We start from the raw sequence: 54,684 nt of genomic DNA, 5'->3' as shown, positions 1-54,684 counted from the left end.
CCCCATCGCCACCCCGCGCGGCACCAACGACGTCGAGCGCCTGGTGGACCTGGTGGCGCCGGTCAGCCGGGTCGGCAACTCGGTGTGCACGCGTGCCTACCAGGCGGCCATCGGCTGCGTGGATGCCAGCCGCGGCACCCTGGCCTGGACGCGCCCGGCGCGCGGCACCGAAGGCGTGGGCGGCGACGAGCGGCTGGTCGTCGGCACCGAGAGCGACGACCGGATCGTGGCCTGGCGGCGCGACAACGGCGAGCGCGCCTGGGTGCACGACAAGCTGCTGCACCGCGGACTGACTGCGCCGCTGGTGGTGGGCAGTTCCGTGGTCGTCGGCGACGGCACCGGCCTGCTGCACGTGCTGTCGCGCGAGGATGGCTCGCTGCGCAACCGCGTCGCCACGGACGGCAGTGCCCTGGCTGCGGCGCCCGTGGTGGCCGGCAGCACGCTGGTGGCCGTGACGCGCAACGGCGGCATCTACGCCTTCGTGCCCCAGTAAGCGGGCACCTAGCAAGGAGGGCGGCCCTTGAAACCCGTGATGGCCCTGGTGGGCCGCCCCAACGTCGGCAAGTCGACCCTGTTCAACCGGCTGACGAAGACGCGCGACGCCATCGTGGCCGACTTCGCCGGGCTGACGCGCGACCGCCACTACGGCAACGCGAAGCACGGCCCGCACGAGTTCATCGTCATCGACACCGGCGGCTTCGAGCCGACCGCCGAGAGTGGCATCTACATGGAGATGGCGCGCCAGACCCGGCAGGCCGTCGCCGAAGCCGACGTCGTGGTGTTCGTCGTCGATGCGCGGGAGGGCCTTTCGGCCCAGGACCACGACATCGCGGCCTACCTGCGCAAGCTGGGCAAGCCCACCGTGCTGGCCGCGAACAAGGCCGAGGGCATGAGCGAGGGCGTGCAGCTGTCCGAGTTCTACGAACTGGGCCTGGGCGAGGTGCACCCGGTGTCGGCCGCACACGGACAGGGCATCCGCAGCCTGGTCGAGCTCGCGCTCGCGCCCCTTAACCTGCCCGAGCCCGACGAGGAAGCCGATGAAGCAGCCCCCGGCACGATCCGGCTGGCGGTCGCGGGCCGTCCCAACGTGGGCAAGTCCACCCTGATCAACACCTGGCTGGGCGAGGAGCGGCTGGTCGCCTTCGACCTGCCGGGCACCACGCGCGACGCCATCACGGTGCCGTTCGAGCGCGGCGGCCAGCGCTATGAACTGGTGGACACCGCCGGGCTGCGGCGCAAGGGCCGGGTGTTCGAGGCGATCGAGAAGTTCTCGGTGGTCAAGACGCTGCAGGCCATCGAGTCGGCCAACGTGGTGGTCCTGCTGCTGGATGCCACCCAGGGCGTGACCGACCAGGATGCCCACATCGCCGGCTACATCCTCGAGAGCGGCCGGGCGGTGGTGATCGCGGTCAACAAGTGGGACGCCGTGGACGCCTACCAGCGCGAGCAGGTGCAGCGGCAGATCGAGGCCCGGCTGGCCTTCCTGAAGTTCGCCGCGCTGCACTTCATCTCGGCCATGAAACGGCAGGGCCTGGGACCGCTGTGGGCGTCCATCGCCCAGGCCCACAAGGCGGCCATGACCAAGATGTCGACACCGGTGCTGACCCGGCTGCTGCAGGAAGCCGTGCAGTTCCAGTCACCCAAGCGCTCGGGCATGTTCCGCCCCAAGCTGCGCTACGCGCACCAGGGCGGCATGAACCCGCCGGTGATCGTGATCCACGGCAATTCGCTGGAGCACGTCACCGACGCCTACAAGCGTTTCCTGGAGGGGCGCTTCCGCAAGGCCTTCGATCTCATCGGCACGCCTCTGCGCATCGAGATGAAGACCTCGAAGAACCCGTACGCGGACAAGGAATAACCGCTGCGCCGGGCGGTGCGATCCGCCCTTGAACCCTTCGTTGGCACCCCCAAGTCAGGGGCTCCACGGCGGCGACGGAAGCCTACTTGCGCAGGGGTCTTGCTGTGGTAAGGTGCGTTTTCCTACAACACCCACGAACACGGAGAATATCGTGAGCAACAAAGGGCAGCTACTACAAGATCCCTTCCTCAACACGCTGCGCCGAGAGCACGTGCCGGTGTCGATCTACCTGGTCAACGGGATCAAGCTGCAGGGGCAGATCGAATCCTTCGACCAGTACGTCGTCCTGCTGAGGAATACCGTGACCCAGATGGTCTACAAGCACGCCATCTCCACCATCGTCCCTGGCCGCGCCGTCAATTTCTCCGCCGCGGAGAGCAACGAAGCCGCAGCAGGCTGATTGCCGCGCGGCACGCGCTCTCCCGTCGGGGCGCGGCTTCCGAAAGCCCCGATTCCCGTTTTGCCCCAGCCCTCCGAAAGCCCCGAAGCCCCCGCGATCCTGGTAGGGGTGGACCTCGGCCTGCCGCACTTCGATGCCGAGCTCGAGGAGCTCGGTGAACTGGCGCGCACCGCCGGCCTGGAACCGGTGGCGCGCCTGACCGCGCGCCGCAAGGCGCCCGACGCAGCCCTGTTCGTGGGCCGCGGCAAGGCCGACGAAATCAAGGCGCTGGCCGAGCAGACCGGCGCCACCGAAGTGCTGTTCGACCAGTCGCTCAGCCCCGGCCAGCAGCGCAACCTGGAGCGCCACCTGGGCCTGCCCGTCAACGACCGGACGCTGCTGATCCTGGAGATCTTCGCCCAGCGCGCCCGCAGCCACGAGGGCAAGCTGCAGGTCGAGCTGGCCCGCCTGCAGTACGTCAGCACCCGGCTGGTGCGGCGCTGGTCGCACCTGGAGCGCCAGACCGGCGGCGCGGGCGTGCGCGGCGGCCCGGGCGAGAAGCAGATCGAACTGGACCGCCGCATGATCGGCGACGCCATCCGGCGCACCCGCGAGCGGCTGGACAAGGTCAAGCGCCAGCGCCACACCCAGCGCCGCCAGCGCGAACGCCAGGGTGCCTTCACCATCTCGCTGGTCGGCTACACCAACGCCGGCAAGACCACCCTCTTCAATGCACTGGTCAAGGCGCGGGCCTATGCCGCCGACCAGCTGTTCGCGACGCTGGACACCACCACGCGGCGGCTCTACCTCGAGGACGAGGAGGGCGGCACCGGCGGGCGCTCGGTGTCGCTGTCGGACACGGTCGGGTTCATCCGCGACCTGCCGCACGGGCTGATCGACGCGTTCCAGGCCACCCTGCAGGAAGCCGCGGACGCCGACCTGCTGCTGCACGTGGTGGACGCGTCCAATCCGCACCATCCCGAGCAGATCGAGGAAGTGCAGCGCGTGCTGCACGAGATCGGCGCCGACAAGGTGCCGCAAGTGCTGGTCTTCAACAAGCTCGACGCGCTCGAGCCCTCGCAGCGGCCACGCCGGCTGGCCGATCGGGTCGAGATCGAGGGCACGCAGGTGCGCCGCCTGTTCGTCAGCAGCCGCACCGGCGAGGGGCTGGCCGAACTGCGCCAGGAGCTCGCGGCTCGCGCGGCGCGGGCCAGCCCATCCATGCATCCCGGCAGTGAATTGCACGATGCCGCCGCCTGATTGGGCACAATCGGCCCAGCCACGAAAAGAAACAGACCCTGGAATGAAGCTTCACGCCCCCCGCATGCTGGCCGCGCTGTCCTGGCGCCTCAGAGGCATGTTCAACCTCAACGACCCGCGCTGGGGGCGCGGCAACGGCAACGGCGACGACGGCAAGGACAACCGGCCGGACCCCCAGCGTCCCGACGGCCCGCGCGGTCCCAACCAGGGGCCGCCCGACCTCGACGAACTCTGGCGCGACTTCAACCGCCGGCTGGGCGGGCTGTTCGGCGGCGGCCGCGGCCGCCGCCCCGATCCGAACGGCAACTTCCAGCCCGACATGAAGAGCGCCGGCATCGGCATCGGCCTGATCGTCGCCGTGCTGCTGCTGATCTGGCTGGGTACCGGCTTCTTCATCGTGCAGGAAGGCCAGCAGGCCGTGATCACGCAATTCGGCCGCTACAAGGCCACCGTGGGCGCCGGCTTCAACTGGCGCCTGCCGTACCCGATCCAGCGCCACGAGGTCGTCTACGTCACGCAGATCCGCTCGGTCGACATCGGCCGCGACGCCGTGATCAAGGCCACCGGCCTGAAGGAATCGGCGATGCTGACCCAGGACGAGAACATCCTGGACGTCAAGTTCTCGGTGCAGTACCGGCTGAAGGACGCGCGCGCCTACCTGTTCGAGATCAAGAACCCGGCCGAGACGGTGGTGCAGGCCGCCGAGACCGCCGTGCGCGAGGTGGTCGGCAACATGCTCATGAACGCGGCCCTCGGCGAGGAGCGCGAGCAGATCGCCCCGCGCGTGCGCGGCGTGATGCAGTCCATCCTGGACCGCTACAACTCCGGCGTCGAGATCGTGGCCATCAACCTGCAGCAGGGCGGCGTGCGCGCGCCCGAGCAGGTGCAGGCCGCGTTCGACGACGTCAACAAGGCGAGCCAGGAGCGCGAGCGCCTGAAGAACGAGGGCGCCGCCTACGCCAACGACGTGATCCCGCGCGCGGCCGGGTCCGCGGCGCGCCTGCGCGAGGAAGCCGAGGCCTACAAGGCGCGCGTGGTGGCCACCGCACAGGGTGACGCGCAGCGGTTCCGCTCGGTGCTGGCGGAATACCAGAAGGCGCCGCAGGTGACCCGCGACCGCATGTACCTGGAGACCATGCAGCAGGTCTATGCCAACGTCACCAAGGTGATGGTGGACACGCGCCAGGGCTCCAACCTGCTGTACCTGCCGCTCGACCGGATCATGCAGCAGGTCGCCTCCGGCGGTTCGACCCTGGTGCCGCCGGAACCCGCGGCCGGCTCCGGCAACGCGCCGTCGAGCAACACCTCCACCGATCCACGCACCCGCGACAACGCCCGCAGCCGCGAGCGCGAGACGCGCTGACCCCGGGAGCGCGAGAGAACATGAACCGAATCGGATTCTTCGCCGCGGCCGCCCTGGTGGTGCTGGCCCTGCTCAGCTCCATGCTCTTCGTGGTCGACCAGCGCCAGTTCGGCGTGGTCTATGCCCTGGGGCAGATCAAGGAAGTCATCACCCAGCCGGGCCTGAACTTCAAGCTGCCGCCGCCGTTCCAAAACGTCAGCTACATCGACAAGCGCCTGCTCAACCTCGACGGCAACGACACCACCCCGGTGCTGACGGCCGAGCGGCAGCCGGTGGTGATCGACTGGTACGTGCGCTGGCGCATCACCGACCCGACCCAGTACATCCGCAACGTCGGCCTGGACGAGGCCACCGGTGCCAACCGCCTGAGCAATGCGGTGCGCAGCGCCTTCAACCAGGAAGTCAACAAGCGCACCGTGCGCGAGCTGCTGTCCTCCGAGCGCGACGAGGTGATGGAGGACGTGAAGGCGCAGGTGCTGGCGCAGGTCAAGGGCGCGCAGCCCTGGGGCATCGACGTCGTTGACGTGCGCGTGACGCGGGTCGACTACAGCGAGGCCATCACCGAATCGGTCTACCGCCGCATGGAGGCCGAGCGCAAGCGGGTGGCCAACGAACTGCGCTCGACCGGTGCGGCCGAGAGCGAGAAGATCCGCGCCGACGCCGACCGCCAGCGCGAGGTGATCATCGCCAACGCCTACCGCGACGCCCAGAAGATCAAGGGCGAGGGCGATGCGCAGGCCGCCGCGGTCTACGCCGACGCCTTCGGCCGCGACCCGCAGTTCGCCCACTTCTACCGCAGCCTGGAGGCGTACCGCGCCACCCTGAACAAGCGCAGCGACCTGCTGGTGGTGAACCCCGACGGATCGGAGTTCTTCCGCGCGTTCGGCGGCGGCACGGGCGGTGGCCAGGGCGCCAGGAAGTAGGGATTGGACGGCTCGACCTTGTGGGCCGCACTGGCCCTGGTGCTCGTCTTCGAAGGCCTGTTCCCGCTGCTGGCCCCCCGCGGCTGGCGCGACACCTTCCGCAAGCTGCTGGAATTGCGCGACGGCCAGTTGCGGTTCTTCGGCCTGTGCAGCGTCGGGCTGGGCCTGCTGCTGCTGTTGCTGGTGACCTGATCCCCGGGTCGCCCCCGAGTGCCTCGGCCGCCCTTGGCTGAGCCGGTCCAGGCACGGCCGGTAGAATCCCTCTTTTAACAGCACCCCCTGCCATGTCCGCCTGGGTCCTGCCGGATCACATCGCCGACGTCCTGCCCTCCGAGGCCCGGCACATCGAGGAATTGAGGCGCCAGCTGCTCGACACCGCCCGCGGCTACGGCTGCGAACTGGTGATGCCGCCGCTGCTGGAGCACCTGGAGTCGCTGCTCACCGGCACCGGCGAGGCGCTCGGCCTCCAGACCTTCAAGCTGGTGGACCAGCTCTCGGGCCGCACCCTGGGCCTGCGGGCCGATACCACGCCGCAGGTCGCGCGCATCGACGCCCACCTGCTCAATCGCACCGGCGTGGCCCGCCTGTGCTACTGCGGCCCCGTCCTGCACACCCGTCCCGACCGGCCGCACGCCACGCGCGAGCCGCTGCAGTTCGGCGCCGAGATCTACGGCCATGCCGGGCTGGAGGCCGACCGCGAGGTGCTGCTGCTGGCGCTGGACTGCCTGCGCGCGACCCAGGTCCCGCCGCTCACCGTGGACCTGGCGGATGCGCGCATCGTGCGCGCGCTGTTCGCCGGCGTGCTGGTCGACCCGCGCGTGCTGGGCGAGGTGCACGCCGCCCTGGCGGCCAAGGACGCCACCGCCCTGGCCCGGCTCACCCGCGACTTCCCGGCGCCGTCGCGCGAGGGGCTGGCGGCGCTGGTCGACCTGTACGGCGACGCCACGGTGCTGGCCGAGGCGCGCCGCGTGCTGCCTGCCACGTCCGCGATCGGCCAGGCGCTGGACCAGCTCGAATGGCTGGGCCGCGACCTGGGCGAGGCCACCGTGACCTACGACCTGGCCGACCTGCGCGGCTACGCCTACTACAGCGGCATGCGTTTCGGCATCTACACGCCGGGCGCCACCGACGCACTGGTGCGCGGCGGGCGCTACGACGAGGTGGGCGCGGTGTTCGGGCGCAACCGGCCGGCGGTCGGCTTCTCGCTGGACGTGCGCGAGCTGGTCGGGGTCGCCGCCGCGCGGCCGCTGAAGGCCGCCATCCGCGCGCCCTGGGGCGAGCAGCCCGAGCTGCGAGCCGCCATCGCGCGACTGCGTGCCGCCGGCGAGACGGTGGTGTGCATGCTGCCCGGGCACGAGAGCGTGGTGGACGAGTTCCACTGCGACCGCGAGCTGGCCGAACAGGCCGGCCGCTGGGTCGTGCGCGCCCTCTGATTCATTCTCCTTCTCCGGTTTTCAGGCATGAACAAGACAACGGGTCGCAATGTGGTCGTCGTCGGCACCCAGTGGGGCGACGAGGGCAAGGGCAAGCTGGTGGACTGGCTCACCGAGATGGCGCAGGGCGTAGTGCGCTTCCAGGGTGGCCACAACGCCGGGCACACGCTGGTGATCAACGGCGTGAAGACCGCGCTGCACCTGATCCCCAGCGGCATCATGCGCCCCGGCGTCAAGTGCTACATCGGCAACGGCGTCGTGCTGTCGCCGGCCAAGCTGTTCGAGGAAATCGAAGGGCTGGAGAAGGCCGGCGTCGAGGTGCGCTCTCGCCTGCGCATCAGCGAGGCCTGCCCGCTGATCCTGCCCTTCCACGCCGCGCTGGACGTGGCGCGCGAGGCGCTGCGGGAGAAGGGCGGCAGCGAGAAGATCGGCACCACCGGCCGCGGCATCGGCCCGGCCTACGAGGACAAGATCGCCCGCCGCGCGCTGCGCGTGCAGGACCTCAGGCATCCGCAGCGCTTCGCCGAGAAGCTCAAGGTGCTGCTCGAGCTGCACAACCACGTGCTCACCACCTACCTGCAGGCGCCGGCGGTGGACTACCAGCAGGTGCTGGACGAGGCGCTGCGCCTGGGCGAGCAGCTCGTCCCCATGATGGCCGACGTCTCGCGCGAGCTGAACGAAGCGCACCGCCATGGTGACAACCTGCTGTTCGAGGGCGCGCAGGGCACGCTGCTGGACGTGGATCACGGCACCTACCCGTACGTCACCTCGAGCAACTGCGTGGCCGGCAACGCGGCCGCCGGCGCCGGGGTGGGGCCGGGCATGCTGCACTACATCCTGGGCATCACCAAGGCCTATTGCACCCGCGTCGGCGGCGGCCCGTTCCCCACCGAGCTGGATTGGGAGAAGCCGGGCACCGTCGGCTACCACCTGTCGACCGTGGGCGCCGAGCGCGGCGTCACCACGGGCCGGCCGCGCCGTTGCGGCTGGTTCGACGCGGCGCTCCTGAAGCGCAGCGCCCAGGTCAACGGGCTGTCGGGCCTGTGCATCACCAAGCTCGACGTGCTGGACGGCCTGGAGGAACTGAAGCTGTGCACCGGCTACGAGCTCGATGGCGAGCAGGTCGACATCCTGCCGCTGGGCGCCGACGAGATCGCGCGCTGCAAGCCGATCTACGAGACGCTGGAGGGCTGGAGCGAGAGCACCGTCGGCGTCACCGAGTACGACAAGCTGCCGGTCGCCGCGCGCCTGTACCTGCAGCGCATCGAGCACGTGACCGGCGTGCCCATCGATATCATCTCGACCAGCCCGGACCGCGACCACACGATCATGATGCGGCATCCGTATCTGGCGTGACCGCCCGACCCCCGCCAACAGCCTCCAGCACCCAGTCCCAAGCCCCATGTTGACCGAAGACGGCAAGCACCTGTACGTGAGCTACGACGAGTACCACAACCTGATCGAGAAGCTCGCGATCAAGGTGCACCAGTCGGGGTGGACCTTCGACACCATCCTGTGCCTGGCGCGCGGTGGCATGCGCCCGGGCGACATCCTCTCGCGCATCTTCGACAAGCCGCTGGCCATCATGTCGACCAGCTCGTACCGGGCCGAGGCCGGCACGGTGCAGGGCCACCTGGACATCGCGCGCTACATCACCACCCCCAAGGGCGAGATCGCCGGCAAGGTGCTGCTGGTGGACGACCTGGCCGACTCCGGCCACACGCTGCACCGGGTGGTGGACCTGCTGCGCACCAGCTACAAGCCGATCACCGAACTGCGCAGCGCGGTGATCTGGACCAAGGGCCTGTCCACCTTCACGCCGGACTACTCGGTCGAGTTCCTGCCCAGCAACCCCTGGATCCACCAGCCCTTCGAGGGCTACGACGCGATGGGCCCGGACAAGCTGCTGGAGAAGTGGAAGATCTGAGCGGCCCTCACTCGGGGCAGCCCAGGCCTTCGGCCACCACTTCCTCGCCCAGGTAGTCGAGGAAGCTGCGCACCGCCGGCGTCATGCCGCGCCGCGACGGGAACACCGCATGCAGCACGCCGGAGGGCGGCTCCCAGCCCTCCAGCACCGGCACCAGCCGGCCGTCTCGCAGTTCCTGCCGGCACAGGTAGTCCGGCAGCACCGACATGCCGATGCCGCCCAGCACCAGGTGCTTGAGCGTCAGCATGTCGTCCGCGGCGCAACGCGGGTGGTGCTGCAGGGTCCAGGTGCGTCCTTCCGGTCCCAGCAGCCGCCACTGGGCCCGACCATCCAGCGCCGACATGGACACGGTCGGCAGGCCGGCGAGGTCCTCGGGCGAGGCCGGGCGGCCGGCGCTGTCCAGCAAGGCGGGCGAGGCCAGCAGCATGGTGCGCGTCACGCCGAGCCGCTTGACCACCAGGCTGCCGCTGTTGTCCAGCGTGGCCCGCACGCGCAGCGCCACGTCCACGCCTTCGTCCACCAGGTCCACCACTCGGTTGGTGATCTCCATCTCGAGCCGCACGCGGGGATGCATTGCCAGCCAGCGCGGCAGCACCGGGGCCAGGGTGGTCTGGGCCACGGTCACCGGGCAGGTCACGCGCAGCGTGCCCTGCGGCTCGCTGCGCACCTGCGCCACCGCGTCGTAGGCCGCCTGCGCCTGCTCACGCAGGGCCGAGCAGTGGCGGTAGTAGGCCTCGCCGGCCGGCGTCAGCGACAGCTTGCGGGTGGTCCTGTGCAGCAGGCGCACGCCCAGCTGCGTCTCGAGTTCCGCGACCCGCCGCGAGAGCGTGGACTTGGGCAGGCCGAGCTTGCGGGCAGCGGCGGCAAAGCCGCCCTGCTCCACCACCTCGGCGAAGAAGACCATGTCGTTGAGGTCCTGCATGGCCTCTATTGTCTCATTTTTGGAACGAACAAACCCGTTTCGACCGGCTTATCAGAAGCAAGTCGTGGCCGCACCATTGGTGACCGATTCAAAAACAGGACGATCACCATGAAGCTCTTGCACATCGACTCCAGCGCCCTCGGCGGCGCCTCCGCGTCCCGCCAGCTGACGGCGCAGGTCGCGCGCGAATGGGTCCAGGCCCACCCCGGCACGACCGTGGAGTACCTCGACCTGGTGGCGGACGCCCCCAGCCACATCGACCAGCACTCACTGGGCTTCCGCCTGGGCCAGGAGGCGACCACTGACCGCCAGCGGAAGGAAAACGCCCTCAGCGAGCGGCTGGTGAGCCAGTTCCTGGCGTCCGACGTGGTGGTGGTGGGCGCGCCCATGTACAACTTCAGCATCCCCAGCCAGCTCAAGGCCTGGATCGACCGCATCGCGCAGGCCGGCCGCACCTTCCGCTACACCGCGGAAGGCCCGGAGGGGCTGGCCAAGGGCAAGACCGTGGTCGTGGTGTCCAGCCGCGGCGGCGCCTACGCGGGCACGCCGTACGAGGCCGCGATGGACCACCAGGAGAGCTACCTGCGTACCGTGTTCGGCTTCTTCGGCATCACGGACGTGCGGATCGTCCGGGCCGAAGGCCTGGCGATGGGCGACGAGGGCCGCAACAACGGCATGGCCGCGGCGGGTCGCGACATCCGCGCGCTGTTCGACGCGCCGGCCAACGAGGCGGAGAAGCTCGCCGCCTGAGCGTTCGGATGAAGGACAAGGGGTGCGCGCTACCATCGAACGATGCCCCCGCGTCCCACCGAGCTCATCCACCATCCCTACGTTCCGCCGGCCGGCTTCGAAGCGCCGCAGGCGGGCGTGTTCAAGGCGTCCACCGTCCTGTTTCCTTCCGTCGCGGCACTGCGCGCGCGCGACTGGAAACACAAGGACGGCTACACCTACGGACTGCACGGCACGCCCACCACCTTCCTGCTGGAAGAACGCATCGCCACCCTGGAAGGTGGACGGCAGTGCCTGCTCGTGCCCAGCGGGCTGGCGGCGATCGCCAACGTGAACTGCGCGCTGCTGGCGGCCGGCGACGAGGTGCTCCTGCCGGACAACGTCTATGGCCCCTCGCGGCTCATGGCCGAGGGCGAACTGGCGCGCTGGGGCATCTCGTACCAGCGCTACGACCCGATGCAGCCGGCCGACCTGGAGCGGCGCCTGACGGACAAGACACGGCTGGTCTGGCTGGAAGCGCCCGGCTCGGTCACTATGGAATTCCCACCGCTGGCCCAACTGGCCCGGCTGTGCCGGCAACGCGGCATTACCACCGCGCTGGACAACACCTGGGGCGCCGGGCTCGCCTTCAACGGATTCGACCTGGCCGCGGTGCCCGGCAGCGGCGCCGACATCGTGGTGCACGCCCTGACCAAGTACCCGAGCGGCGGGGGCGACGTGCTGATGGGCAGCATCGTCACGCGCGACGAGGACCTGCACGTGCGCCTCAAGCTCTCGCACATGCGCATGGGCTGGGGCGTGGGCGGCAACGACGTGGAACTGGTGCTGCGCTCGCTGCCCAGCCTGGAGCTGCGCTATCGCGCCCAGGACGCCGCAGCGCGCGGACTGGCCCGCTGGCTGCAGCAGCGGCCGGAGGTCGCCCAGGTGCTGCATCCGGCCATCGAGGGCTCGCCCGGCCACGAGCACTGGCGCGAGCTGTGCGGCGAGAGCGGCCTGGCCGCAGGGCTGTTCTCGATCGTGTTCCACGAGCGCCATTCGCCGGCCCAGGTGGATGCCTTCTGCGATGCGCTGCAGCTGTTCCGGCTGGGCTACTCATGGGGCGGCCCCGTCAGCCTGGCCGTGCCCTACGACATCCCCGCCATGCGCAGCGCCGGGACTTGGCCGCATCGCGGCGTGCTGGTGCGCCTGGCCATCGGCCTGGAGGATCCGGCCGACCTGCAGGCCGACCTGGCGCGGGCGCTCGAGGCCCTGGCGGGCGCCTGAAGCCGGCGCTCAGGCGGTGGCCGGTACCGGCCCCCTGTGCGCGCTGGCGCGCAGCTGGCGCAACGCCGCCACCGTGTCGGCCAGGCTCTGTTCCAGCGGCACCTCCTGCCGCCAGCCGAGTTCGCGCCGGGCGCGTTCGTTGGACATGGTCCAGTGCATGCCGCCCACCGCAGCCGCGAAATCGCGGTTGACCATTCGGGGTGTCCCCAGCATGCGGTGGTTGATCCAGTCGAACAGCGGTACCAGCGGCAGGGCGAAGCGGGGGATCAGGGGGCCCGGCGCGGGGACGGACGGATCGATCTGGCGCAGGAGCCGGATCATCTCCGAGAAGGATGGGAGCACGTCGTTGCAGAGGATGAACCGTCCCTGCGCCTCGCTTTCGGCGGCCAGCACGTGGCCGCGCACCACGTCGCGCACGTCGGCGGCCGGGAAATTCTGGTCCGGCACGCCGGCCTTGAACGCACCCAGCAGCATGGCCTCCACGGCATCCGTGCTGGACGTGCTGCGCGTGAATCCCGGTCCCAGCAGCGCACCCGGCAGCACGGCCACCATGTCGACGCCGCGCGTGCGGGCGATGCGCCAGGCCTCCTGCTCGGCCAGGGTCTTGGCCCGGTGGTAGGGCAGCCGGAAGTCGGTGCGCCAGTCGTCTTCCGTCGTCGCGCGACCGCCCTTGGGCATCAGCGGCAGGGTCACGACCGAGGACGTCAGCACGAGGCGGCGCACACCCTTGCTGGCCGCCGCATTCACCGCGGCGCGCGCGCCTTCGATCGAGTCGCGGACCATCTCGTCGGCCTCGGCGGCGCTTGAGGTGTAGTTCTTGTAGGTCGCCGCGAGGTGGAACAGCAGGTCGACCCCGGTCGCCACCTCGCTGAAGCGGCGCTCGTCACTGACGTCGAGCGACTGCAGTTCGACGCCCGGCATGGCCAGCCCGGCCGTGCGGGCGGGGTCGGCGGTGTCGCGCACCGTCGCCCTCACCCGATAGCCGCGCTGCACCAGCGCCGGGACCAGGTTGCGCCCGAGGTGCCCGTTCGCGCCCGTGACCAGTACCAACCGGTTGCTGTCCATGTTCGGCTCCTGTGCGCCCTGTCGGCGGCGGCGAAATCTAGTCGACGGCGGCCGGGTGTTCAACCCGCTTCCACGGTCGGGCTGCACGATCGCGGTGGCGCGCGCCCGATGGCGTACAGTGGGGCCATCCCAACCCACCGGAACCAGCGCAGTGGCGACACCCAACTACGGATACGAGAAGCGGCAACGGGAGCTGGCCAAGAAGCGCAAGAAGGAAGAGAAGCTCAAGGCCAAGGCCGAACGCAAGAGCGGCACCAGCCCGGGCGAGGAAGAGGCCGGAGACAACGCCGCCGAACCGTCCGACGAGTCCGCGGCACCGGCCGACCAGCCGCCGCAGACCTGAGCGTCACCCGGCCGTCGCGGCGAGCTCGCGGGCCATCTTCTCCAGGCTGGCGGCGCTGCGATCGGCCAGCACGCAGGGCCGGGCCTGGCCGTACTGCGCGAAGTTGCGCGCGATCGAGGCCGAATAGCCCGGGTCGTAATGCGTGAGCAGCAGTTCGCGCACCACGGTTTCCACCTCGCCGGCACGCACCAGCTCCTGCCAGCGCCCGACCACCGCCTTGCCGCGCAGCTGGGTCAGCGCCGCGAGCCGCTGGCAGAACAGCTCGGGGTCCTGCACGAAGAAGGCGTAGTCCTCCAGCAGCAGCGCGACGCGCTCGTCGTCCGGCAGTTCCAGCCGCAGGCAGGGACTGGCGCGCATGGCGGCGATCAGCGCCTCCGGCACCGCCACGTTGCCGACCTTGCGGCTCTCGCTTTCGACGAACACGGGCCGTGCCGGGTCGAGCTTTCGCAGGGCGTCCCAGACCTGGGTGTCGAAGGCCTTCTGGCTGGGCTGCGGCTGGCCGGGGATCAGCCCCAGGACCGAGCTGCGGTGCCGCGCCAGGCCTTCCAGGTCCAGCACCTGCGCGCCGGCGGCCGCCAGCGCATGCAGCAGCCGCGTCTTGCCGACGCCGGTGGGACCGCAGACCACGCGATAGTGCAGGCGCTGCGCGAGGTCCGGCAGCTGCGCCAGCACGGCGCCGCGGAAGGCCTTGTAGCCGCCCTCGACCAGAGTGACGCGGAAGCCGATCTGGTCGAGCACCAGCGAGAGCGCACCGCTGCGCTTGCCGCCGCGCCAGCAATAGACCAGCGGCTGCCAGCCCTTGGGCCTGGCCAGCACCTCTCGCTCGATGTGGCGCGCGACGTTGGCGGCGACCAGGGCCGCGCCGATCTTGCGCGCCTCGAAGGGGCTGTCCTGCACGTAGATGGTGCCTACGCGCGCTCGCTCCTCGTCGTTCAGCGAGGGCCAGTTCACCGCGCCGGGCAGGTGGTCCTCGGCGTACTCCGACTCGCTGCGCGCGTCGATGACGGTGTCGAACCCGGACAGCCGCGCCGCTGCCTCGGCGGCCGGCAGGACCTGCACGCTCACTTCAGCAGCTTCCTCAGTTCAGGCCAGACGTTGGCCAGCATGCGCGGCTGCGCAGCCTCGTTGGGATGGATGCGGTCGGCCTGGAACCACTTCACGGCATCCGGCCCGTCGGCGATGCCGTCGAGGAGGAAGGGCACCAGCGCCGCCTGGTGCTCGCGCGCGACCTGGGCGTACAGCTCGGCGAATCGCTGGCCGTACTGGGCGCCGTAGTTGGGCGGCAGCTGCATGCCCACCAGCAACACACGGGCACCGGCCTTCGCCGCTGCCTGCACCATGGCGGACAGGTTGGCCCGGGTCATCTCCAGGGGGAGGCCGCGCAGCGCATCGTTGCCGCCCAGCTCGATCACCACGTGGGTGGGCCGGTGCTTGGCCAGGAGGGCCGGCAGGCGCGAGCGCCCGCCGGAGGTGGTGTCGCCGCTGATGCTGGCGTTGACCAGGCGCGCATCGATCTTCTCGGCCGCCAGCTTGCGCTCCAGCAGGGAAACCCAGCCGCTGCCGCGTGGCAGGCCGTACTCGGCGCTGAGGGAGTCCCCGACCACCATGACCGTCGCGCCGGCGGCCAGCGCCGGCCCGGCCAGGGCGGCGGCCAGCCCAGCCGCGATAAAGTGCCTGCGCCTCAAGAAAAACGGACCTCCATGCCTGAACCCATCATCGCCGTCGAACACGTCCACAAGTCGGTGACCGATTCCACCGGGACGCTCGACATTCTGCGCGATATCGATTTCACCCTGGCCGAGCGCGAGACCGCGGCCATCGTCGGGGCCTCCGGCTCCGGCAAGAGCACGCTGCTGTCCATCGTCGCGGGGCTGGACACGCCCACGCGGGGCACGGTGCGGCTGGCGGGCGAGGACCTGTTCGCCCTGGACGAGGACCAGCGGGCCGCACTGCGCGCCCGCAAGCTCGGCTTCGTGTTCCAGAGCTTCCAGCTGATGGGCAACCTGACGGCGCTGGAGAACGTGATGCTGCCGCTGGAACTGGCCGGTCGGCGCGACGCGCGCAAGGCGGCCGCGGCCATGCTGCAGCGGGTCGGCCTGGGCGAGCGCCTGGGCCACTATCCCAAGGTGCTCTCGGGCGGCGAGCAGCAGCGGGTCGCGCTGGCGCGCGCCTTCGTCGTCGAACCGGCGGTGCTGCTGGCCGACGAGCCCACCGGCAGCCTCGACTTCGCCACCGGCGAGCGGGTGATGGACCTGATGTTCGAACTCAATCGCGAGCGCGGCACGACGCTGGTGCTGGTGACGCACGACCGCGCCATCGCGCAGCGCTGCGAACGCCGCATCACCATCGAGGCCGGGCACATCGTGGCCGGCTGAGCGCCCCCGGCGCGGCCGATAATCGGGCCGATGTCTTCCTCCGCCAAAGTCCTGTTCGGGTTCCATGCCGTCGGGGTGCGGCTGAAGACGGCGCCGCAGACGGTGCTCGAAGTGTTCTTCGAGCCCACGCGCCGCGACGCGCGCATGCGGCAGTTCCTCGAGCGGGCGCGCGAAGCCGGCGTGCGGCTGATCGAGGCCGACGCCCTGCGCATCGCCAAGCTGGCCGGCAGCCATGGCCACCAGGGCGTGGCCGCCCGGGTGGCTCCGCTGCCGGCGGCTCGCTCGCTCGACGACCTGCTCGACCAGGTGCAGGGGCCGCCCCTGCTGCTGGTGCTCGATGGCGTGACCGACCCGCACAACCTCGGCGCCTGCCTGCGGGTCGCCGACGGCGCCGGCGCCCACGCGGTGATCGCGCCCAAGGACCACGCGGTCGGCCTCAATGCCACCGTCGCCAAGGTCGCCAGCGGCGCCGCCGAGACCATGCCCTACTTCATGGTCACCAACCTGGCGCGCACGCTGGGCGAGCTCAAGGAACGCAACATCTGGTGCATAGGCACCAGCGACGATGCGCCGCGCACGCTGTACCAGGCCGACCTGAAGGCGCCGGTCGCGCTGGTGCTGGGCGCCGAGGGCAGCGGCATACGCCAGCTCACCCGCAAGACCTGCGACGAACTGGTCTCCATCCCCATGTGCGGGGCCGTCGAGAGCCTGAATGTCTCGGTGGCCAGCGGCATCTGCCTGTACGAGGCCCTGCGGCAACGCTCATGACCCTCGATGCGGTGCGCGGCTGGATCGCGGCAGCCGACCGCGTGGCCGTGCTCACCGGCGCCGGCATGAGCGCCGAGTCGGGCGTGCCGACCTTCCGCGATGCCCAGACCGGGCTGTGGGCGCGGTTCCGGCCGGAGGACCTGGCGACCGAGGCCGGCTTCCGGGCCGATCCGCAGCGGGTGTGGGACTGGTATGCGCAGCGGCGCGAGGCGATGCGGCACGTGGTGCCGAACGCGGGCCACCTGGCGCTAGCGGATTACGCCCGGCGCCACCCGGGGCGGCTCACGCTGGTCACGCAGAACGTCGACGGCCTGCACCAGCGCGCCGGCAGCGAGGGCGTGCTGGCGCTGCACGGCAACATCGTGGACGACACCTGGTTGGAAGCGCCGCGCGCCTGCTGCACCGCGCAGGCGCCGCTGGCCGGCCGGCCGCCGCGGTGCCCGACCTGCGGCAACCTGCGGCGTCCCGCCGTGGTCTGGTTCGGCGAGATGCTGCCGCTCGCCACGCTGGACGCCGCGGAGCGGGCGGCCGAGTCCTGCGACCTGATGCTGGTGGTCGGCACCAGCGGCATGGTCCATCCCGCCGCCGGCCTGGCGCAGGTGGCCGCCGATGCCGGGGCTCGCGTGGTGGTCCTCAACCCGCATCCGAGCGAGCTGGATGCGGTCGCCGACCAGGTCCTGCGCGGCACCGCCGCCACGCTGCTGCCGCCCCTGCTGGCGGATTGAGCGTCAGACCAGCCCGAACCAGCCCAGCAGCGCACCGGCGCCCAGCAGCCACAGCAGGTGGATGCGGGTGCGCCACACGACCAGCGTCGCGACGAGCGCCACCGCCCACAGCGGCGCGTCGCTCCATTGCGGGTGCTCGCCCGAGGCCAGCACCCAGCCCGTGGCGACGAGCAGCGACACCACGATGGGCGCCATGCCCTGCTTGAAGGCGCGCACGGCGCGCAGGTCGCGGTTGCGATGGCCCCATTGCGCCGCGAAGTAGGTCAGGGTGGTGCTGGGCAGCAGGATGCCGAACAGGGTCACCGCCACGCCGGCCAGGGCCAGACCCAGGCCGCCGGCGTTCAGGCCGACCTGCCATCCCATCAGGGCGACGAACAGCACGTTCGGCCCGGGCGCGGCCTGCGCGATGGCGACCGAGGAACTGAACTGCAGGTCGGTCAGCCAGTGGCGGTCCTGCACCAGGAAACGATGCATGTCGGGGGCGGTGGTGATCGCCCCGCCGATCGACAGCAGCGACAGCACCAGGAAGTGCAGCAGCAGCGACAGCCAGTCGGCGGCGGCCATCACGATCTGCATGGCGCGTCCTTCAGGCCCGCCCCAGGCGCAGCCAGGTCAGCAGGCACGACAGCCCGCCCAGCACCAGCAGCACGCCCAGCAGCGGCCAGCGCAGCACGGCGATGGCCACGAAGCTCGCGACGCCCAGCAGGGTGCAGGCGGCCGGGCCCAGCGGGTGCGTGCGCAGGGTAGGCACCAGCTTCAGCCCGGTGGCGGTGATCAGGCCGGCCGCGACCGCGCCCATGCCGCGCAGGGCGCCGGCCACCTGCGGCGAATCGGCAAAGCGCGAGTGCAGCAGCGCCAGCGCCAGCACCACGGCCAGCGGCGCCGCCAGCATGCCGGCCAGCGCCACCAGCGCGCCGCGCAGGCCGAAGTGGCGCGCGCCGATCATCAGCGAGAGGTTGACCACGTTCGGGCCTGGCATGATCTGGGCGACCGCCCAGTCCTCCACGAACTCCTCCCGGGTCAGCCATTTCTTGCGCTCGACCAGCTCGCGCTGCACCACGGCGAGCACGCCGCCGAAGCCCTGCAGGGCCAGCCAGGTGAAGGAGAGGAAGAGATCGGTGAGGGAGGCGGGCTGCGATCGACCCGAAGTCGCGCCTTCGGCCGGAGCACGCGGGGAACTCATGGGCGGCGATTATCCGTGGCGGTGGCGGCCAGCCACAGGCCGGCGGCGATGGGCAACAGCGCGAGCCATCCGGCCGCACCCGGCTGCTCCCCGAGCAGCAGCCAGCCCAGCAGGGCGGCGGTCACCGGATTGAGCGCGAGGAACACCGTCACCCGGGTTGGCGACTCGTGCTTGAGCGCGTATAGCCACCAGAAATAGCCGATGCCGCTGGACAGCCCGATGAAGGCGATCGCCGCCCAGGCGACCCCGCTGAAGGTCGCCAGCCGTGCCGGCCAGGCCTCCGGCAGCGCCAGCAGCGCCAGGGCCGCCACCGACGCCATCATCGCGAAGGCCGAGACCGGCACCACCGGGTAGCGCTGCAGGTAGGGCCGGTACAGCACGCTGCACAGCGCACCGGTGGCGGCCGCGCCCAGCACCGCCAGCTCGCCCCACCAGCCGCTGCCCTGTGCGCCCGCGTGCAGCTTGGGCAGCAGCGTCAGGCCGACGCCCGTGATCGACAGCACCACCCCGGCCAGCAGTCGCCACGAGGCCCGCTCCCGGCCCAGGGCGGCGGCCAGGGCCAGCGTGAGCAGCGGGAACAGGCTGAAGATGAGCGCCGCCGGCGCCGCGGCCACGCGCTGCAGCCCGAAATTGAGCAGGGCGATCAGTACGCCGAACTGGCCTATGCCCAGTGCCGCCATCGCGCCGAGGTCGCGGGCCGGAATCGGCCGCGGCATGGCGGCGAACGGCCGCAGCGCGAACGGCAGCAGGCAGGCGAAACCGATCGCGTAGCGCAGCATGGCCAGTGTGAGCGGCGGCACCTCGGCCACCGCGAACCGGGAAGCGACGATGGCGGCGCCGACCTGGACGCCGGTGGCCGCCGCGGCCCACAAGGCCAGGCTCATCGCGGAGTCGCGTCCTTCCCTGCGCAGGAGGATCGGAGGTCGGGCAGGAGCGCTCGGCGGGAGGGCGTCATCGGACCCGCGAGCTTACGCTGCGGCCGAGGCGGCACTGCGGTGCACGCGGCCGCCGCGAAGCAAGGGGACTCTCAGGACAAGGGCAAGCGGCTGGCCGCGAACGGCTTCCAGCACCCCTCGGGCTGCGCCAGCCGATGGGTGATCGCCTCCAGCGCGAGCGGGTGCATGGGCAGTTCGTCGTGTCGCGCCCCGGGCACCTCGATGTTCTCGCTGTCGGCCGACTCGGTTTCCTGGCACTGCGCCCACTGCACCACGCCGTCGTCCTTGCTGTAGATCGAGGTGACCGGCACCGGCGGCCGCTGCCGCAGGCGCGTGCGCACGGCCAGGGGCATGCGTTCAGGGCCCGCATCCAGCAGGGCGAACACACGGCAGCGGCGCTGCGGGTCGGCTGCGGTGTTGAAGGGCGTCCCCAGCGTGATCACCTGGCGCACCAGCGTCCGGGCGCGCTTGGCCAGTTCGCGCGCATAGATGCCCGACAGGCCCCAACCCAGCAGGGTGAGGGGCGCCTGCGTGGCTTCGTACGCATCGAGCAGGCCGTCCTCCAGCTTGCGCAGCCAGCGCGCCAGCCCCATGCCTTGCGGCCCGTTGTCCACCCCCAGGCCCCAGTCGAAGGCACGGAATCCGGCCTGCTGCAAGGTGCGCTGCAAGTCCGCCGTGCTCTCGGGCCCCGCGCCCTCGCGCGGGAAGACGAGCACCGGCTGGCCGTCACCGGGGTACAGGCGCGCCTCGGGCGCCTGGCGCGCGGCCGGCGCCGGCACCAGGTCGAACAGCGGCTGCGCCAGCGAATCCCGCGCATGGATGGGCGACAGGCCCGACAGCAGACCGGTGTGGGTCATGCATTCCTCCCTTGCATGTGCCGCTGTGGCGCGGCGAGGACGCGATGCTAGGAAGCGCAGCGGCGGCAACGGCTGGGAGCAGGCGCTGTTACACCGTAGGACGCCGCCGACGTCCTGTAACGAACGGCTGGGGCAAGAAAAAGTCCCCCGGCCGTCGTGCGGCAGCGGGGGACGAAGGAGCCGGGGGAAGAAACTTGAAAAAAACCCGGCCACACGGTTGGATGCAGTCCTCACCTCCGGGTTCCTCCTGTCGAGCCACCTCCGAGCCATCCGCAGGAGCGCCGCTTCCAGGGCGGAAAACGTACGGTCGAGCCTCCCCGCGAAACGGCTCAGCCACACCCGTTTTTCCCGCGTGCATAAGTCACGATGAGGCCCCCGTATCGGCCCTTGCAGCGGATTTCGCTCGCCCGCAAAAACACCCGTCTGTAGGATTCAACTGACAAGAGAGGACTTGCATGTCTGATTTATCCGTCAGTTCCACTCCCACCCCCGAATTCGGCAAGGACGAGACGCCCTCCGGCGGCGGCCTCTGGCTGTCGATCAAGAAGGCAGCGTCGCGCGTGTCCGACTGGTTCGTGATCCAGAGCGCGGCCGTCAAGCTGCTGGTCGTGATCGTCGCCCTGATGATCCCGGTGACCGGGATCTACTCCTTCGTGCTGATGCAGAAGCAGGCCGCCGTCGCCGCCGAGGTGAAGGCCATGGCGCAGGCCGACGGCATCGCCGCGTTCGACGAGAGCAAGCCGGTCGTGTTCGGCACCGGCTCGGTGCTGAGCTTCGTGCAGAACAACCCGGTGGACCGCATCACGGTGATCTACAAGCCGCTGATGTGGAACGTCTCCGAGCGCTTCGTGCTGGTCGAGTCGGGTGGCAAGCAGTACGCCTACTACCCCTCCGACATGGAGACCAAGATCTTTGCCGACAAGGCGGTCTCGGCTCCCTGGAGCGCGCGGCTGAGCTTCGTGCCGCGGGCCGACCTGAACGAGTCCAGCCTGAAGATCCTGGAGCGCCTGGACCAGGGCTTCGAGGGTGCCCGCCCGCAGTCGGAGAAGGACGCCTGGAAGGCCGGCGTCTCCGGCGTGCTGTCGGCCGCGCTCACCCTGGGCCTGCTGGGCTTCCTGGCCTTCCAGCTCAAGGGCCACTTCAAGTCGCTCAAGTTCATCGAGCCCTCGCAGGTCAGCGGCTCGCTGGACGACCTGGTCGGCATGGACGACATCAAGTCCGAGGTCGCCCAGATCAAGGACCAGTACATGCGGCGCGCCGAGTACGCCGAGTACGGCATCAACAAGCCGTTCAACGTCATGTTCAGCGGCCCGGCCGGCACCGGCAAGACCAAGCTGGCCAGCTACCTGGCCAAGGAACTGCAGCTGCCGATCCTGTTCCACTCGGCGGTCAACCTGGAGACCGGCTACGTCGGGGGCGGCGCCAACACGCTGTCGCGCATCGTGTCCATGGCCAAGCGGCGCAAGCGCTGCATCGTGTTCCTGGACGAGGCGCAGGACCTGTTCATGAAGCGCGGCGGCCACCGCAAGTTCGACGACGACACCCAGAACATGCTGCTGGCGGTGCTGGACGGCGTGCGCACCAAGAACGACGCCGAGATCATCTGGATCGTCGCGTCCAACTTCAACAGCGAGCAGATGCAGATGGACGAAGCCATGCTGCGCCGCTTCCAGATGAAGGTGGACTTCCGGCTGCCCAACCGCGAGGAGCGGCAGGCCATCATCGAGCACTACCTGTCGCAGCGCGCCGAGAAGGTGCTGCCGGACCTGGACCTGCGCCACCTGGTGGAGATCACCGAAGGCCGCAGCCCGGCCGACCTGGAGACCATCGTCAACCAGGCCGGGATCACCGCGGTGCAGGCCGGCATCATGATCGGCACCGACACGCTGATGCAGGCGGCCGAGCGCGTGATGGTCGGCAACGTCAACAGCAACGCGACCAAGGAGCGCGAGCGTGACCGCCGTGTGATCGCCATCCACGAGTGGGGCCACTTCCTGGTCGACTTCGAGCAGGAGCGCAAGAAGGCCGGCGGCGACTGGGAGGCCATCCTGGCCGAGATGAAGACCATCAAGATCTCGCTCAAGGCCAACCCGCGCAACAACGCGCTGGGCTTCGTGTTCCACAAGCAGGGCGCCAACCTGCTCAAGACCAAGGGCGACATCGAGCACGACGTGCGCGTGCTGCTGGGCGGCATGGCCAACGAGGAGCTGTTCTTCGGCGAGGAGGGCACGACCAACGGCGCCCACAACGACATCACTCGCGTCACCAAGCTGCTGCACCACGCGGTGGCCGAGATGGGGATGTACCGCAAGACCCGCCTGAACTTCGGCGCGCTGGCCAACGACGGCCAGGGCGGCCGCCAGCTCGACGAGGAGACGCGCAGCATCATGGAGGCGCAGAGCGAGCGACTGTACGGCGAGACCAAGGCCCTGCTGCTGCGGCAGAAGCCGCTGACCGAGCACCTGGCCGGCAAGCTGATGGAGCGCGGCGAGATGAGCCTGCGCGAGGCCCTGAACGAGATCCGCAGCTTCGAGGCGGCGTGCTGGTCCTTCAACACCCGCATGGGCCTGCAGCCGGCAGCCTGACCGCAGGCGCACGCCTTGCCACCCCGAGGGCCGCAGCGATGCGGCCCTTTTTCGTTGCCTGTCGGGTTGGCGGCATGCCACGGCTCGGCCGGGAACCGGTCCGTGACGCTGTTCGCAGTTGACCGCCAGCGCGTCGGCGGGGCTCCCTAGAACGGCCCCTTCTGCAGCCCTGATGAGCTCCGCTGCATGGCATCATTCGTTACAGATGTTCATGTTCCAGGATTCCGTGTCTTCGGGCGGCGCCCACGCGCCGGCAGCCTCGCCGGCCACGCGTCGCCCCGCGGCAGCCAGCCCTGCCGCCCGGGCCGAGCAGCCCGACGGTGCACCGGCGTCGCGCCGCGTGCTGGTGGTGGAGGACAACCCCGACGGCCTCGAGACGCTGGTGGCTCTGCTGTCCATGCTGGGCCACGTAGTGGAGGGCGCCGCCGACGGCCGCGAAGCGGTCGAGCGTGCTGCCGGTTTCCAGCCGGACGTCGTGCTGCTCGACCTCGGATTGCCCGTGATGGATGGCTTCGACGTGGCCCGCCAATTGCGACGGGACCCGCGCATGGCCGGTGTCTTCATCGCCGCGCTGACCGGCTGGGGATCCGAAGCCGATCGCCAGCGGACCGCCGAGGCCGGGTTCGACGCGCACCTGACCAAGCCGGTGGAACTGGCCGCGCTGGAGACCGTGCTGTCGCGTACTCGCTGCCGCAGCCCGGGCTGACGGGACGCGCGGCCGCGTCTCGCATGGCCTGCGCGAACACGCGATGGATGTCATGGCTGAGTTGACCTTCGGCTACGCTCGAGTCCCTTTCGCCCGCCGCCCACCCAGCAGTTGAGTCCCGCTTCCGCCGTTCCCGTTCCCGACAGTGCGGCGCCGCCCGAGCCGCCGCCCCAAGCGGGCCTGCAGGCCCTGCGCTGGCTGCCCTGGTTGTGCCTGCTGCTGCCCTTGCTGGCCTATGCCAGCGTCGGCCTCTACCGCTACCAGCAGTTGAGCGAGGAGACCGAGGTGCGGCTGGACCGGGCCCTGCGCATTGCCACCGAGCACGCCCTGCGGGTGATGGACACCACCGAGTCGCTGCTGGCCCGGGTGGTCGACATCTCGGCCGGCGCGAGCGATCGCATCGAACGGCAGGAGGCGGGCATCCACGCGCTGCTCGGCGAACTGGCGAAGAACAAGCCGCAGCTGCAGAACATCCTGGTGTTCGGCCCGCACGGCCGGCCGCTGGTGACCAGCCGCTTCTCGCCGGCGCCCGGTGTCGACGTCTCCGACCGCGACTACTTCCGCTGGCACGCCGAAGGCCGCGGCGGCGTGTACATCTCCAGGCCGCTGGTGTCGCGCACCACCGGCGAATCCTTCTTCGACGTCAGCGTCGCGCGGCTGGAACCGGACGGCCGGTTCGGCGGCGTGGTGTCCGTCAGCCTGCTGACCAGCTACTTCGAGAACTTCCACGGCGACCTCGCGGCCGACGAACCCGGCCTGGCGATCACCATGCTGCGCGAGGACGGGCTGGTCTTCACGCGCTGGCCGAACCTGGAAGTCCAGCCGCCCAGCCTCGCGCCGGACAGCCCGGTGATGTCGCGCATCCGCGCCGGCGCGATCGCCGGCACGGCGCACGGCGTGTCGTCGATGGACGGGCGCCTGCGGCTGCTCGCGTTCCGCAAGGTCGGCGGCTACCCGATCTACCTCGGGACCGGCATGGACACGCTGGAGATCCGCAAGCGCTGGCTGCGCGAGATGGGCTGGCTGGCGGCCTTCGGCATACCGCCCGTGCTGGCCCTGTTCATGGCCGTGCGGCTGGCCCTGCGGCGCAGCCGCGACGCGCTGGCGACCGCGCACCGGCTGCAGCAGGAAACCGAGGCCCGCCGCCGGGTCGAGGAGGCGCTGCTGCAGGCGCAGAAGCTGGAGGCGCTGGGCCGCCTGACCGGCGGCGTCGCGCACGACTTCAACAACGCGCTGATGGTGATCAGCAACAACCTGCTGCTGCTGAAGATGAAGCAGCCGCAGGCCGAGGGCCCGTACCTGGACTCGATCCGGCGCGCGGTCGGCTCCGCGACCAAGCTCACGCGGCAACTGCTGGCCTTCTCGCGCCGGCAGGCGCTGGTGCCCGAGCACGTCGTGCTGGCCGACCGGCTGCCCGCGATCCGCGACCTGCTGGGGCCGGTGCTGGGCAGCCGCATCCAGCTCACGGTCGAGGTGGCGCCCGGCACCCGCCCGATCCGCGTCGATGCCGCCGAGTTCGAGCTCGCCCTGCTGAACCTGGCGATCAATGCGCGCGACGCGCTGAAGCAGGACGGCCGGCTGGCGATCGCCGCGCGCAATGCCGGAGCGGACGAATTGCCGCCACTGGTCGACGGCCCGCTGGTGCTGGTGGAGGTCTCGGACAACGGCTGCGGCATTCCGCCCGAGGCGCTGGACCGCGTGTTCGAACCCTTCTTCACCACCAAGCCGGTGGGCGAGGGCACGGGCCTCGGCCTGAGCCAGGTCTACGGCCTGTGCCACCGGGCCGGCGGGACGGCCACGATCGAGAGCCAGCCGGGGCAGGGCACCCGCGTGCGCATGTACTTCCCGCCGGACCCGCAGGAGCCGGTGAAGGACGACACGTTGCCGTCGATGCAGCAGCAGCTCTCGCTGCGCGTGCTGATGGTGGAGGACAACGTGGAGGTGGCAGCGGCGCTCGGCCCGGTGCTGGAGACCATGGGCTGCAGCGTCACCCACTTCGAACGGGCCGCCGCGGCGCTGGACTGGCTGGCGGCGCAGCCGACGCTGCCCGACCTGCTGCTCACCGACGTGGTCATGCCCGGCCCGATGGACGGCGTCGCGCTGGCCCGGGAAGTGCGCCGGCGCTGGCCTTCGCTGCGGGTGATCGTGATGACGGGCTATGCCGAGCAGCTCGAGGCGATCGCGCGACTGGGCTTCGACATCCTGCCCAAGCCCTGCACGCCCGAGGTGCTGCTGCAGACGCTGGGCCGCGCTTCGGCGGCGTGACGACATTCACGCCGTTGCAACCGCCTGTGTGATGTTGCACACCTGTTGCACATCGACACAGCGCTGCGGCCTAGCATGGATTCCATGCGCTACACCCGTGAAGAGTACGCCAACATGCAGGCCGTGCAGCGCCGCGTGGCGCGGGCGGAAGCGGACTACGCGCGCTTCCGTGCCGCCTACCTGGAGATCGCGCAGCACCAGCCCGACCACGAGGTCGCACTGGCCATGATAGGCGCCGACATGAACCGGGCCCACGCCTACCTGCAGGCCTTGATCGGCTTGCCACCCACCCCGTTCGAGAAGCAGCCCAGCGTGGTGGTGATGCGCGAGGCACGGCGGCTGGCGGAAGAAAAAGGCAAGCACTGAACCACTCGGGAAACGCGGCGCGTTTCCCGAGTGGTTCTCCGATCGGTCGGGGAAGGACCGGCAAAGCGCACCCTCGAAGGGTGTCCGCCCTGCATGTCATTCCGCGCGGACGGTTCGACCTGCGGCCGGTACCGGCTCCCTAGAATCGGCAGCTTGCACAGTCCCGCCACCCCCACCGAACCGATCCACGTCAGCGAGGCGCAGGCGCGCCGGCTGGTGCTGGTGCAGGCGCTGGAGGCGGCCGATCCGCAGGGGCGGCTGGTCGGCGCGGCCGAGCGCGAGCAGGCCGATCGCGAGGCGCTGGCCGCCACCGGCGATCCGGCGCGGGGCGAGCCGCTGGACGCCAAGGCCTGGCTGCTCGATCGTGCGGCTCGCGTCCTGGCCCTGCTGGAACACCGCCAGCCACGGCTCGCGGCCTTGCAGCAACCGCCGGCCTGGCAGGCCTGGCTGGCCTGGGGACTGCCGCTGCTGGCGCTGATTGCGGGCGGGCTGATCGAACGCATCGACAACCCGCGGCAGGTCAACCTGCTGTCGCCGCCGCTGCTCGCCTTCCTGCTGTGGAACCTCGCGGTCTACGTGCTGCTCGCGCTGGCGGCGCTGTGGCCGCGCCGCCGTCCGGACGAACCGGGGCGCTGGGCGCGCCACCTGGTGGCGCTGGTCGAGCGCCCGCGCGGCGGCGTCGCGCAGCAGGTGGCGAACCGGTTCCGCCTGGGCTGGTGGCGCCTGGCCGGCGCACTGGAGGGCCAGCGCTGGCGGCGCCTGCTGCACACCTCGGCTGCGGCCTGGGCCGTCGGCGTGGCCGCCTCGATCGCCATCGGCGGGCTGGTGCGCGAATACCGCATCGGCTGGGAGAGCACTCTGCTGGAACTGCCCCAGGTGCACGCCTTCCTGCAGTTCCTGTTTTCGCCGGTGGTGGCCGTCACCGGCCTGGAGCCGTTCAGCCTGGACGAACTGGCGCGGCTGCATTTCGCCTCGGGCGAAGGCGTGGGCCGTGCCGAGGCGCGCCGCTGGGTGTTCCTCTACATGGCCCTGCTGGGCCTGCTGGTGGTGCTGCCGCGCGCGGCGCTGGCGCTCTGGGCGACGCTGCGGCAGCACTGGCTGGCCCGCTCGCTGACGCTGGACCTGGCGCACGAGGACTTCACGCCGCTGCTCGGCCGCGTGCGCCCCGCGCGCGTGCTGCTGGCCCTGGGCGGTGCGCCCGCCGAGGGCGTGCCACCGGTCCTGACGGTGTTCCGCCAGGCTTCGGGCGGTGCGATGGCCGCGCGCCCGGGCGAGCCCTTCACGCTGCTGACCACGGCTCGGGGCGACAGCCTGCAGTGCGTCGAGGTGCCGCCCGGCCAGGAAGCGCCGGTGGCGGAGAGGGCCGATGCGCCACGCAACCGCTGGCCGTCCTGGCTGCCGGTGCTGCGGCGTGCGGATTCGCCGCTGGCCTTGCCGTCCAGCCCCGCCGCCCTGCGGGCCGACCTGCTGGTTCTGTCCTGCGGGCGGCCGGACGAACTGGCGGCGTGGACCGGCCTGCTGCAGCAAGGCGGCTCGCCGGCGCTGCTGCTGGCGGGGGAGGGCTGCGAGTCCGCCTGTGCGGCGCTGCTGCGCCGTGCGCCCGCCGGTGGCGAGACCCTGCCCATGGCGGCGCTGCCCACCTGGCGCGAGGACGCCCGGCTGCGCGCCGCGATCGAGCGGCTGCTGCCGCCCTGGAAGGCGGCGGGTGCGCAGCGCTTGTGGACCGCGTGGGAAGAGCGGGCCCATGCCCGGCTGGTCGAATCCATGCGCCTGCTGGCGGCGGAAGTCGCGCAGGCCGCGCGCGACAGCGAGGAGCTCGGCACGCGCCCCACCGGCGTGCGGCAGCTGGTGGTGCGCGAGGAGCGCGAGGCCGGCCAGGCGGCGCGGCGGCAGGCGATGGCGTCGCTGCTGGCCCGCGTGCGCGAGCGCCAGTCCGGCGGTGATACGCGCCTGCGCGAACTGCACGGCGTAGAGGGCGGGGGCAGCTCGGCACTGGAAGATCACGCGCTGCCCGAGCGTTTCCGCATCGAGCAATCGGTGCACGAACCGCAGGCGGGACTGGCGGGCGCCGCCAGCGGCGCGGCGATGGGAGCGGCGGTGGACCTGATGACGGGCGGGCTGACGCTGGGCGCGGCCAGTGCCCTGGGTGCGCTGGTCGGCGGTGGCGCGGCCCTGGTGGGCGCCGCGTGGAAGAACCGCGGCGCGCAGGCGCCAGGCGTGTCCACCGTGGCCCTGAGCGACGAGATGCTGCAGGCGCTGCTGGCCGCGGTGCTGCTGCGCTACCTGGAGGTGGCGCACCGGGGCCGGGTGCCGCCCGAGCCCGATCTGTGGCGACCGCGGGTCGAGGCGGCGGTCGGCGCCGAGCAGGACGCCCTGCAGGCGCTGTGGCCCCGCCTGCGGGTCGAAGGGTCGGAAGCCGACGCCACCCCGGCGCTGGCGGCACTGCTCGAACGGGCGAGCCTGCGCGTGCTGGGCGAACTCGGCGGCGCGCTGTAAGGGCGCCGCGCCGGCGTCAAGGCTTGCGGACGATGCGGTCGACGCCGTCCTTCAGGTCGCCGACCTTCTTCTGCACTTTGCCTTCCTGCTCGCGCGCATGGCCGCGAGCCTCCTGGCTGCGGTCACCGGTGGCGCGGCCGAGGTGTTCCTGGGTTTCGCCGGCCGCTTCCTTCAGCTTGCCCTTGACCTGGTCCTTCTTCATCGCGAACTCCTGTTGGATGGGGATGCCGCACGGTAAGCGAGGGCGGACGCCGGACACGCAAGAGCAGGGCGGGCGAACGCGTCCGTGCCGGCCTACAACGTGCGTTCAGCGGACCGCAGCCGACTCCACCGTTTCGCGGATCCAGCGCACCGCCTCCTGCGCCGACGCCATAGGCGCACCCAGGTGGTCGGACCGGGGCTCGTACAGGCGATGGCCCGGATGCGGCGGCAGGCCGGACCAGAGTTCGCCCTTGACCTTGCGCAGGTTGGCGAGGTCGCGCGTGGGCACGACCAGCAGCACCGGCGTGCCGGGCCGCAGGCGGCGCCAGACGGCGCGCCAGTTCATCACGCCTTCCGGGTCGAACCAGCTCACGTAGGCCGAGGGCACCGCATGCGGCAGCTCGTAGCGGGCCGGGCTCACCACGTCCGAGTCCTGCAGCATCGTGGGCTCCTCGCCGCGGCCGGCCGCGATCAGTTCGCGGGCCTTGGCGACCTGGTCGCCGAGCGGCTTCATGTCGCTGCCGCCGTTGGGCGCGATCGCCACCAGCGCGTCGACGGGCACGCGTCCCGCCATGTGCGCCGCGAAGAACCCGCCGAGGCTGAAGCCGGCCAGCACGAGGCGGGTCGCGCCCTCGCGGCGCAACGAGTCCAGCGCCGACTGCACGATGCGCTCGGCTGCCGCGACGGGCTGGCTGAACGCCTGGGGGCCGCCATAGGGCATGTCGGGGCTGAGCACGCGCCAGCCGGGCTCGCGCAGGCGCGCGGCGAGCGGCGCCATGCTCTCGCCGGTCGCGCCTATACCGTGCAGCAGCACGATCCCGACCCGGTGGGCCGGGCTGGGGACGGCGGGCGGTTGTGCCGGCACGGCCGCGGCGCGGCCGAACAGGCCGGACAGCAGCAGGGCGGTGAAGGAGCGGCGGGGCATGTCCACGGTCGGAGATCCAGCAGGGCGCCCGCACGTTTGCTCGCGCGGCGCGGGCCTACGACAACCTTACCCGCGCGGGCGCCGCCGCGGCCGTGCCGCGGATGGCCCGATCAGGCCATCAGGCCCCGACCGGCTCGCGCATCAGCTCGGTGCCGGGCGTCCAGGACCAGGTCGCGGCCACGGTCTCCGAGGGCGATCCGCCGGCGTTCACCGCCTTGCGGTAGTCCAGCGAGGAGCGGCCCTCCTGCGATTCGTCGACGAACTCGGTGCCGCGCTTGCGCAGCTGGGTCTCGCTCTCGACCACCTGGCGCACGAACTCGCGCTGGCTGCTGAACTGGATGAACGGCGGCAGCCGTCCGTCGCGCAGCAGCTCGGCGGCGTCGCGCCGCTCGGTCTCCTCGAACAGGCGCAGCGCCGCCTGCAGGTGGCCCAGTTCGTAGTCCAGGAACTGCTCCCACAACGCCTTCACGCGCGGGTTGCCCTCCTGCTCCAGGCAGGCCGCGTAGTTCCAGACCTCGCACACCTCGCCCAGCACCAGCTTCTCCAGCGGCGACTCGTTCGGGTTGAGCATCGAGCCGTAGTGGGTGATGTGCTGCGACTCCACGCTGGCGATCTCGGCATAGAGCTGGCGCGCCAGCGGGTCGGCGAACACCGGCCCGATGTTCATGTAGTAGTCGTGCGTCTGGTACTCGCCGCCGGTCAGGGTGAGCGCGTGCAGCTTGGTGGCCAGCTCCGCGTCGGGGCCGTAGGGCTCCAGCAGGTCGTGCTCGGGCGCGCGGTGGTGGAACAGGGTCGCGCGCGCCGGCACGATGTCGGTGTAGCCCTGCGTGATGTTGTTGGCGTCCTTGCCCTCCAGCCGGTCCAGAAGCGCGCTGTAGCGGTACAGGTGGTCGAAGTCCTCCAGCAGGGCGTAGCGATAGCCCTGGGCCAGGTAGGGGTCGGGCTCGAGCTGGGCGACCGAGGCCGTGACCTCGATCGCGGTCTGCTCGTAGCCGATGGTGGTCTCGATCGGCGAGTGGTCGGGCCCGATCAGCCAGTTGATGGTGGTGGCCTGGTGCTGCTCCACCCGCATCAGCTCGGCCAGCATCGGACGCGCGGTGCCGTCCTGGCAGCGGATGGCGACCTGCTTGGTGCGCAGCGAGTCCAGCTCCAGCCCGTTCATCAGGATGATCCGCACCCGCGTGAAGGCGTCGTCGTCGAGCTTGCTGATCGGCTTGCCGACCATGTCCTTCCAGCTCATGCGCTGGCGCTGCAGGGGCGTGCCCTTGTCCTTCAGGAGGTTGATGGCCATGGGGGTCTTCCTTCTCTTTTCAGTGCGTTCAGACGGCGGGCGTACCGGCGCCTTCGGTGAGCAGGGTGGCCAGCCAGCCGCGGATCGTGACCAGGTGCTCCTGCTCCTGCGCCAGTGCGCCCAGGAAGCGGCCGGCCAGTTCCGACTGGCCGTTCTGTTCGGCCAGCTGGATCAGCAATTCCCAGCCGGCGTTGTCGGTGAGCTCGGCGCTGAGCATCGCGTTGAGGCACTGGGCCAGCGTGGTGCGCGGATCGGTCAGCACCTGCATTAGGCCCATCGAGGCGGTGCCGGCCACGTCGGCGCACGGTGTCTGCGCGGTGGGGTCGCCGCCGAGCTCCTGCATCGCCGTGCACAGCAGGCGGAAATGCTCCAGTTCCTCCGAGCGCAGGCGCTGCAGCGTCTCGGCCGGCGACTCGCCCAGTACCGGCGCCAGCACCGCCATGCCCTGCGCGTGCGCGACCTCATGCACCTTCTCGGCCGGCGGCAGCACCTCGCCGGCACGCTGGGCCGTGGCCCCGTACTTGGCCAGCAGGGCCTCGTACAGGCGGACGCCGGTGCGCTCGAACGCGATGCGCTCGCCCACCTTGTCCATCAGCAGCCCCGGCGCCCCGCCCTTGAGCCGGCCCAGCGCCGCCTTGGCCTTGCCGTCCAGCCCGATCGGCGGCGGGATCGAACCGACGGCTTCCGAATCCTGGATGTACTGCAGGCGCTCGGCTTCCGCCGCGCCGGTATCGATCGGCACCGGCGGCATCAGCTCGTTGACGGCATCGGTCATCGCCTGGGTGCCTTCGGCCGATGCCGTGGCACCCGTGCGATTGAGCCCGGGAAGGGTGGCTTGCATGGGGGGAGGTCCTCGCTGGTTGGCAAAGGCACGATCTTTGGCGGTGCCGTCGCGCCGACCTGTAGGACGGCTGCCCCCGATTCCCGTCGCCGCTGCCGCGGCTGCTGGCTCAGGCGGACGCGGTCTCCACCCGCCACCACGCCGGCAGCAGCGCCCGCACCTCGGCGCGCGCGAAGCGGTCGTCGATCAGGAACACGGTGCCGCGATCCTCTCGCGTGCGGATGACCCGCCCGGCCGCCTGCACGACCTTGCGCAGGCCGGGGTACAGGTAGGCGTAGTCCCAGCCGGCGCCGAATGCGCGCTCCATCCGGCGCCGCAGTTCCTCGTTCATCGGGTTCACCTGCGGCAGGCCCAGCGTGGCGATGAAGGCCCCCACCAGCCGGTCGCCGGGCAGGTCGATGCCTTCGCCGAAGCTGCCGCCCAGCACCGCGAAGCCCAGCGCCTGCCCGCCGGGCGCGAAGCGGGCCAGGAACTCGCGCCGGCCGGCCTCGGGCATGCCGGGCGCCTGTTCGAACAGCGGCCAGCCGGGCTGCCGTTCGCGCACGGCCGCGGCCACCTGGGCCATGTAGTCGAAGCTGCTGAAGAAGGCCAGCCAGTTGCCGGGCTGGGCCTGGTACTGGCGCGCGATCAGCGAAGCGATCGGTTCCACCGAGGCCGCCCGGTGCTGCCAGCGGGTGGAGATGCTGCGCACCAGCCGCACGCTCAGCTGCTCGGCGGCGAAGGGCGAGGGGACGTCGATCCACGCCGTCGTCTCCGGCAGCCCCAGCATGTCGCGGTAGAAGCCGTCCGGCGCCAGCGTGGCCGAGAACAGCACGGCCGACTGCGCATCGCGCAGGCGCGGCCCGATGAAGGGGGCCGGCAGCAGGTTGCGGATGCAGGGGATGGCCTGCGGCCCGCGCGGACCGGGCCGCAGCGTGAGGTCGAACACCGAGTGCTCGCCGAAGCTCTCGGCCAGGCGCAGCATCGCGAGCGCTTCGAACCAGAACTGCTGCAGGCGCGGCGCCGGCTCGTGCGGCGCCTCGGCCATGTGGTCGGCGATCGCCGCCGAGGTGTCCTGCAGCGCGTCGAACCAGTCGTCCGGCAGCTGCTCGTGCACCGCATAGGGCTCCTGCTGCGACAGGGCCAGGGCATCCCAGGCGCGCGCCAGCCGGCCGAGCGAGCGCTTGACGCGCGGCGGCGCCGTCGGGCGCAGCGCGTGCAGGGCGGCCGGCTCCATCTGAGCCGAATACATCTCGCGGCCGCGTTCGACCAGGTTGTGGGCCTCGTCCACCAGCAGCGCCACCCGCCAGCCCTGCTCCTGCGCCAGGGCGTGCAGCAGGGCACTGCCGTCGAACCAGTAGTTGTAGTCGCCGACCACCACGTCGGCCCAGCGGGCCAGTTCCTGCGACAGGTAGTAGGGACAGACCGTGTGCGCGAGCGCCACCTCGCGCAGCGTCGCGTGGTCCATGGCGCCGCCCTCCAGCGCGGCGGCGCGGGCCGCCGGCAGCCGGTCGTAGAAGCCCTTGGCCAGCGGGCAGGACTCGCCGTGGCAGGCCTTGTCCGGATACTCGCAGGCCTTGTCGCGCGCGACCAGTTCCAGCACGCGTAGCCGCTGGCCGGGCGAGGCGGTGGCGATGCGCTCCAGGGCCTGCAGCGCGAGCTGCCGCCCCGGTGTCTTGGCGGCCAGGTAGAACAGCTTGTCGATGCGCGCGCCGGGCAGGGCCCGCAGCACCGGGAACAGCGTGCCCACGGTCTTGCCGATGCCGGTCGGCGCCTGGGCGAGCAGGCAGCGGCCGTTGGCGGCCACCCGGTAGGCGGCTTCGGCCAGTTCTCGCTGGCCGGGGCGGAACGCCTCGTGCGGGAAGGCGAGGGTGGTCAGGCCGGCGTCGCGCTGCTGGCGATGCACCAGTTCCTGCCCGGCCCAGGCCAGGAAGCGCTCGCACTGCGCCTCGAAGAACTCGCGCAGCTCGTCGCGGTGGTGGTGCGCCTGCACCAGGGTTTCCTTCTGGCGGCCGACGTCGTAGTAGACCAGCGCGATCTCCAGCGACTCGATGCCGCGCGCCTCGCACAGCAGCCAGCCGTAGATGCGGGCCTGGGCCCAGTGCAGGTGGCGGTGGTTGGCCGGCTGCCGCGCCAGGTCGCCGCGGAAGGTCTTGATCTCCTCCAGCCGGTTGCGCGCCGGGTCGTAGCCGTCGGCCCGGCCGCGCACCCGCAGCTGGTGGAAGCTTCCTTCCAGGGTCAGTTCGCGTTCGTAGCCGGCGCCGCGCGAACGGGTCACTGCCGCATGCCCGGCGATGCCTTCCTGTGCGGTCGGTGCGGGCGTGAAGCGCAGGTCCAGGTCGCCCGCCTTGGCCGTGAACTCGCACAGGGTCCGGACCGCGACGGTGTACTGCATGGGACGGGGATGGTAGCCAATGGAGGATCACCGACCGCCGCGCGGCCGCCCGCTCGCGAGGTATCCGTGCGCGCCGCGACGGCGCCCGGCTGCCCGAAATGACAGGGCGGCGCGCAGGGATGGAGCAGCTCGTCCACTACACTCGAATGGATGTCCTTGGGTTGGGTGCTCCTGCTTCCGTTTGCCGGCAGCGCGTTGGCTGCTGTCCTGCCGACGCGCGCACGCAACCAGGAATCGCTGCTCGCCGCGGCCGTGGCGCTGGCCACGGCGGTGCCGCTGGCCATGCTGTTCCCGCAGGTGGCGGCCGGCGGCGTGGTCAGCCATCGCATCGCCTGGCTGCCCAGCCTCGGGCTGGACCTGGTGATCCGGGTCGACGGCTTCGCGTGGATGTTCGCGATGCTGGTGACGGTGATCGGCGCGCTGGTGGTGATCTATGCGCGCTACTACCTCTCGGCCGAGGACCCGGCGGCGCGCTTCTATTCGCTGCTGCTCGGCTTCATGGGCTCCATGCTGGGCGTGGTGCTCTCGGGCAACCTGGTCCAGCTGGTGGTGTTCTGGGAACTGACCAGCCTGTTCTCCTTCCTGCTGATCGGGTACTGGCACCACCGCAAGGAAGCCCGGCGCGGCGCCCGCATTGCCTTCGTGGTCACGGCCACCGGCGGCCTGGCGCTGCTGGCGGGCGTGATGCTGATCGGGCAGATCGTGGGCAGCTACGAGCTGGACGACGTGCTGCTGGCCGGCGCGCGCGTGCGCGCCCACGAGTGGTATCCGCTCGCGCTCGGGCTGGTGCTGCTGGGTGCCCTGACCAAGAGCGCGCAGTTCCCCTTCCACTTCTGGCTGCCGCACGCCATGGCGGCGCCCACGCCGGTGTCGGCCTACCTGCACTCGGCCACCATGGTGAAGGCCGGGGTGTTCCTGCTGGCGCGCCTGTGGCCGGTGCTGGCCGGCACCGACATGTGGTTCTGGATCGTGGGCGGCGCCGGCGTGGTGACGCTGCTGCTGGGCGCCTACGCCGCCATGTTCCAGAATGACCTGAAAGGCCTGCTGGCGTACTCCACCATCAGCCACCTGGGCCTGATCACGCTGTTGCTGGGCCTCAACAGCACGCTGGCGGCGGTGGCGGCGGTGTTCCACATGATGAACCACGCCACCTTCAAGGCTTCGCTGTTCATGGCGGTGGGCATCATCGACCACGAGACCGGCACCCGCGACATGCGCCGGCTCGACGGCCTGTACCGCTACATGCCGAGCACCGCGCGGCTGGCGATGGTGGCCTGCGCCGCCATGGCCGGGGTGCCGCTGCTCAACGGCTTCCTGTCCAAGGAGATGTTCTTCGCCGAGACGGTGTTCGTGCAGGGCCAGCCCTGGCTGGAGAGCGCGCTGCCGGCGATCGCCACCGTGTACGGCGTGTTCGCGGTGGTCTATTCGCTGCGCTTCGGCCACGACGTATTCTTCGGGCCGCCGCCCACCTGCCCGCGCGTGCCGGAGGAGCCGGTGCACTGGATGCGGGCGCCCATCGCCCTGCTGGTGCTGGCCTGCCTGACGGTGGGCATCGTGCCCAACTGGGCCATCGGCGACGTGCTGCGCGCCGCCGCCGACCCCGTGGTCGGCCGGCACCTGCCCGCCTTCAGCCTGGCGATCTGGCACGGCTTCACGGCGCCGCTGGCCATGAGCCTGGTGGCCATGGTGGGCGGCATAGGGGTGTACCTGGCCTTCGGCGAGCGCTTCAAGCAGCGCACCTCGCGCGACACGCCCCTGATCGGCGGCCTGGACGGCAAGCGCCTGTTCGAGGTGGTGCTGGCGCAGCTCACCCAGGCCGCGCGGCGCGCCACCCGGCTGGCCAGCAGCCGCCACCTGCAGACCCAGGTGCTCTGGATGCTGGTGGTGGCCGGCGCGGCCGGGCTCGGTTCGACCCTGGTGGTGCCGCTGGAGTGGGGCGACCGCGAGCGGGTGCCGGCGACGCCGGAGTTCGTGCTGCTGTGGTCCATCGGGGCGGCAGCCGCGGTCGGCGCGGCCTGGCAGGCCAAGTTCCACCGCTTGGTGGCCCTGATGCTGCTGAGCCTGGTAGGCATCGTGCTGTGCCTGACCTTCGCCTGGTTCTCCGCTCCTGACCTGGCCCTGACGCAGCTCGCGGTGGAGGCCGTCACGGCCGTGCTGTTCCTGCTGGGCCTGCGCTGGCTGCCCAAGCGGTTCGTGCTGGACGACCCGCGCACGCGCTGGCGGGCACGGTGGCGGCGGCAGCGCGACTTCGTGCTGGCCGTGCTGGCCGGTGCCGGCCTGGCTTCGCTGTCGTACGCGATGCTCACGCGCACCGCGCCCCAGAGCATCTCGCCCTTCTACCTGGCGCGGGCCTTGCCGGAGGGCGGCGGCACCAACGTGGTGAACGTGATGCTGGTGGACTTCCGCGCCTTCGACACGCTGGGCGAGATCACCGTGCTCGGCATCGTCGGGCTGACGGTGTTCGCGCTGCTGCGGCGCTTCCGCCCGCCGCGCGAGGTCATCGAGCTCCCGCCGCAGCAGCTGGCGGCCCGCTCGCTGTCCTCGTCCGACCTGCTCAGGGCCCCGGATCCCGACGAGGACGAGGGCGGCCATCCGCACGGCTACCTGATGGTGCCCGCGGTGCTGGTGCGGCTGGTGCTGCCGATCGCGATCGTCGTCGCCGTGCACCTGTTCCTGCGCGGCCACAACCAGCCGGGCGGCGGCTTCGTCGCCGGCCTGGTGGTGGCGATCGCCTTCGTCGTGCAGTACATGGTGGGCGGCACGCAGTGGGTGGAGGAGCGCGTCAACCTGCGCCCGCCGCGCTGGATCGCCTGGGGCCTGATCCTGGCGGTGCTCACCGGCCTGGGTTCGCTCCTGTTCGGCCACCCCTTCCTGACCACCCACACGGCGCACGTGACCCTGCCGGTGATCGGTGAGCTGCACGTGCCCAGCGCGACCCTGTTCGACCTGGGGGTGATGGCGGTCGTGGTCGGCTCGACCCTGCTGCTGCTCACCGCGCTGGCGCACCAGTCGCTGCGCGCCCGGCGCCGCCCGCGCGCGGCCCCGGTGGAAGCCCCGGTGGAGGAGGCGGCCTGATGGAAGTCGTCGTCTCGCTGGCGATCGGGGTGCTGGTGTCGGCCGGTGTCTGGCTGGTGCTGCGGCCGCGTACCTACCAGGTGCTGATCGGCCTGTCGCTGCTGTCCTATGCCACCAACCTGTTCATCTTCAGCGTCGGCAGCCTGTCGGTCGACAAGGAGCCGATCGTGCAGCCCGGGCTGCCGGCCGACCTGGCCCACTACACCGACCCGCTGCCGCAGTCGCTGGTGCTGACCGCGATCGTGATCGGCTTCGCCACCACCGCGCTGTTCCTGGTGGTGCTGATGGCGCTGCGCGGCCTGACCGACAGCGACCACGTGGACGGGCAGGAGGAGCGGCCGTGAGCTTCGGGCAGCCGTCCCACCTGGTGGCCGCGCCCATCCTGCTGCCGCTGCTGACCGCCGCGCTGATGGTGGCCATCGGCGAGCGCCGCTGGATGATCAAGGCCGGGCTGAACGTCCTCTCGATGCTGGCCAGCCTGGCGCTGGCCGTGTGGCTGCTGGCCGGGGTGCACGCCGCCGGCCAGCCCGGGGTGTTCGGGGTCTACCTGCCGGGCAACTGGCCGGTGCCCTACGGCATCGTCCTGATGCTGGACAGGCTGTCGGGCCTGCTGCTGGTGCTGGCCGCCTGCGCCGGCCTGGCGTCCCTGCTGTTCTCGCTGGCCCGCTGGCACCGCGCCGGTGTCTGGTTCCACCCGCTGCTGCAGCTGCAGCTGATGGGCCTCAACGGCGCCTTCCTCACCGCCGACCTGTTCAACCTGTTCGTGTTCTTCGAGGTGCTGCTGGCTGCCTCCTACGGCCTGCTGCTGCACGGCGGCGGCAGCCTGCGGGTGCGGGCCGGGCTGCACTACATCGCCGTCAACTTGCTGGCCTCGCTGCTGTTCCTGGTCGGGGTGGCGCTGGTCTACGGGGTGACCGGCACGCTCAACATGGCCGACATCGCCAGCCGGCTTCCAGGCGTGGCGGAGGGCGACCTCGGCCTGCTGCACGCGGGCGCGGCCCTGCTGGCCGTCGCCTTCCTGGCCAAGGCGGCGCTGTGGCCGCTGAACTTCTGGCTGCCGCCGGCCTACTCGGCGGCCAGCGCGCCGGCCGCGGCCATGTTCGCCATCCTCACCAAGGTGGGCGTGTATGCGGTATTGCGGCTGTGGACCCTGTGCTTCCCGGATGGCGCCGGCGCCTCGGCCCACTTCGGCGGCAACGTGCTGGTGTGGGGCGGGCTGGTCACCATCGGCTTCGGCGCCTTCGGCATGCTGGCCTCGCAGCAGCTCGGGCGGCTGGCCGGCTATTCCATCATCGCCTCGTCCGGCACCGTGCTGGCGGCCATCGGCTTCGACCGGCCCGCGCTCACCAGCGGCGCGCTGTTCTACCTCGCCAGTTCGGTGCTGGCCGGCGCGGCCATGTTCCTGCTGGCCGAGCTGGTCGAGCGGGCCCGCGAGGCCGAGGTGGACCCGCCGCGGGCCGACACGCTGGTGGGGCGGCTGCCCATGTTCGGGGCCGAGCCGCCGCAGGACGTGAACCTGGACGACGAGCAGGTGGCGCTGATCGGCCGCGTGATGCCGGCCGCCGTCGCCTTCCTCGGTTTGGCCTTCCTGCTCTGCACCCTGGCGCTGGCCGGGCTGCCACCGCTGTCGGGCTTCGTCGGCAAGGTGGCGATGCTGTCGGCGCTGCTGGAAGCGGATCCGGCCACCGGCGCAGCCGGCGCGGCGCGCTGGACGCTGTTCGGGCTGCTGTTCGTGTCCGGCCTGTTCGCCGCCATCGCGCTCACCCGGGCCTTCATCGGCCACCTCTGGGCGCCGCAGGGCCGCAAGCCGCCCAGCCTGCGGCTGGCCGAGGCGCTGCCCGTCGCGCTGCTGCTGGGCGCCACCGTCGCGCTGGTGGTGCGCGCCGAGCCCGCGCTGGCCTACATGCGCGCGACCGCGGACGACCTGCATGCGCCCAAGCGCTACATCGACGCGGTGCAGTCGGCCCGGCCCGTGCAGCGCGGCTTCGCGCCGGCGTTGCTGCCCGTCGATGCGGAGGGCCGGCCATGAGGCGCTGGTTCCCCTCGCTGCTGCTGTCCGCATCGCTGTGGGCGCTCTGGCTGCTGCTCAACGACAGCCTCAGCCCCGCGCACCTGATCCTGGGCGGCGTCATCGGGCTGGCCGTGCCCGTGCTGGTGGCCCCCCTGAAGCCGGCCGGCGGGCCGCTGCGCCGGCCGCTGGTGCTGGCCCGCCTGATCCTCACCGTCGGCCATGACGTCATCCAGTCGGCGCTGCAGGTGGCCCACGGCGTGCTGCGCGGCCGCCGGCAGCCGCCACGCGGCAGCTTCGTGACCATCCCGCTGGACCTGCACGACCCGTTCGGGCTGGCCGCGCTGTCCATGATCACCACCGTGATCCCCGGCACCGTGTGGTCCGAGCTGGCCGGCGACAGCAGCGCGCTGCGGCTGCACGTGTTCGACCTGGCCGACGAGGCCGAATTCGTCGCGTTCTACAAGAACCGCTACGAACGCCCGCTCAAGGAGATCTTCGGATGAGCAACCTGTTCTCGCTCGCCGTCGGCGCCACCCTGGTCCTGTATGCGCTGGCGATCCTGGTGGCCTCGCTGCGGCTGGCCCGCGGCCCCCGTGCGCAGGACCGCGTGCTGGCGCTGGACTTCATCTACGTGGTCGCGATGCTGGCGCTGCTGGTGCTGGCGATCCGCTACGACAGCAGCATGTATTTCGAGGCCGCCCTGCTGATGGCGCTGTTCGGCTTCGCCAGCTCGGCCGCCATGGCCAAGTTCCTGCTGCGCGGCGAGGTGATCGAATGAGCATCGTCGAAGCCATCGTCGCGGTGCTGCTGCTGGCCAGCGGGCTACTCACGCTGACCGGGGCCCTGGGCCTGCTGCGGCTGCGCGACTACTTCCTGCGCATGCATGCCCCCTCGCTGGCCTACACGCTGGGAAGCTGGGCGGTGGCGCTGGCCTCCATCGTGCACTTCACGGCCAGCGGCAGCAGCCTGTCGCTGCACGTCTGGCTGGTCATCATCCTGCTGTCCATCACCGCGCCCGTCACCACGGTGCTGCTGGCACGCGCCGCGCTTTTCCGCGAGCGCCGCGCCGGCGCCGACCTGCCGCCCGTGCTGGGCAGGCGCGACCCGGCCTGATTCCCGTCAGCCCGGCCGCTCCCGTTTGCGGGAACAATGGCCGCAGCCCGCGTTGCCGCGGGCGCGAACCGGAGAACGACCATGGATGCCCTTCAGCACGTGCTGGCCGCCATCGATTTCTCGCCCGACAGCCGGATGGCGGCCCGGCGCGCCGCGCGGCTGGCCGCGGCCCACGGCGCGGCCATGGGCCTGCTGCACGTGGTGGACACCGGCGCCTGGCGCGGGCTGCGCGACCTCCTGGCCGGCAAGCGCGACCTCCACGACGCCATGGTCGAGCAGGCCCGCATCCAGCTGGCCGTGCTGGCGCAGCAGATCGCCGACGAAGGGCTGGTCGCCGCCGTCCACCAGGACCTGTGCGAGGGTGATCCGCTGCAGGAGCTGGGCCGGCGCTCGCTCGCCGCCGACCTGCTGGTGGTGGGCGCCCGCGGCCAGCATGCGCTGCGCGAACTCGCGCTGGGCACCCTGGCGGACCGGCTCTCGCGCAGCGCCGAACGGCCGCTGCTGGTGGTGCGCAACGAGCCCGACGCCGACTACGCGCAGGTGCTGGTGCCGGTGGACTTCTCCGACTGCTCGCGGGAAGCCGTGCGCGCCGTGCAGCGGATCGCGCCGGCTGCCACCCTGCACCTGCTGCATGCCTACGAGCTGCCGGAGGAGGGCAAGCTGCTCATGGCCGGGGTCAGCGACGAGGCGCTCGCCGAGCACCGGACGCGCGTGCGCGAGGAGGCGCAGGCGGCGCTGGATGCCTTGCAGGCCGGACTGGGCGGCGCCACCCGGACCACGGCGACCGTGCGCCAGGGCGACATCCGCATGGTGATGCTGGACGAGGCGCGCGAGCGGGGCTGCGAGCTGATCGCGGTCGGCAAGCAGGGCCAGTCGCGGCTGGGCGACCTGTTCCTGGGCAGCGTCACGTCCTGGGCCCTGGCGCACGCGCAGCCCGACGTGCTGGTGGTTCCGTTCGCGGCGCGGTCGTAGCGGATGCCGCTGCCCGGGTCCGTCGCCGCGCCGGTGGGGGTCGCCGGCGCCCCCCAGGCCCAGCCGGCCTGGCACAGCCTGCCTCAGGACGAGGTGCTGCAGGCGGTCGCCAGCGGCCCGGCAGGGCTGGACAGTGCCCAGGCGCGCGAACGACTGGCCCGCCACGGGCCCAACCGGCTCGCCCGGGCGCGCCGCCGTGGCCCCGCGCTGCGGCTGCTGATGCAGTTCCACAACCTGCTGCTCTACATCATGCTGGCCGCGGCCGGCGTGACGGCCTTCCTCGGGCACTGGGTGGACTCGGCGGTGCTGATCGCGGCCGTGGTGGTCAATGCGCTGATCGGCTTCGTGCAGGAAGGCAAGGCCGAATCCGCCATGGACGCGATCCGCTCGCTGCTGTCGCCGCATGCGATCGCGCTGCGCGACGGCCAGCAGATCGAGCTCGATGCCGCCGCGCTGGTGCCCGGCGACCTCGTCCTGCTGGCCTCCGGTGACCGCGTCCCGGCCGACCTGCGGCTGCTGGACGCGCGCGAGCTGCGCATCGACGAGTCGGCGCTGACCGGCGAATCGGTGCCGGTCGAGAAGGACACGGCGGCAGCGGCCCTGGATGCCCCGCTGGCCGAGCGCTTCGGCATGGCGTACTCCGGCACGCTGGTCGTGCACGGCGCCGGCCGGGGCGTGGTGGTGGCCACCGGCGGCGGCACCGAGCTGGGCGGCATCAACCGCATGGTGGGCGCGGTGGCCAGCCTGGCGACGCCGCTGCTGCGGCAGATCGCCCGTTTCGGCCAGTGGCTGGCGGCGGCCATCCTGCTGCTGGCCGCCGGCACCTGGCTGCTGGGGACAGCGGTGCTGGGCCATCCGCCGGACGAGATGTTCATGATGGTGGTCGCGCTCGCGGCCTCGGCGATTCCGGAAGGATTGCCGGCCGTCATGACCATCACGCTGGCGCTGGGGGTGCAGCGCATGGCGCGCCGCAAGGCCATCGTGCGCCGGCTCGCGGCGGTGGAGGCGCTGGGTTCGGTGGGCGTGATCTGCACCGACAAGACCGGCACCCTCACGCGCAACGAGATGACGGTGCAGCGGCTGGTCTGCGGTGGCCACGTGTTCGAGGTCGGCGGCGTCGGCTACGCGCCGGTGGGCACCATCAGCCTGGACGGGCGGCACGTCGACGCGAGGTCGAACCCGGCGCTGGCCATGGCCGTGCGCACCGGCCTGCTGTGCAACGACGCCTCGCTGCGCGAGGACGCCGGCATGTGGCTGGTGGACGGCGATCCGACCGAAGGCGCGCTGCTGGTGCTGGCCCGCAAGGCGGGGCTGGGCGGCAGCGCCATGGATCCCTTGTGGCCGCGGCTGGACGCGATCCCGTTCGAGTCCGAGCACCGGCTGATGGCGACCTGGCACCGCGACCCGGACGGTACCGACTGGATCCTGGTCAAGGGCGCGCCCGAACGCGTGATCGACCTGTGCGCGACCGAGCGGCGCGCGCACGGCGAGCGGCCCATCGACGTCGACTGGTGGCGCCGCATGGCGACCGACACCGCGGCCCAGGGGTTGCGCGTGCTGGCGCTGGCCTGCAAGGCCCGGCCACCGGCCGGCGGGCGCCTGGCCTGGGACGACGTGCGCGAGGGCTACGCCATGCTGGGGCTGGTGGGCATCATCGACCCGCCGCGCGAGGAGGCCGCGGTGGCGGTGCGCGACTGCCACCGCGCCGGCATCCGCGTGAAGATGATCACCGGCGACCATGCCGAGACCGCCAAGGCGATCGGCGCCCAGCTGGGCATCGGCATGGGCAAGCCGGCCGTGACCGGCGCCGAGGTCGCGCTGATGGACGACGCGGCCCTGCGCCGCATCGTGCCGGACATCGACGTCTTCGCGCGCGCCTCGCCGGAGCACAAGCTGCGGCTGGTGCAGGCGCTGCAGGCGCGCGGCGACGTGGTCGCCATGACCGGCGACGGCGTCAACGACGCGCCGGCGCTCAAGCGCGCCGATGTCGGCGTGGCGATGGGCATGAAGGGCACCGAGGCGGCCAAGGAGGCCGCCGACATCGTGCTGGCCGACGACAACTTCGCGACCCTTGCTGCGGCGGTGAAGGAGGGCCGCGGCGTGCACGACAACATCCGCAAGTTCATCCTCTTCATGCTGCCCACCAACGGCGGCGAGGCGCTGGTGGTGGTGGCCGCCATCCTGTTCGGGCTGACCCTGCCGCTGACCCCGGCCCAGGTGCTGTGGATCAACATGGTGACCTCCAGCACCCTGGGCCTGGCGCTGGCCTTCGAGCCGGCCGAGCAGGGAATCATGGCGCGGCCGCCGCGGCCCCCCGGCGAGCCGCTGCTGTCGGGCTTCTTCGCCTGGCGCGTGCTATTCGTGTCGGTGCTGATGATGGCGGCCACGATGGGGCTGTTCCTCGCCGAGCTGCAGCGCGGGACGTCGCTGGATGCGGCCCGCACCATGGCGGTCAACGCGGTGGTCGCCGCCGAAATGCTGTACCTGCTCAACAGCCGTTCCATCCTGGGACCGGCGCTGGCGCGCCAGCCGGGCCGCGCCAACCCGATGGTGTGGGTCACCATCGCGGCCTGCGCCGTGCTGCAGCTGGGCTTCACCTACCTGCCGCTGCTGCAGCGCGTGTTCGGCTCCGCCCCGCTGGACCTGCGGCAGTGGACCCAAGTCCTGGCCGCCGGCCTGTTCGTGTTCGTGCTGGCCGAGCTGGAGAAGTGGGCGATCCGCAGCCTGCGGCCGCCCGCCGTGGCCGCACCGGCCTAGGCCGCGCCGCGTATGGATCGCTTTCGGCGCGGCACCCAAGCCGCGCATTGGGTTCAGTCGCTCGATTCGAGCTGGTGCAGCACGCTGGTAATGGCGTAGCCCTTCTCGCGGATCTGTGCACCCGGATGCTCGATCTGGTACTCGGCAATGCAGGCCGACTCGGCATCCAGTTCCAGGTTGTTGGCCACCACCCGCCAATCGACGTTGGTGACTTCCTGCGGGATCATCTGCCCCGCCGGCACGGCCATGAAGGAAAGCTTGTGCTCCGGCTCGGGCCGGCGGTAGATGTCCAGTTTCATTGGCGGTCTCCTTCTCGCGGTCAACGGCTCAGCCGCCCTGGTGCGGCCGCTTGCCGGGATTCTTCTTGCTGCGCGTGCGGGTGCCACGCTCCAGGCTGACGGTCTGGCCGATGCCCTGCCTGGGCGGCGTGTAGCCGGCGTTGGCCGGCGGCGGCGGCGTGGCTCGGCGGTCGGCTTCGGTGACGATCTTCTTTGCCATGGATGGGCTCCGTGTCGGACGCAACGCACCCATTGCGCCATACCGGCAGCGCCTTGTGCGTAGGCCTGTTCTGCGATCGCTGTCAGCGCCGCTGCCGTGCCGGTCATGGGCAGCGCACCACGTGGCCGCTGGTGACGCAGGCGCCGCCGGGCCCGAGCAGCAGCGGGCCGGACCGGTTCAGCCGGACGCCGTCGCTGGTCCAGCAGCCGGCGGCATCGCAGGACGTGATCACGGCGGGGCGCTCGATGTCCACCGGCGGTGGAGGCGGCGGTGCTGCCACCGGCGCCGGTGGCGGCTGCGGCACATCGACGACCGGTGGGGCGACGGACACCGGCGGCTGGGTCGTCGGCGATGGGCGCGTGCGCGCGCCACTTCCGCCCAGGCAGTCCTGGGTGGCCTGGCGCCGCAGTCCCTCGACGGCGGCGGCGCCGGCCGGTCCGGTGCGGGCTGCTTCCAGCGCCGCGATGCTGCGCCCGCAGGCCGGCGACTTCAGCGGATCGTCCGCGCCGCCTTGTGCCGGCAGGACCGACAACGAGGCGAGCAACAGGGCGGCGGGCGCGACGCGCATGGTCCGGATTGGAGTCCGTGCCGCAGCCGCGGTTCTGCCGCCCGTTCCTACGGGCCTACACATGGCGGGCCTACGGCGCATCGCTCACCGGAAGCGCAGCATGGGCCTCATGCGATGGTTCAACCGCAAGGACACCAGCCCCAGCCGCGCCAAGCTCGGCGACAGCCCCAAGGCTTCGCCGCCGGCACAGCCGGACCATGGCGAGAACAGCGCCAGCACCCTCATCGAGGCGCCGCAGGGACCCGACCGCGACCGGCTGGATCCGCACGACTTCCCCGACGGCGGCGGCAGCGGCGGCGCCGAGGCGTTCCGGCGCAGCAAGCTCAAGTGAGCGTGCGTGCGTGACGATCAGGGCTGGGCGCGCTTGTCCGCGTCCTTGACGAAGCCGGCCTGGTTCTCGTCCTTGCCGGGTCGTGCCTCGCCTTCGCCCCGGGCGCGTTCCGGGGCGGCCGAATCCGACCGGTCGCGCGGCGTGCCGTCGGCACCCACGCGCGGGTCCAGTCCTTCCATCGTGCCGTCGTTGCGGGCGGCCTCTCCGAGCAGGTCGTCCTGCGCCGACGGTGCGCTCTCGCGCGCTTGCCTGGGGTCAGCCATGCTTGTCTCCTGGAATCGCAGCCACTCTAGGCCGCGGCGCCGCGGCAGGAAGTAGGACGCCACCGTGGCTGGCGGCGCGGTCCTACGGCCGCGCAAGGAGCGGCGCGCCATCATCGCCACCCCGTCGATGAAGATCGCCACCTACAACCTGAACGGCATCAAGAGCCGGCTGGACAACCTGCTCGAATGGCTGGACCGCGAGCGGCCGGACGTGGCCTGCCTGCAGGAACTGAAGGCGCCGGACGAGGCGTTCCCGTCGGCGGCCGTGCGCGAGGCCGGCTACCACGCCCTGTGGAAGGGCCAGCGCTCGTGGAACGGCGTGGCCATCCTCAGCCGGGCGGCGCCGGTGGAGATCCGCCGCGAACTGCCGGGCGACGCCGCGGACGTGCAGAGCCGCTACCTGGAGGCGGCGGTGGACGGCCTCGTGGTGGCCTGCCTGTACCTGCCCAACGGCAACCCGCAGCCGGGCCCCAAGTTCGACTACAAGCTGGCCTGGTTCGAGCGCCTGATCGCGCACGCCGCCGGCTTGGTGGACAGCGGGCATCCGGTTCTGGTCGCGGGCGACTACAACGTGGTGCCCACCGACTTCGACATCTACAACCCGCGCTCGTGGCGCAAGGATGCGCTGCTGCAGCCGCAGACGCGCGCCTGCTACGAGCGACTGCTGGGCCAGGGATGGACCGATGCGATCCGGCACCTGCACCCGGACGAGCCGGTGTTCACGTTCTGGGACTATTTTCGCCAGCACTGGGAACGCAATGCCGGCCTGCGCATCGACCATCTGTTGCTCAATCGCGTGCTGGCGCCGGCACTGGCGGAAGCCGGCGTGGACACCTGGGTGCGCGGCCGCCCGCACGCGAGCGACCACGCACCGGCGTGGGTGCGGCTGGACCCGGCGCGCCCGCCGGCCGCACGCCCGCAGAACCGATCCCCCTGAGCCAAGGAGATTCGCATGCCGACCATCCTCGCAGCCTTCGACGACCGCCTGGCGGCGCAACTCGCCCTGCACGAGCTCGCGCGGCAGGGCATCGCGCGCGACGACATCCACATCGAGCACGATCTCGAGCGCCTCAAGAAGGTGGAGCGGGCGCGCAAGGAGGGCAGCGACTCCTTCCTGAAGGCGCTGGGCGAGGTGTTTGCCGACCTGGTGCGCAACACCGTGAACCACCACCAGATGGACGTCATCACCGAGGCCATGGAGCGGGGCGCGACGGTGCTGGTGGCACGCACGCCCGACCCGGGGCTGGCCGAGCGCGCGGCCCAGCTGGTGCGCGAAGCCGGGGCCTTCAACGTCGGTGTGCAGGGGGCCGCGGCGCTGCCGCACTGAAGCCCAGGTCCGCATCGAGGGACCCGGCCCGATCAGCCGGCGAATCCGCCGCCCTCGAGGAAGGCCTGCTCCTCGCGCGTGCTCGGCCGGTGCAGCAGCGGGTTGCGGTGCGGGAAGCGGCCGAAGCGCGCCACGATGTCGTGGTGCTCGCACGCATGGGGCTCGGCATGCGTGCCGCGCGCCAGGCCCACCGCCCTGAGCTGGTCCGGCAGCCACTCGGAATGCATGTAGGGCAGGTAGAAGAAGTTGCGCAAGCCGGTGTCGGTGATGTCCTGGTCCTGGCTGCGCGCCAGCGCCCGGTCGGCCACCGTCCGCGCCAGCGCGTCGGTCGCGTACATGCGCGCGCTGCCGCGGAAGGCGTTGCGCGGGAACTGGTCGAGCAGCACCAGCAGTGCCAGCGAACCCTCGGCCGTGGCGCCCCAGTGGCTGAGCTCGCCGCGCGCGGCGGCCTCGTGCGACGCGAGGAAGCGATCGCGGAAATCGCGGTCGAAGGCCTCGTCCTTGCGGAACCAGCGCTCGGGGCCGGCTTCGCGCCAGAACTGCACGACGTCGGCAGGGGTGGCCACGCTGCTGGATGGATCGCTCATGGGCGGCCATGGTATCGGCCGGGGCCTACACCCTGTGCGGCCGTGGACTCCTAGAGTGGATCGAACGACCGCTACAGGAATGCCCATGAGCAGCAGTACCAGCATAGGCCGCGGCCCGGCCCACGGCAGCAACGAGAACCACGCCAGCGACCCGACCCACACGACCCTGGGCGAGGACGCCAACCCGGAGCAGGCGCCCGCGGGAGCCGACCTGCTCGACGAGGCGGCGCCGGACGTACCGGCGGGCGTGAAAGGCGGCAAGGCCAAGCCGGGCATTTCGAAAGGCCCGGAGAGCTACCCCGACGGTCCGAACGTGGAGGCCAGCCCCTGGGAGCTGGACGCCGCGCGCGGGAAGCCGCCCAAGGAAAAGTAGGGCCGGGCTTGCGTCGCGCGGAGGCTCAGCCGTTCCCGAGCGTGTGCAGCGGCAGGTCGTTCTGCTGCGCCAGCTGATCGAGTTCCGCGCAGGTCTTGCCGGCCAGGAACCGCGCGATCGCCGCGTGCGTGTCTGCCGCGAACATGGCCTTCAGGTCCGACGCGGCCACGCCCGCGGCCGCGCGCAACGCGGCCGCGAAGTGCGGCTCCAGCGCCGCCACCGCGACCCGGCCGTCGAGGCAGGGGTAGACGCGGTAGCCGGCATGCGCGCCGCCGACCGCGCCGGTAGGCTGCGTCAGGCCCCAGTGCCGCGGCAGCGCGAGATAACGAGCCGCCTCGGCCAGCGCCACTTCGAAATAGCGACCCTGCGGGTGCACGTCGCCCGAGCCGGTGTAGCGCTCGGCCTGCAGCAGCGCGGCCTGCAGCACCGCCTCGCTGGCGACGAGCGAGCCGGCCATGTCGGCGAACAGGGTGGCGGGCAGGTCGGTGCCGGTGACCAGGCCGTTCTCGGCCAGGTAGGTGAGGTCGTGGCCGGGCACCTCGGCGGCCGGACCCGGCCCGCCGACGATGGCGACCTGGCACAGCGAGGGATAGCGCGCGTTCAGCGCGGGCCAGTCCAGGCCCAGCTTCTTCATGGCCGACGGCCGGAAGGACGTCAGCAGCACGTCGGTGCGGGCCAGTTCGCGGTGGACGACGTCCTGCCCCTCGTCGGTCTTCAGGTCGGCCTCGACGACCTTCACGCCCTCGTGCAGCTCCTCGTAGGCCACGCGGTCGTACTGGCGCATCGGGTCGCCCGCGGGCGGCTCGATCTTGGTGCAGCTGGCGCCCATGCGGCGGCAGCGCATCAGCGCGGCCGGGCCGGGCAGGTTGAGGGCGAGGCTGAGGATGCGGACGCGGGCGAGCGGGCGGAGCGGGGCGGTCATGCCGCGAGGCTAGCAGAGCGACGGTGGTGGCCGCCGGACACCGCCATCTCTTGGCTGTGCGCCGGGAGTGCCGGAGGCGCCCGCGGCGGGCGCCCCGGCCTGGGCGCCGCCGTCAGTCGCGGCCGAAATCCAGCGGCAGGCCGACGTAGTTCTCGGCGATGGTGCGCGAGCCCGCCTCGCTGTGCACCAGGTAGTCCAGCTCGGCTTCCTGCAGCTTCTGGCCGATCTCGCCCTGCTCGGGGAAGCGGTGCATCAGGCTGGTGAACCACCAGGAGAAGCGCTCGGCACGCCAGATGCGGCGCAGGCATTTCTCGGAATAGGCGTCGATGCCGGCCTCGCTCTTCTCGCGGTAGTACTCGATCAGCGCCCCGGACAGGTACTTGACGTCGGTGGCGGCCAGGTTCAGGCCCTTGGCGCCGGTGGGCGGCACGATGTGGCCGGCGTCGCCGGCCAGGAACAGGCGGCCGAAGCGCAGCGGTTCGGTCACGAAGCTGCGCAGCGGGGCGATGCTCTTCTCGATGCTGGGGCCGGTGACCAGGTTCTTGCGGGCCTGCGGATCCAGCCGCAGCTTGAGCTCGTCCCAGAAGGCCTGGTCGGACCACTCCTCGACCTTGTCGGTCAGCGGCACCTGCAGGTAGTAGCGGCTGCGCGTGTGGCTGCGCATGGAGCACAGCGCGAAGCCGCGCGGGCTGTTCACGTAGATCAGCTCCTCGTGCACCGGCGGGGTGTCGGACAGCACGCCCAGCCAGCCGAACGGATAGACCTTCTCGAACTCCTGGATCGCGCTGCGCGGCACGGAGGCGCGGCACACGCCGTGGAAGCCGTCGCAGCCGGCGATGAAGTCGCACTGGATCTCGTGCGCCTGGCCATTGTGGGTGTAGGTGACGCGCGGCCGCTGGCTGTCGAAGTCATGCACGGCGACATCCAGTGCCTCGTACACCGTCTCCAGGCCTTCGGCCTTGCGCGCATCCATCAGGTCGCGTGTGAGCTCGGTCTGGCCATAGACCATCACGTTCTTGCCGCCGGTCAGGCCGTTCATGTCGATGCGGTGGCGCTCGCCCTGGAACAGCAGGTCGATGCCGCCGTGCACCAGGCCCTCGCGGTGCATGCGCTCGCCGACGCCGGCTTCGTCCATCAGGTCGATGCAGACCTGCTCCAGGATGCCGGCCCGGATGCGGCCCAGCACGTACTCGCCGGTGTGGCGCTCGAGGATGATGTTGTCGATGCCGGCCTTGTGCAGGAGCTGGCCGAGCAGCAGGCCCGAGGGACCCGCACCGATGATCGCGACCTGGGTTTTCTTCATGGCTGATATTTGTCAAGGAAGACGGGGCGCAGCTTAGGCCTGCGACGGCGGCAGGGGCAGGGGGCGAGCGCCGCCTTTGTGCGATCATTGCGCGCCTTGCGCGATCATCGCGCAGTCATCCGGAAACCCGCCGTCGTGATCGCCCGCGCCGATTTCATCGAAGGCATGGCCAAGGGCATGGCCGTGCTGGAAAGCTTCGACACCGAACGCCAGCGCCTGAACGCGACCCTGGCGGCGCAGCGCGCCGGCCTGACGCGGGCGGCGGCCCGGCGCCACCTGCTCACCCTGGCGCACCTGGGCTACCTGGAAACCGACGGCAGCTGGTTCTGGCTGGCGCCCAAGGTGCTGCGGTTCTCCGGCAGCTACCTGGCCTCGGCGCGGTTGCCGCGCGCGGTGCAGCCGACCCTGGACAAGCTGGCCGTGCGCACCGGCGAGGCCTTCTCGGTCGTGGTGCTCGACGGCGACCAGGTGGTGATCGTGGCGCGCAGCGGCCCGACCCGGCTGCTGGCCTACGGCCTGCACCTGGGCGCGCGCCTGCCGGCCCATGCCACCTCGACCGGCCGGGTGCTGCTGGCGGCCAAGCGCCGCACCGAATTCGCCGAGTGGCTCAAGGGCCGGGAACTGCCGCGCCTGACCGCGAACACCGTGGTCGAGCTGAAGAAGCTGCGCCAGATCATCGACCAGGTGCGCCAGCAGGACTGGTGCGTGGCGAACGAGGAGCACGAGCTGGGCGTGCATGCCGCCGCCGTGCCGCTGCGCAACCTGGAAGGCGCGGTGGTGGGCGCGCTCAACGTGGTGACCCGGCGGGAGCGGGTGCTGCAGCCGGCGTTCGGACGCGAGATGCTGCCGCTGCTGCAGGAAGGCGCGCGCGAAGCCCGGCCGCTGGTCTGATCCCGCCGGGTCTGGTCCACTGCCGCGTACTCGGGCATGCGACCGGCGCACATATGCAAACAACGAGAGATTCGTTGGGTTTTCATAACCCAACCACCACAATCGAGCTTCCCCTTATACGAACGGAGAAGCCATGACAACGCTGCGACTGGGCGACACCGCCCCTGATTTCCAGCAGGACTCCACCGAGGGCCCGATTTCCTTCCACAAGTGGGCGGGCGACGCCTGGGTGGTGCTGTTCTCGCACCCGGCCGATTTCACGCCGGTCTGCACCACCGAACTCGGCAAGACCGCGCTCCTGAAGGACGAATTCGCCAAGCGGGGCGCGAAGGTCATCGCCGTGAGCGTGGACCCGATCGACTCCCACCACGGCTGGGTGAAGGACATCAACGAGACCCAGAACTGCACCGTCAACTTCCCGATCCTGGCCGACGCCGATCGCAAGGTGGCGACGTTGTACGACATGATCCACCCCAATGCGTCGGCCAACGCCACGGTGCGCAGCGTCTTCATCATCGACCCGAAGAAGACGATCCGCGCCACCATCACCTACCCGGCCAGCACGGGGCGCAACTTCGACGAGATCCTGCGCGTGATCGATTCGCTGCAGCTGACCGACAACCACAAGGTCGCCACGCCGGTGAACTGGCAGGACGGCGACGAGGTCGTCATCGTGCCCAGCCTGCAGGACCCGGCCGAGATCGCCCAGCGCTTTCCCAAGGGCTACCGCACCGTCAAGCCCTACCTGCGCATGACGCCGCAACCGAACCGCTGATTCCGAGAAGTTCCTTTCCCAGCCAGCGGGGCCGGACGGCCCCGCAATCTTCCCAAATGAAATCTCTCAAAACCGCAGTGGCCGTGCTGGCCCTGGCGGCCAGCGGGTTCGCTGCCGCCCAGCAATCCCTCCTGAACGTCTCCTACGACGTGGCGCGCGAGTTCTACAAGGACATCAACGCCGCCTTCGTGCCGTACTACAAGAAGCAGACCGGGCAGGACGTGAAGGTCGAGCAGTCGCACGCCGGCTCCAGCGCGCAGGCGCGTGCGGTGGCCGACGGCCTGGCCGCCGACGTGGTGACCATGAACACCACCACCGACATCGAGTTCCTGGCCGACCGCGGCGTGGTCGCCAAGGACTGGGCCAAGCGCTTCCCGGACAACGCGGCGCCCACCACGTCCACCATGCTGTTCCTGGTGCGCGAGGGCAATCCCAAGGGCATCAAGGACTGGGACGACCTGCTGCGCCCGGACGTCAAGGTGATCGTGGTGAACCCCAAGACCGGCGGCAACGGCCGCTACGCCTATCTGGCGGCCTGGGGCTACATCAAGAAGAAGGGCGGCACCGACGCCCAGGCGCAGGAGTTCCTGTCCAAGCTGTACAAGAACGTGCCGGTGCTGGCCCGCGGCGGCCGTGACGCCACCAGTGCCTTCCTGCAGCGCAACACCGGCGACGTGCTGATCACCTTCGAGTCCGAGGTCGAGTCCGTGAACCGCGAGTTCGGCAAGGGCAAGGTCGACGTGGTCTATCCGTCCATCAGCATCATTGCCGAGAACCCGGTGGCGGTGGTCGAGCGCACGGTGGCCAAGAAGGGCACGGCGGACCTGGCCAAGGCCTACCTGGACTTCCTCTACACCGAGGAAGCGCAGGAGATCGCGGCCAAGCACTCGATCCGTCCGCGCAACCAGAAGGTGCTGCAGAAGCACGCCCAGACCTTCAAGCCGGTCAAGCTGTTCTCGGTGCAGGAGCTGTTCGGATCCCTGTCCGAAGCGCAGAAGGTGCACTTCAACGACGGCGGCCAGTTCGACAAGATCTACACGGTCCGGTAAATGCCCAATGCAGCCACGACGGCGGCCGGCGGGCCGCTGCCTGGCCACGAAGATGGAGCCCGGCATCCCCGCGCAGGCGGGGGTCCGGTGCTTCCGTCTTCGGGTGCCGCCGCGCCGGGCCGGGCGCGCGGGCGCAGCCGCAAGGTCCTGCCCGGCTTCAACCTCACGCTCGGGTACACGCTGCTGTACCTGAGCCTGATCGTCCTGATCCCGCTCTCGGCGCTGGTGATCAAGACCTTCGGCATGAGCTGGGAGGCCTTCTGGGCCGCGGTGAGCTCGCCTCGCGTGCTGGCGTCCTACCGGCTGACCTTCGGTGCCTCCTTCCTGGCCGCCGCCATCAACGTGGTGTTCGGGCTGCTGGTGGCCTGGGTGCTGGTGCGCTATCCCTTCCCCGGCAAGAAGATCGTCGACGCGCTGGTCGACCTGCCGTTCGCGCTGCCCACCGCCGTGGCCGGCATCTCGCTGACGGCGCTGCTGGCCGGCAACGGCTGGATCGGCCAGTACCTGGCGCCGCTGGGGATCGAACTCGCGTTCAACCCGAACGGGGTGGTGATCGCGCTGATCTTCATCGGCCTGCCGTTCGTGGTGCGCACCGTGCAGCCGGTGCTGGAAGACACCGAGCACGAACTGGAGGAAGCCGCCATGTGCCTGGGCGCCACGCGCTGGCAGACCTTCACCAAGGTGATCCTGCCGTCGATCTTCCCGGCGCTGCTGACCGGCTTCGCGATGGCCTTCGCGCGCGCCATCGGCGAGTACGGCTCGGTGATCTTCATCGCCGGCAACATGCCCATGGTGTCGGAGATCACGCCGCTGGTGATCATCGGCAAGCTGGAGCAGTACGACTATGCCGGCGCCACCGCGGTCGCCACGGTGATGCTGGTGATGTCCTTCCTGCTGCTGCTGGTCATCAACGGCCTGCAGTCCTGGCAGCGCAAGCGGGCGGGAGGCCAATGACATGACTGCCCTGACCAACCGCCGCGTCATCACCACCGAAGCGAACTGGGTCCGCCGGGCCCTGGTCGCCGGGGCGCTGGCCTTCCTGTTCCTGTTCCTGGTGCTGCCGCTCGCGGCCGTCTTCACCGAGGCCCTGCGCAAGGGCTGGGGCGCCTACCTCGAAGGCCTGGCCGATCCGGCCGCCTGGTCGGCGATCCAGCTGACGCTGGTCACCGCTGCCATCGCCGTGCCGTTGAACCTGGTGTTCGGCATCGCGGCCGCCTGGTGCATCGCCAAGTACGAGTTCCGCGGCAAGGCCTTCCTGACCACGCTGGTGGACCTGCCGTTCTCCGTGTCCCCGGTCGTGGCCGGCCTGACCTACGTGCTGGTGTTCGGCGCGCAGGGCTGGCTGGGCCCGTGGCTGGAGGCGCACGGCATCAGGATCATCTTCGCGGTGCCGGGGATCGTGCTGGCGACCATCTTCGTCACCTTCCCCTTCATCGCGCGAGAACTGATCCCGCTGATGCAGGCCCAGGGCAACGAGGAGGAGCAGGCCGCCATCGTGCTGGGTGCCACCG

General features: G+C 71.1%; 57 protein-coding genes and 1 pseudogene (1 of these 58 only partly in view). 38 read left to right on the top strand and 20 right to left on the bottom strand.

What is annotated here, in order from left to right; genetic code table 11:
- The 10 genes from bamB to VEC03_RS00245 form a co-directional block, all read left to right on the top strand.
- Window positions 1-493, top strand: the final stretch of a protein-coding gene (bamB, locus tag VEC03_RS00290) for an outer membrane protein assembly factor BamB (protein ID WP_324912121.1). It extends 671 nt beyond the left edge of the window; the window shows 493 of its 1,164 coding nt (coding positions 672-1,164); the start codon falls outside the window, past its left edge; it ends in the stop codon at window positions 491-493.
- A 27-nt stretch (window positions 494-520) separates the two neighbouring features.
- Entirely contained in the window at window positions 521-1,858 is a 1,338-nt protein-coding gene (gene der / locus VEC03_RS00285; protein WP_324912120.1) for a ribosome biogenesis GTPase Der, read from the top strand.
- Between the two features lie 151 nt (window positions 1,859-2,009).
- A complete protein-coding gene (hfq, locus tag VEC03_RS00280; RefSeq protein ID WP_324912119.1) occupies window positions 2,010-2,258 on the top strand; it encodes an RNA chaperone Hfq in 249 nt (82 codons plus the stop codon).
- Between the two features lie 60 nt (window positions 2,259-2,318).
- Window positions 2,319-3,497 (top strand): GTPase HflX, encoded by a 1,179-nt coding sequence (hflX, locus tag VEC03_RS00275; RefSeq protein ID WP_414708435.1) that lies wholly within the window; start codon window positions 2,319-2,321, stop codon window positions 3,495-3,497.
- Between the two features lie 43 nt (window positions 3,498-3,540).
- Window positions 3,541-4,860 (top strand): FtsH protease activity modulator HflK, encoded by a 1,320-nt coding sequence (gene hflK / locus VEC03_RS00270; RefSeq protein WP_324912118.1) that lies wholly within the window; start codon window positions 3,541-3,543, stop codon window positions 4,858-4,860.
- A gap of 20 nt (window positions 4,861-4,880) precedes the next feature.
- Entirely contained in the window at window positions 4,881-5,783 is a 903-nt protein-coding gene (gene hflC, locus VEC03_RS00265; protein WP_324912117.1) for a protease modulator HflC, read from the top strand.
- A 3-nt stretch (window positions 5,784-5,786) separates the two neighbouring features.
- Window positions 5,787-5,975, top strand: a complete 189-nt coding sequence (locus VEC03_RS00260) for a DUF2065 domain-containing protein (RefSeq protein WP_324912116.1) — start codon at window positions 5,787-5,789, stop codon at window positions 5,973-5,975.
- A 92-nt stretch (window positions 5,976-6,067) separates the two neighbouring features.
- Window positions 6,068-7,216 (top strand): ATP phosphoribosyltransferase regulatory subunit, encoded by a 1,149-nt coding sequence (locus VEC03_RS00255; protein WP_324912115.1) that lies wholly within the window; start codon window positions 6,068-6,070, stop codon window positions 7,214-7,216.
- A gap of 27 nt (window positions 7,217-7,243) precedes the next feature.
- Window positions 7,244-8,572, top strand: a complete 1,329-nt coding sequence (locus VEC03_RS00250) for an adenylosuccinate synthase (RefSeq protein WP_324912114.1) — start codon at window positions 7,244-7,246, stop codon at window positions 8,570-8,572.
- A gap of 46 nt (window positions 8,573-8,618) precedes the next feature.
- A complete protein-coding gene (locus VEC03_RS00245; RefSeq protein WP_324912113.1) occupies window positions 8,619-9,143 on the top strand; it encodes a phosphoribosyltransferase in 525 nt (174 codons plus the stop codon).
- Window positions 9,144-9,150: 7 nt separating this feature from the next.
- Here the strand turns inward: VEC03_RS00245 and VEC03_RS00240 are convergent, their stop codons facing one another.
- Window positions 9,151-10,065, bottom strand: a complete 915-nt coding sequence (locus tag VEC03_RS00240; protein WP_324912112.1) for a LysR substrate-binding domain-containing protein — start codon at window positions 10,063-10,065, stop codon at window positions 9,151-9,153.
- 108 nt (window positions 10,066-10,173) lie between these two features.
- Here VEC03_RS00240 and VEC03_RS00235 point away from each other — a divergent pair, with 108 nt between their 5' ends.
- Together VEC03_RS00235 and VEC03_RS00230 are read left to right on the top strand one after the other, a co-directional pair.
- Window positions 10,174-10,815 (top strand): FMN-dependent NADH-azoreductase, encoded by a 642-nt coding sequence (locus VEC03_RS00235; protein WP_324912111.1) that lies wholly within the window; start codon window positions 10,174-10,176, stop codon window positions 10,813-10,815.
- Between the two features lie 42 nt (window positions 10,816-10,857).
- Complete coding sequence (locus VEC03_RS00230; RefSeq protein WP_324912110.1) at window positions 10,858-12,057, top strand: PLP-dependent transferase; 1,200 nt, start codon at window positions 10,858-10,860, stop codon at window positions 12,055-12,057.
- A gap of 9 nt (window positions 12,058-12,066) precedes the next feature.
- On the opposite strand, the gene VEC03_RS00225 is transcribed toward VEC03_RS00230, so the two are convergent.
- Window positions 12,067-13,122, bottom strand: a complete 1,056-nt coding sequence (locus VEC03_RS00225; RefSeq protein WP_324912109.1) for an NAD-dependent epimerase/dehydratase family protein — start codon at window positions 13,120-13,122, stop codon at window positions 12,067-12,069.
- Between the two features lie 151 nt (window positions 13,123-13,273).
- Between VEC03_RS00225 and VEC03_RS00220 the strand changes: the two genes are divergently transcribed.
- A complete protein-coding gene (locus tag VEC03_RS00220) occupies window positions 13,274-13,465 on the top strand; it encodes a hypothetical protein (protein ID WP_324912108.1) in 192 nt (63 codons plus the stop codon).
- Window positions 13,466-13,468: 3 nt separating this feature from the next.
- Here VEC03_RS00220 and mnmH read toward each other — a convergent pair whose 3' ends face one another.
- Window positions 13,469-14,530: a tRNA 2-selenouridine(34) synthase MnmH gene (gene mnmH / locus VEC03_RS00215; protein WP_324912107.1), complete on the bottom strand. Its 1,062-nt coding sequence runs from the start codon at window positions 14,528-14,530 to the stop codon at window positions 13,469-13,471.
- On the bottom strand, window positions 14,527-15,150 hold the full coding sequence (locus VEC03_RS00210; protein WP_324912106.1) for an arylesterase: 624 nt from the start codon (window positions 15,148-15,150) through the stop codon (window positions 14,527-14,529). The genes mnmH and VEC03_RS00210 overlap by 4 nt, the downstream gene beginning before the upstream one ends.
- Window positions 15,151-15,165: 15 nt before the next feature.
- On the opposite strand from VEC03_RS00210, the gene VEC03_RS00205 reads away from it, so the two are divergent.
- The 3 genes from VEC03_RS00205 to VEC03_RS00195 are packed head-to-tail and all read left to right on the top strand — an operon-like array spanning window position 15,166 to window position 17,333.
- Window positions 15,166-15,840: an ABC transporter ATP-binding protein gene (locus tag VEC03_RS00205; protein WP_324912105.1), complete on the top strand. Its 675-nt coding sequence runs from the start codon at window positions 15,166-15,168 to the stop codon at window positions 15,838-15,840.
- Window positions 15,841-15,870: 30 nt separating this feature from the next.
- Window positions 15,871-16,608: a 23S rRNA (guanosine(2251)-2'-O)-methyltransferase RlmB gene (gene rlmB, locus VEC03_RS00200; protein WP_324912104.1), complete on the top strand. Its 738-nt coding sequence runs from the start codon at window positions 15,871-15,873 to the stop codon at window positions 16,606-16,608.
- Window positions 16,605-17,333: an NAD-dependent deacylase gene (locus VEC03_RS00195; protein ID WP_324912103.1), complete on the top strand. Its 729-nt coding sequence runs from the start codon at window positions 16,605-16,607 to the stop codon at window positions 17,331-17,333. The genes rlmB and VEC03_RS00195 overlap by 4 nt, the downstream gene beginning before the upstream one ends.
- A 3-nt stretch (window positions 17,334-17,336) precedes the next feature.
- Here the strand turns inward: VEC03_RS00195 and VEC03_RS00190 are convergent, their stop codons facing one another.
- The 4 genes from VEC03_RS00190 to VEC03_RS00175 all read right to left on the bottom strand — a co-directional run bounded on the left by VEC03_RS00190 (window position 17,337) and on the right by VEC03_RS00175 (window position 20,308).
- A complete protein-coding gene (locus VEC03_RS00190; RefSeq protein WP_324912102.1) occupies window positions 17,337-17,909 on the bottom strand; it encodes a chromate transporter in 573 nt (190 codons plus the stop codon).
- A gap of 10 nt (window positions 17,910-17,919) precedes the next feature.
- Complete coding sequence (locus VEC03_RS00185) at window positions 17,920-18,516, bottom strand: chromate transporter (RefSeq protein ID WP_324912101.1); 597 nt, start codon at window positions 18,514-18,516, stop codon at window positions 17,920-17,922.
- Window positions 18,513-19,400 carry a DMT family transporter gene (locus VEC03_RS00180; RefSeq protein WP_324912100.1) on the bottom strand — a complete coding sequence of 296 codons (888 nt, stop codon included), beginning with the start codon at window positions 19,398-19,400 and terminating at the stop codon, window positions 18,513-18,515. Before VEC03_RS00180 ends, VEC03_RS00185 begins: the two co-directional genes overlap by 4 nt.
- Before the next feature lie 143 nt (window positions 19,401-19,543).
- Window positions 19,544-20,308 (bottom strand): alpha/beta hydrolase, encoded by a 765-nt coding sequence (locus VEC03_RS00175; protein ID WP_324912099.1) that lies wholly within the window; start codon window positions 20,306-20,308, stop codon window positions 19,544-19,546.
- Window positions 20,309-20,763: 455 nt separating this feature from the next.
- On the opposite strand from VEC03_RS00175, the gene VEC03_RS00170 reads away from it, so the two are divergent.
- The 5 genes from VEC03_RS00170 to VEC03_RS00150 all read left to right on the top strand — a co-directional run bounded on the left by VEC03_RS00170 (window position 20,764) and on the right by VEC03_RS00150 (window position 28,726).
- Window positions 20,764-22,893 carry an AAA family ATPase gene (locus tag VEC03_RS00170; RefSeq protein WP_324912098.1) on the top strand — a complete coding sequence of 710 codons (2,130 nt, stop codon included), beginning with the start codon at window positions 20,764-20,766 and terminating at the stop codon, window positions 22,891-22,893.
- Between the two features lie 211 nt (window positions 22,894-23,104).
- Window positions 23,105-23,599, top strand: coding sequence for a response regulator (locus VEC03_RS00165; RefSeq protein ID WP_324912097.1), 495 nt, complete (start codon window positions 23,105-23,107; stop codon window positions 23,597-23,599).
- Window positions 23,600-23,710: 111 nt separating this feature from the next.
- A complete protein-coding gene (locus VEC03_RS00160; protein WP_324912096.1) occupies window positions 23,711-25,864 on the top strand; it encodes a hybrid sensor histidine kinase/response regulator in 2,154 nt (717 codons plus the stop codon).
- Between the two features lie 84 nt (window positions 25,865-25,948).
- A complete protein-coding gene (locus VEC03_RS00155; protein WP_271234461.1) occupies window positions 25,949-26,230 on the top strand; it encodes a hypothetical protein in 282 nt (93 codons plus the stop codon).
- A gap of 153 nt (window positions 26,231-26,383) precedes the next feature.
- Entirely contained in the window at window positions 26,384-28,726 is a 2,343-nt protein-coding gene (locus VEC03_RS00150) for a DUF3482 domain-containing protein (protein WP_324912095.1), read from the top strand.
- Between the two features lie 16 nt (window positions 28,727-28,742).
- Here VEC03_RS00150 and VEC03_RS00145 read toward each other — a convergent pair whose 3' ends face one another.
- From VEC03_RS00145 to VEC03_RS00125, 5 genes are all read right to left on the bottom strand, one after another.
- Complete coding sequence (locus VEC03_RS00145) at window positions 28,743-28,928, bottom strand: CsbD family protein (protein ID WP_324912094.1); 186 nt, start codon at window positions 28,926-28,928, stop codon at window positions 28,743-28,745.
- 105 nt (window positions 28,929-29,033) lie between these two features.
- A complete protein-coding gene (locus VEC03_RS00140) occupies window positions 29,034-29,852 on the bottom strand; it encodes an alpha/beta fold hydrolase (protein ID WP_324912128.1) in 819 nt (272 codons plus the stop codon).
- Window positions 29,853-29,970: 118 nt separating this feature from the next.
- Window positions 29,971-31,143 carry a hypothetical protein gene (locus tag VEC03_RS00135; protein WP_324912093.1) on the bottom strand — a complete coding sequence of 391 codons (1,173 nt, stop codon included), beginning with the start codon at window positions 31,141-31,143 and terminating at the stop codon, window positions 29,971-29,973.
- 28 nt (window positions 31,144-31,171) lie between these two features.
- The gene (locus VEC03_RS00130) at window positions 31,172-31,984 is read right to left on the bottom strand and encodes a ferritin-like domain-containing protein (RefSeq protein ID WP_324912092.1); all 813 of its coding nucleotides are present in this window, start codon (window positions 31,982-31,984) and stop codon (window positions 31,172-31,174) included.
- Window positions 31,985-32,093: 109 nt separating this feature from the next.
- Window positions 32,094-34,358, bottom strand: coding sequence for an ATP-dependent DNA helicase (locus VEC03_RS00125; RefSeq protein WP_324912091.1), 2,265 nt, complete (start codon window positions 34,356-34,358; stop codon window positions 32,094-32,096).
- 150 nt (window positions 34,359-34,508) lie between these two features.
- On the opposite strand from VEC03_RS00125, the gene VEC03_RS00120 reads away from it, so the two are divergent.
- The 8 genes from VEC03_RS00120 (at window position 34,509) to VEC03_RS00085 (ending at window position 44,286) form a co-directional block, all read left to right on the top strand.
- The gene (locus tag VEC03_RS00120) at window positions 34,509-37,433 is read left to right on the top strand and encodes a monovalent cation/H+ antiporter subunit A (protein ID WP_324912090.1); all 2,925 of its coding nucleotides are present in this window, start codon (window positions 34,509-34,511) and stop codon (window positions 37,431-37,433) included.
- Window positions 37,433-37,777 (top strand): Na+/H+ antiporter subunit C, encoded by a 345-nt coding sequence (locus VEC03_RS00115; RefSeq protein WP_324912089.1) that lies wholly within the window; start codon window positions 37,433-37,435, stop codon window positions 37,775-37,777. Before VEC03_RS00120 ends, VEC03_RS00115 begins: the two co-directional genes overlap by 1 nt.
- Window positions 37,774-39,462: a monovalent cation/H+ antiporter subunit D gene (locus tag VEC03_RS00110; protein ID WP_324912088.1), complete on the top strand. Its 1,689-nt coding sequence runs from the start codon at window positions 37,774-37,776 to the stop codon at window positions 39,460-39,462. Before VEC03_RS00115 ends, VEC03_RS00110 begins: the two co-directional genes overlap by 4 nt.
- Complete coding sequence (locus VEC03_RS00105) at window positions 39,459-39,947, top strand: Na+/H+ antiporter subunit E (RefSeq protein WP_324912087.1); 489 nt, start codon at window positions 39,459-39,461, stop codon at window positions 39,945-39,947. Before VEC03_RS00110 ends, VEC03_RS00105 begins: the two co-directional genes overlap by 4 nt.
- On the top strand, window positions 39,944-40,222 hold the full coding sequence (locus VEC03_RS00100; protein ID WP_324912086.1) for a K+/H+ antiporter subunit F: 279 nt from the start codon (window positions 39,944-39,946) through the stop codon (window positions 40,220-40,222). Before VEC03_RS00105 ends, VEC03_RS00100 begins: the two co-directional genes overlap by 4 nt.
- On the top strand, window positions 40,219-40,557 hold the full coding sequence (locus VEC03_RS00095; protein WP_324912085.1) for a Na+/H+ antiporter subunit G: 339 nt from the start codon (window positions 40,219-40,221) through the stop codon (window positions 40,555-40,557). Before VEC03_RS00100 ends, VEC03_RS00095 begins: the two co-directional genes overlap by 4 nt.
- Window positions 40,558-40,638: 81 nt before the next feature.
- Entirely contained in the window at window positions 40,639-41,529 is an 891-nt protein-coding gene (locus VEC03_RS00090) for a universal stress protein (protein WP_324912084.1), read from the top strand.
- A 3-nt stretch (window positions 41,530-41,532) separates the two neighbouring features.
- Window positions 41,533-44,286, top strand: a complete 2,754-nt coding sequence (locus VEC03_RS00085) for a cation-transporting P-type ATPase (RefSeq protein ID WP_324912083.1) — start codon at window positions 41,533-41,535, stop codon at window positions 44,284-44,286.
- A gap of 53 nt (window positions 44,287-44,339) precedes the next feature.
- On the opposite strand, the gene VEC03_RS00080 is transcribed toward VEC03_RS00085, so the two are convergent.
- From VEC03_RS00080 to VEC03_RS00070, 3 genes are all read right to left on the bottom strand, one after another.
- Window positions 44,340-44,585, bottom strand: coding sequence for a DUF6139 family protein (locus VEC03_RS00080; protein WP_324912082.1), 246 nt, complete (start codon window positions 44,583-44,585; stop codon window positions 44,340-44,342).
- 28 nt (window positions 44,586-44,613) lie between these two features.
- Window positions 44,614-44,784, bottom strand: a complete 171-nt coding sequence (locus VEC03_RS00075; protein ID WP_324912081.1) for a hypothetical protein — start codon at window positions 44,782-44,784, stop codon at window positions 44,614-44,616.
- A gap of 103 nt (window positions 44,785-44,887) precedes the next feature.
- Window positions 44,888-45,352, bottom strand: coding sequence for a hypothetical protein (locus tag VEC03_RS00070; RefSeq protein WP_324912080.1), 465 nt, complete (start codon window positions 45,350-45,352; stop codon window positions 44,888-44,890).
- 100 nt (window positions 45,353-45,452) lie between these two features.
- Here VEC03_RS00070 and VEC03_RS00065 point away from each other — a divergent pair, with 100 nt between their 5' ends.
- Window positions 45,453-45,683 carry a hypothetical protein gene (locus VEC03_RS00065; protein ID WP_324912079.1) on the top strand — a complete coding sequence of 77 codons (231 nt, stop codon included), beginning with the start codon at window positions 45,453-45,455 and terminating at the stop codon, window positions 45,681-45,683.
- Between the two features lie 17 nt (window positions 45,684-45,700).
- Here VEC03_RS00065 and VEC03_RS00060 read toward each other — a convergent pair whose 3' ends face one another.
- Window positions 45,701-45,946, bottom strand: a complete 246-nt coding sequence (locus tag VEC03_RS00060; protein ID WP_324912078.1) for a hypothetical protein — start codon at window positions 45,944-45,946, stop codon at window positions 45,701-45,703.
- 127 nt (window positions 45,947-46,073) lie between these two features.
- Here VEC03_RS00060 and VEC03_RS00055 point away from each other — a divergent pair, with 127 nt between their 5' ends.
- Both VEC03_RS00055 and VEC03_RS00050 read left to right on the top strand, forming a co-directional pair.
- Window positions 46,074-46,883, top strand: a complete 810-nt coding sequence (locus VEC03_RS00055) for an exodeoxyribonuclease III (protein WP_324912077.1) — start codon at window positions 46,074-46,076, stop codon at window positions 46,881-46,883.
- Between the two features lie 15 nt (window positions 46,884-46,898).
- Window positions 46,899-47,273 carry a hypothetical protein gene (locus VEC03_RS00050; RefSeq protein WP_324912076.1) on the top strand — a complete coding sequence of 125 codons (375 nt, stop codon included), beginning with the start codon at window positions 46,899-46,901 and terminating at the stop codon, window positions 47,271-47,273.
- Between the two features lie 32 nt (window positions 47,274-47,305).
- On the opposite strand, the gene VEC03_RS00045 is transcribed toward VEC03_RS00050, so the two are convergent.
- Window positions 47,306-47,860, bottom strand: coding sequence for a DUF924 family protein (locus VEC03_RS00045; RefSeq protein WP_324912075.1), 555 nt, complete (start codon window positions 47,858-47,860; stop codon window positions 47,306-47,308).
- Between the two features lie 85 nt (window positions 47,861-47,945).
- Here VEC03_RS00045 and VEC03_RS00040 point away from each other — a divergent pair, with 85 nt between their 5' ends.
- Window positions 47,946-48,233, top strand: a complete 288-nt coding sequence (locus VEC03_RS00040; protein WP_324912074.1) for a hypothetical protein — start codon at window positions 47,946-47,948, stop codon at window positions 48,231-48,233.
- A gap of 25 nt (window positions 48,234-48,258) precedes the next feature.
- On the opposite strand, the gene VEC03_RS00035 is transcribed toward VEC03_RS00040, so the two are convergent.
- Window positions 48,259-49,155, bottom strand: coding sequence for a CoA transferase (locus tag VEC03_RS00035; RefSeq protein ID WP_324912073.1), 897 nt, complete (start codon window positions 49,153-49,155; stop codon window positions 48,259-48,261).
- Window positions 49,156-49,267: 112 nt separating this feature from the next.
- Window positions 49,268-50,458 (bottom strand): 4-hydroxybenzoate 3-monooxygenase, encoded by a 1,191-nt coding sequence (gene pobA / locus VEC03_RS00030; protein ID WP_324912072.1) that lies wholly within the window; start codon window positions 50,456-50,458, stop codon window positions 49,268-49,270.
- 135 nt (window positions 50,459-50,593) lie between these two features.
- Here pobA and VEC03_RS00025 point away from each other — a divergent pair, with 135 nt between their 5' ends.
- From VEC03_RS00025 to VEC03_RS00005, 5 genes and pseudogenes are all read left to right on the top strand, one after another.
- Window positions 50,594-51,349 carry an IclR family transcriptional regulator domain-containing protein gene (locus VEC03_RS00025; protein WP_324912071.1) on the top strand — a complete coding sequence of 252 codons (756 nt, stop codon included), beginning with the start codon at window positions 50,594-50,596 and terminating at the stop codon, window positions 51,347-51,349.
- 133 nt (window positions 51,350-51,482) lie between these two features.
- A complete protein-coding gene (locus tag VEC03_RS00020) occupies window positions 51,483-52,124 on the top strand; it encodes a peroxiredoxin (protein ID WP_324912070.1) in 642 nt (213 codons plus the stop codon).
- Window positions 52,125-52,180: 56 nt separating this feature from the next.
- A complete protein-coding gene (locus VEC03_RS00015; protein WP_324912069.1) occupies window positions 52,181-53,173 on the top strand; it encodes a sulfate ABC transporter substrate-binding protein in 993 nt (330 codons plus the stop codon).
- 87 nt (window positions 53,174-53,260) lie between these two features.
- The gene (cysT, locus tag VEC03_RS00010) at window positions 53,261-54,127 is read left to right on the top strand and encodes a sulfate ABC transporter permease subunit CysT (RefSeq protein WP_324912068.1); all 867 of its coding nucleotides are present in this window, start codon (window positions 53,261-53,263) and stop codon (window positions 54,125-54,127) included.
- 1 nt (window position 54,128) lies between these two features.
- A pseudogene (locus VEC03_RS00005) lies at window positions 54,129-54,684 on the top strand (sulfate ABC transporter permease subunit CysW); the annotation flags it as partial.

The sequence above is a fragment of the Ramlibacter sp. genome (genome assembly GCF_035627355.1).
GTDB lineage: Bacteria > Pseudomonadota > Gammaproteobacteria > Burkholderiales > Burkholderiaceae_C > Ramlibacter.
The sequence above is the reverse complement of the archived record's forward strand: the minus strand, read 5'-3'. Positions and strand labels throughout refer to the sequence as shown.

Coding starts and splice junctions, on each gene's coding strand:
- hflK (WP_324912118.1), top strand. CDS start 3,541: ATGAAGCTTCACGCCCCCCGCATGCTGGCCGCGCTGTCCTGGCGCCTC.
- hflC (WP_324912117.1), top strand. CDS start 4,881: ATGAACCGAATCGGATTCTTCGCCGCGGCCGCCCTGGTGGTGCTGGCC.
- VEC03_RS00255 (WP_324912115.1), top strand. CDS start 6,068: ATGTCCGCCTGGGTCCTGCCGGATCACATCGCCGACGTCCTGCCCTCC.
- VEC03_RS00250 (WP_324912114.1), top strand. CDS start 7,244: ATGAACAAGACAACGGGTCGCAATGTGGTCGTCGTCGGCACCCAGTGG.
- VEC03_RS00245 (WP_324912113.1), top strand. CDS start 8,619: ATGTTGACCGAAGACGGCAAGCACCTGTACGTGAGCTACGACGAGTAC.
- VEC03_RS00240 (WP_324912112.1), bottom strand. CDS start 10,065: ATGCAGGACCTCAACGACATGGTCTTCTTCGCCGAGGTGGTGGAGCAG.
- VEC03_RS00235 (WP_324912111.1), top strand. CDS start 10,174: ATGAAGCTCTTGCACATCGACTCCAGCGCCCTCGGCGGCGCCTCCGCG.
- VEC03_RS00230 (WP_324912110.1), top strand. CDS start 10,858: ATGCCCCCGCGTCCCACCGAGCTCATCCACCATCCCTACGTTCCGCCG.
- VEC03_RS00225 (WP_324912109.1), bottom strand. CDS start 13,122: ATGGACAGCAACCGGTTGGTACTGGTCACGGGCGCGAACGGGCACCTC.
- VEC03_RS00205 (WP_324912105.1), top strand. CDS start 15,166: ATGCCTGAACCCATCATCGCCGTCGAACACGTCCACAAGTCGGTGACC.
- rlmB (WP_324912104.1), top strand. CDS start 15,871: ATGTCTTCCTCCGCCAAAGTCCTGTTCGGGTTCCATGCCGTCGGGGTG.
- VEC03_RS00195 (WP_324912103.1), top strand. CDS start 16,605: ATGACCCTCGATGCGGTGCGCGGCTGGATCGCGGCAGCCGACCGCGTG.
- VEC03_RS00190 (WP_324912102.1), bottom strand. CDS start 17,909: ATGCAGATCGTGATGGCCGCCGCCGACTGGCTGTCGCTGCTGCTGCAC.
- VEC03_RS00185 (WP_324912101.1), bottom strand. CDS start 18,516: ATGAGTTCCCCGCGTGCTCCGGCCGAAGGCGCGACTTCGGGTCGATCG.
- VEC03_RS00180 (WP_324912100.1), bottom strand. CDS start 19,400: ATGAGCCTGGCCTTGTGGGCCGCGGCGGCCACCGGCGTCCAGGTCGGC.
- VEC03_RS00175 (WP_324912099.1), bottom strand. CDS start 20,308: ATGACCCACACCGGTCTGCTGTCGGGCCTGTCGCCCATCCATGCGCGG.
- VEC03_RS00170 (WP_324912098.1), top strand. CDS start 20,764: ATGTCTGATTTATCCGTCAGTTCCACTCCCACCCCCGAATTCGGCAAG.
- VEC03_RS00165 (WP_324912097.1), top strand. CDS start 23,105: ATGTTCCAGGATTCCGTGTCTTCGGGCGGCGCCCACGCGCCGGCAGCC.
- VEC03_RS00155 (WP_271234461.1), top strand. CDS start 25,949: ATGCGCTACACCCGTGAAGAGTACGCCAACATGCAGGCCGTGCAGCGC.
- VEC03_RS00145 (WP_324912094.1), bottom strand. CDS start 28,928: ATGAAGAAGGACCAGGTCAAGGGCAAGCTGAAGGAAGCGGCCGGCGAA.
- VEC03_RS00140 (WP_324912128.1), bottom strand. CDS start 29,852: ATGCCCCGCCGCTCCTTCACCGCCCTGCTGCTGTCCGGCCTGTTCGGC.
- VEC03_RS00135 (WP_324912093.1), bottom strand. CDS start 31,143: ATGGCCATCAACCTCCTGAAGGACAAGGGCACGCCCCTGCAGCGCCAG.
- VEC03_RS00130 (WP_324912092.1), bottom strand. CDS start 31,984: ATGCAAGCCACCCTTCCCGGGCTCAATCGCACGGGTGCCACGGCATCG.
- VEC03_RS00125 (WP_324912091.1), bottom strand. CDS start 34,358: ATGCAGTACACCGTCGCGGTCCGGACCCTGTGCGAGTTCACGGCCAAG.
- VEC03_RS00120 (WP_324912090.1), top strand. CDS start 34,509: ATGTCCTTGGGTTGGGTGCTCCTGCTTCCGTTTGCCGGCAGCGCGTTG.
- VEC03_RS00115 (WP_324912089.1), top strand. CDS start 37,433: ATGGAAGTCGTCGTCTCGCTGGCGATCGGGGTGCTGGTGTCGGCCGGT.
- VEC03_RS00105 (WP_324912087.1), top strand. CDS start 39,459: ATGAGGCGCTGGTTCCCCTCGCTGCTGCTGTCCGCATCGCTGTGGGCG.
- VEC03_RS00100 (WP_324912086.1), top strand. CDS start 39,944: ATGAGCAACCTGTTCTCGCTCGCCGTCGGCGCCACCCTGGTCCTGTAT.
- VEC03_RS00095 (WP_324912085.1), top strand. CDS start 40,219: ATGAGCATCGTCGAAGCCATCGTCGCGGTGCTGCTGCTGGCCAGCGGG.
- VEC03_RS00090 (WP_324912084.1), top strand. CDS start 40,639: ATGGATGCCCTTCAGCACGTGCTGGCCGCCATCGATTTCTCGCCCGAC.
- VEC03_RS00085 (WP_324912083.1), top strand. CDS start 41,533: ATGCCGCTGCCCGGGTCCGTCGCCGCGCCGGTGGGGGTCGCCGGCGCC.
- VEC03_RS00080 (WP_324912082.1), bottom strand. CDS start 44,585: ATGAAACTGGACATCTACCGCCGGCCCGAGCCGGAGCACAAGCTTTCC.
- VEC03_RS00075 (WP_324912081.1), bottom strand. CDS start 44,784: ATGGCAAAGAAGATCGTCACCGAAGCCGACCGCCGAGCCACGCCGCCG.
- VEC03_RS00070 (WP_324912080.1), bottom strand. CDS start 45,352: ATGCGCGTCGCGCCCGCCGCCCTGTTGCTCGCCTCGTTGTCGGTCCTG.
- VEC03_RS00065 (WP_324912079.1), top strand. CDS start 45,453: ATGGGCCTCATGCGATGGTTCAACCGCAAGGACACCAGCCCCAGCCGC.
- VEC03_RS00060 (WP_324912078.1), bottom strand. CDS start 45,946: ATGGCTGACCCCAGGCAAGCGCGCGAGAGCGCACCGTCGGCGCAGGAC.
- VEC03_RS00055 (WP_324912077.1), top strand. CDS start 46,074: ATGAAGATCGCCACCTACAACCTGAACGGCATCAAGAGCCGGCTGGAC.
- VEC03_RS00050 (WP_324912076.1), top strand. CDS start 46,899: ATGCCGACCATCCTCGCAGCCTTCGACGACCGCCTGGCGGCGCAACTC.
- VEC03_RS00045 (WP_324912075.1), bottom strand. CDS start 47,860: ATGAGCGATCCATCCAGCAGCGTGGCCACCCCTGCCGACGTCGTGCAG.
- VEC03_RS00040 (WP_324912074.1), top strand. CDS start 47,946: ATGAGCAGCAGTACCAGCATAGGCCGCGGCCCGGCCCACGGCAGCAAC.
- VEC03_RS00035 (WP_324912073.1), bottom strand. CDS start 49,155: ATGACCGCCCCGCTCCGCCCGCTCGCCCGCGTCCGCATCCTCAGCCTC.
- pobA (WP_324912072.1), bottom strand. CDS start 50,458: ATGAAGAAAACCCAGGTCGCGATCATCGGTGCGGGTCCCTCGGGCCTG.
- VEC03_RS00020 (WP_324912070.1), top strand. CDS start 51,483: ATGACAACGCTGCGACTGGGCGACACCGCCCCTGATTTCCAGCAGGAC.
- VEC03_RS00015 (WP_324912069.1), top strand. CDS start 52,181: ATGAAATCTCTCAAAACCGCAGTGGCCGTGCTGGCCCTGGCGGCCAGC.